This window comes from Agriterribacter humi (assembly GCF_009192765.1).
Taxonomy (GTDB): Bacteria; Bacteroidota; Bacteroidia; order Chitinophagales; family Chitinophagaceae; genus Agriterribacter; species Agriterribacter humi.
The window spans coordinates 519,045-562,955 of sequence record NZ_VOHQ01000003.1 but is presented as its reverse complement, the minus strand read 5'-3'; the positions used below and the strand labels follow the sequence as shown (position 1 = coordinate 562,955).

Annotated in this window: 35 protein-coding genes (1 of these 35 cut by a window edge); 19 read left to right on the top strand and 16 right to left on the bottom strand. The window is 41.2% G+C overall.

Annotated features, from left to right (window positions below; translation table 11 throughout):
- The first annotated feature begins 167 nt into the window (after positions 1–167).
- Together FRX45_RS08645 and FRX45_RS08640 are read left to right on the top strand one after the other, a co-directional pair.
- Positions 168–1,496, top strand: coding sequence for a GntP family permease (locus FRX45_RS08645; protein ID WP_152267999.1), 1,329 nt, complete (start codon positions 168–170; stop codon positions 1,494–1,496).
- A 324-nt stretch (positions 1,497–1,820) separates the two neighbouring features.
- Complete coding sequence (locus tag FRX45_RS08640; protein WP_152267998.1) at positions 1,821–2,993, top strand: THUMP domain-containing class I SAM-dependent RNA methyltransferase; 1,173 nt, start codon at positions 1,821–1,823, stop codon at positions 2,991–2,993.
- Positions 2,994–2,995: 2 nt separating this feature from the next.
- Here the strand turns inward: FRX45_RS08640 and FRX45_RS08635 are convergent, their stop codons facing one another.
- Entirely contained in the window at positions 2,996–3,739 is a 744-nt protein-coding gene (locus FRX45_RS08635; RefSeq protein ID WP_152267997.1) for a LytR/AlgR family response regulator transcription factor, read from the bottom strand.
- A gap of 417 nt (positions 3,740–4,156) precedes the next feature.
- Here FRX45_RS08635 and FRX45_RS08630 point away from each other — a divergent pair, with 417 nt between their 5' ends.
- Complete coding sequence (locus FRX45_RS08630; RefSeq protein ID WP_152267996.1) at positions 4,157–4,807, top strand: porin family protein; 651 nt, start codon at positions 4,157–4,159, stop codon at positions 4,805–4,807.
- A 99-nt stretch (positions 4,808–4,906) separates the two neighbouring features.
- On the opposite strand, the gene FRX45_RS08625 is transcribed toward FRX45_RS08630, so the two are convergent.
- Entirely contained in the window at positions 4,907–6,931 is a 2,025-nt protein-coding gene (locus FRX45_RS08625) for a 7TM diverse intracellular signaling domain-containing protein (RefSeq protein WP_152267995.1), read from the bottom strand.
- Positions 6,932–7,605: 674 nt separating this feature from the next.
- Between FRX45_RS08625 and FRX45_RS08620 the strand changes: the two genes are divergently transcribed.
- The 5 genes from FRX45_RS08620 to FRX45_RS08600 all read left to right on the top strand — a co-directional run bounded on the left by FRX45_RS08620 (position 7,606) and on the right by FRX45_RS08600 (position 13,763).
- Positions 7,606–9,270: a serine hydrolase gene (locus tag FRX45_RS08620; RefSeq protein ID WP_152267994.1), complete on the top strand. Its 1,665-nt coding sequence runs from the start codon at positions 7,606–7,608 to the stop codon at positions 9,268–9,270.
- A gap of 63 nt (positions 9,271–9,333) precedes the next feature.
- Complete coding sequence (locus FRX45_RS08615) at positions 9,334–9,780, top strand: hypothetical protein (protein ID WP_152267993.1); 447 nt, start codon at positions 9,334–9,336, stop codon at positions 9,778–9,780.
- Between the two features lie 38 nt (positions 9,781–9,818).
- Positions 9,819–10,289: a hypothetical protein gene (locus tag FRX45_RS08610; protein WP_152267992.1), complete on the top strand. Its 471-nt coding sequence runs from the start codon at positions 9,819–9,821 to the stop codon at positions 10,287–10,289.
- A gap of 62 nt (positions 10,290–10,351) precedes the next feature.
- Positions 10,352–10,606 carry a hypothetical protein gene (locus FRX45_RS08605; RefSeq protein WP_152267991.1) on the top strand — a complete coding sequence of 85 codons (255 nt, stop codon included), beginning with the start codon at positions 10,352–10,354 and terminating at the stop codon, positions 10,604–10,606.
- 544 nt (positions 10,607–11,150) lie between these two features.
- Positions 11,151–13,763, top strand: a complete 2,613-nt coding sequence (locus FRX45_RS08600; RefSeq protein WP_152267990.1) for a family 20 glycosylhydrolase — start codon at positions 11,151–11,153, stop codon at positions 13,761–13,763.
- Between the two features lie 33 nt (positions 13,764–13,796).
- Here the strand turns inward: FRX45_RS08600 and FRX45_RS08595 are convergent, their stop codons facing one another.
- Positions 13,797–14,552: a DUF5995 family protein gene (locus FRX45_RS08595; RefSeq protein WP_152267989.1), complete on the bottom strand. Its 756-nt coding sequence runs from the start codon at positions 14,550–14,552 to the stop codon at positions 13,797–13,799.
- 82 nt (positions 14,553–14,634) lie between these two features.
- Complete coding sequence (locus tag FRX45_RS08590) at positions 14,635–16,200, bottom strand: serine hydrolase domain-containing protein (RefSeq protein ID WP_152267988.1); 1,566 nt, start codon at positions 16,198–16,200, stop codon at positions 14,635–14,637.
- 333 nt (positions 16,201–16,533) lie between these two features.
- On the opposite strand from FRX45_RS08590, the gene FRX45_RS08585 reads away from it, so the two are divergent.
- From FRX45_RS08585 to FRX45_RS08575, 3 genes are all read left to right on the top strand, one after another.
- Positions 16,534–17,001 (top strand): low molecular weight protein-tyrosine-phosphatase, encoded by a 468-nt coding sequence (locus FRX45_RS08585; protein ID WP_152267987.1) that lies wholly within the window; start codon positions 16,534–16,536, stop codon positions 16,999–17,001.
- A 24-nt stretch (positions 17,002–17,025) separates the two neighbouring features.
- A complete protein-coding gene (gene hisS, locus FRX45_RS08580) occupies positions 17,026–18,393 on the top strand; it encodes a histidine--tRNA ligase (protein ID WP_152267986.1) in 1,368 nt (455 codons plus the stop codon).
- Between the two features lie 296 nt (positions 18,394–18,689).
- Entirely contained in the window at positions 18,690–19,100 is a 411-nt protein-coding gene (locus FRX45_RS08575) for a hypothetical protein (protein WP_152267985.1), read from the top strand.
- 126 nt (positions 19,101–19,226) lie between these two features.
- On the opposite strand, the gene FRX45_RS08570 is transcribed toward FRX45_RS08575, so the two are convergent.
- Together FRX45_RS08570 and FRX45_RS08565 are read right to left on the bottom strand one after the other, a co-directional pair.
- Complete coding sequence (locus FRX45_RS08570; RefSeq protein WP_152267984.1) at positions 19,227–19,697, bottom strand: redoxin domain-containing protein; 471 nt, start codon at positions 19,695–19,697, stop codon at positions 19,227–19,229.
- Between the two features lie 518 nt (positions 19,698–20,215).
- Complete coding sequence (locus FRX45_RS08565; protein WP_193311631.1) at positions 20,216–22,393, bottom strand: carbohydrate binding family 9 domain-containing protein; 2,178 nt, start codon at positions 22,391–22,393, stop codon at positions 20,216–20,218.
- A gap of 213 nt (positions 22,394–22,606) precedes the next feature.
- Between FRX45_RS08565 and FRX45_RS08560 the strand changes: the two genes are divergently transcribed.
- Complete coding sequence (locus tag FRX45_RS08560; RefSeq protein WP_152267982.1) at positions 22,607–23,563, top strand: WD40/YVTN/BNR-like repeat-containing protein; 957 nt, start codon at positions 22,607–22,609, stop codon at positions 23,561–23,563.
- Positions 23,564–23,576: 13 nt separating this feature from the next.
- Here FRX45_RS08560 and FRX45_RS08555 read toward each other — a convergent pair whose 3' ends face one another.
- From FRX45_RS08555 to FRX45_RS08545, 3 genes are all read right to left on the bottom strand, one after another.
- Entirely contained in the window at positions 23,577–25,127 is a 1,551-nt protein-coding gene (locus FRX45_RS08555; protein ID WP_152267981.1) for an Rne/Rng family ribonuclease, read from the bottom strand.
- A 310-nt stretch (positions 25,128–25,437) separates the two neighbouring features.
- Positions 25,438–26,289, bottom strand: coding sequence for a tetratricopeptide repeat protein (locus FRX45_RS08550; protein ID WP_152267980.1), 852 nt, complete (start codon positions 26,287–26,289; stop codon positions 25,438–25,440).
- Positions 26,290–26,312: 23 nt separating this feature from the next.
- Positions 26,313–26,711 (bottom strand): HU family DNA-binding protein, encoded by a 399-nt coding sequence (locus tag FRX45_RS08545; RefSeq protein ID WP_262884201.1) that lies wholly within the window; start codon positions 26,709–26,711, stop codon positions 26,313–26,315.
- Between the two features lie 165 nt (positions 26,712–26,876).
- Between FRX45_RS08545 and mutY the strand changes: the two genes are divergently transcribed.
- The 4 genes from mutY (at position 26,877) to gldD (ending at position 30,533) form a co-directional block, all read left to right on the top strand.
- Positions 26,877–27,950, top strand: a complete 1,074-nt coding sequence (gene mutY / locus FRX45_RS08540; RefSeq protein WP_152267978.1) for an A/G-specific adenine glycosylase — start codon at positions 26,877–26,879, stop codon at positions 27,948–27,950.
- A gap of 38 nt (positions 27,951–27,988) precedes the next feature.
- Positions 27,989–28,423, top strand: a complete 435-nt coding sequence (locus FRX45_RS08535; protein WP_152267977.1) for a single-stranded DNA-binding protein — start codon at positions 27,989–27,991, stop codon at positions 28,421–28,423.
- A 100-nt stretch (positions 28,424–28,523) separates the two neighbouring features.
- The gene (gene gldE / locus FRX45_RS08530) at positions 28,524–29,864 is read left to right on the top strand and encodes a gliding motility-associated protein GldE (protein WP_152267976.1); all 1,341 of its coding nucleotides are present in this window, start codon (positions 28,524–28,526) and stop codon (positions 29,862–29,864) included.
- Positions 29,865–29,888: 24 nt separating this feature from the next.
- Entirely contained in the window at positions 29,889–30,533 is a 645-nt protein-coding gene (gldD, locus tag FRX45_RS08525) for a gliding motility lipoprotein GldD (protein WP_152267975.1), read from the top strand.
- 102 nt (positions 30,534–30,635) lie between these two features.
- On the opposite strand, the gene FRX45_RS08520 is transcribed toward gldD, so the two are convergent.
- The 3 genes from FRX45_RS08520 to FRX45_RS08510 form a co-directional block, all read right to left on the bottom strand.
- Positions 30,636–33,662, bottom strand: a complete 3,027-nt coding sequence (locus tag FRX45_RS08520; protein WP_152267974.1) for an alkaline phosphatase family protein — start codon at positions 33,660–33,662, stop codon at positions 30,636–30,638.
- 171 nt (positions 33,663–33,833) lie between these two features.
- Positions 33,834–34,484 (bottom strand): response regulator transcription factor, encoded by a 651-nt coding sequence (locus tag FRX45_RS08515; protein ID WP_152267973.1) that lies wholly within the window; start codon positions 34,482–34,484, stop codon positions 33,834–33,836.
- Positions 34,485–34,526: 42 nt separating this feature from the next.
- Entirely contained in the window at positions 34,527–35,855 is a 1,329-nt protein-coding gene (locus FRX45_RS08510) for a sensor histidine kinase (protein ID WP_152267972.1), read from the bottom strand.
- 206 nt (positions 35,856–36,061) lie between these two features.
- Between FRX45_RS08510 and FRX45_RS08505 the strand changes: the two genes are divergently transcribed.
- The 3 genes from FRX45_RS08505 to FRX45_RS08495 all read left to right on the top strand — a co-directional run bounded on the left by FRX45_RS08505 (position 36,062) and on the right by FRX45_RS08495 (position 39,445).
- A complete protein-coding gene (locus FRX45_RS08505; RefSeq protein WP_152267971.1) occupies positions 36,062–36,643 on the top strand; it encodes a DUF3109 family protein in 582 nt (193 codons plus the stop codon).
- Positions 36,636–38,018: a LutB/LldF family L-lactate oxidation iron-sulfur protein gene (locus tag FRX45_RS08500; RefSeq protein ID WP_152267970.1), complete on the top strand. Its 1,383-nt coding sequence runs from the start codon at positions 36,636–36,638 to the stop codon at positions 38,016–38,018. Before FRX45_RS08505 ends, FRX45_RS08500 begins: the two co-directional genes overlap by 8 nt.
- 146 nt (positions 38,019–38,164) lie before the next feature.
- Positions 38,165–39,445, top strand: a complete 1,281-nt coding sequence (locus FRX45_RS08495) for a polysaccharide deacetylase family protein (protein WP_152267969.1) — start codon at positions 38,165–38,167, stop codon at positions 39,443–39,445.
- Positions 39,446–39,476: 31 nt separating this feature from the next.
- On the opposite strand, the gene FRX45_RS08490 is transcribed toward FRX45_RS08495, so the two are convergent.
- From FRX45_RS08490 to FRX45_RS08475, 4 genes are all read right to left on the bottom strand, one after another.
- Positions 39,477–39,893, bottom strand: coding sequence for an SRPBCC family protein (locus FRX45_RS08490; protein WP_152267968.1), 417 nt, complete (start codon positions 39,891–39,893; stop codon positions 39,477–39,479).
- A gap of 173 nt (positions 39,894–40,066) precedes the next feature.
- Entirely contained in the window at positions 40,067–41,041 is a 975-nt protein-coding gene (locus FRX45_RS08485; RefSeq protein WP_152267967.1) for a DMT family transporter, read from the bottom strand.
- Positions 41,042–41,159: 118 nt separating this feature from the next.
- Positions 41,160–42,719, bottom strand: a complete 1,560-nt coding sequence (purH, locus tag FRX45_RS08480) for a bifunctional phosphoribosylaminoimidazolecarboxamide formyltransferase/IMP cyclohydrolase (protein ID WP_152267966.1) — start codon at positions 42,717–42,719, stop codon at positions 41,160–41,162.
- Between the two features lie 56 nt (positions 42,720–42,775).
- On the bottom strand, positions 42,776–43,911 hold the 3' portion of the coding sequence (locus FRX45_RS08475; protein ID WP_152267965.1) for a ComEC/Rec2 family competence protein. It continues 958 nt past the right edge of the window; the window shows 1,136 of its 2,094 coding nt (coding positions 959–2,094); its start codon lies beyond the right edge, outside the window — the gene reads right to left on this strand; its stop codon occupies positions 42,776–42,778.

Here is a 43,911-nt window from a genome sequence, read left to right as displayed (position 1 = left end):
CTGTCCGGTAAAAAAAGTACCTTTACTCATCGGCTGTTTTTTTGTGTGGTAACTTAAAAATACCGAAAAAGGAGGCTACTCGCCTCCTTTTAATTTATCAATCAAGTATTTTTACCGGACACTAATGGTAGTAAATTGATGATTCAAAATTCATTCATATATATAGCATGTCTGCAAGTTTTATACAGGTAATATTTTTTTTGCTGGCGGGCATCGCCTTAATCATCCTGCTAACGGCAAGGCTTAAGGTACATGCCTTTTTTGCTTTATCCATCGCCTGCTTTGTGGTTGGCATGGGCGTTCAGTTACCTGTAGAAGGCATTATTACATCCATGAAAGAAGGATTCGGTCATATTATGAAATCACTTGGTTTTATAATAGTGCTTGGAACCACATTGGGTGTATTGCTGGAACATACTGGCAGCACCCGCGTAATGGCGGAATTCATACTCAAAAAAACAGGCGAGCGGCATGCGCCCCTGGCCATGAACATAACAGGATTTGTTGTGGGACTGCCAATTTTTTGTGATTCGGGATATATTGTATTGAGCGGGTTAAATCAAACCCTGGCAAGGCGCACAAAAATAGCGGTACCCGTTATGGCTACTTCACTTGCAGCCGGGTTGTATGCAGTACATTGCCTTATTCCTCCCCATCCCGGCGCGGCTGCGGCTGCCGGTATTATTGGTGTTGATTTTGGCAAACTCATCCTGGCAGGTATAGCGGTTGCCATTCCGGCAAGTGCAGTGGGTTACTGGTGGGCCCGGTATGCAGGAAAAAAGATTTCCCCACTCCATGTTGCACAGGAAAAAGGTGATGACACACATAAAAAACTACCTTCGACCCTGCAGTCTTTTCTGCCTGTAATCGTTCCGATCGTTTTAATTGCGTTAGGTTCATTTGGTACGGTTGAAGCCAATGACAGCCGGATATGGCAAATTTTTAAAATCGCCGGCGACCCGGTGATCGCTTTATTTGCGGGTGTTTTGCTGGCGCTAACTGCTATCCGCTCATGGAAGAAGAATGCCATAAGCAAATTATTGCAGGAAGGGGTGGAAAAAGCTGGTGGCATCCTGGTGATCATTGGCGCCGGCGGTGCTTTTGGCGCTGTGCTCGCCGCCACCAAAATTGGCGACCATCTCGGCGACAGTTTACCGCTTGCCAGCATGGGCATTTTTTTTCCGTTTTTGCTCACCGCCCTGCTTAAAACCGCACAGGGTTCATCTACTGTGGCTATTATTACGGCAGCATCCATTATACAGCCATTGATGCCCGCACTGGGATTACATACGCCAGCCGGGCATCTGCTTTGCGTGCTGGCAATGGGCGCCGGCTCTATGATGATCTCCCATGCCAATGACGCTTATTTTTGGGTGATCAGCAAATTTTCCGGGCTGGAAATGAAAACCATGCTGAAAGTATATTCGCTGGCTACTTTGTTTATGGGACTAACGGCCTTGGCTACCGTATATATTTTGTCGCTGATAATGCTGTAAAGCTATGTGTAGTTATTTGTGAAACGTACGACAGTACATTTGTAAGACCGGAAGATCGGAAGATCGTAAGATTCTAAGGAATACCCGTATTAAGGATTTGCTTCTTATCAATTTACAATCTTGCTATTTTACAATCTTACTATTTTACAATCTTGCTATTTTACAATCTTACTATTTTACAATGAATGCATTCACTACAAAGCATTAAGCTGTATGAAGCGTCCTCGCTTCATACCTAATTACTATCGCCTCCGGCGATTACGTTTATGTTAACCCGAACTTAATTTCTGCTGTTTTTCAAAAGCCTTTTACCTTTACCTCCACATGAATGTATTCACTACAAAAGCAGCTATTACCATAACCTGTCACAAACGTATCACCCCTTATCTTGAACAGGAGGTAAAGGAATTGGGATTTACTATTGAAGACCGTTTTATAACGGGGATACGTGTTTCAGGCACAGTGAATGATTGTATAAAACTGAATCTCAACCTGCGTTGCGCCAGCCAGGTATTGTACAGTTTAAAGCAATTTGAAGCCCCTGATGCGGATGCTATTTACAATAATCTTGTTCATTATCCGTGGGAAAATATTTTACCCGAGGGTGTCCATTTTTCCGTTACCAGCAATGTAAGCAATGAAACCATCAATAATAATTTGTTCGCTAACCTGCGTGTAAAAGATGCTATAGTTGACCGCCTGCGCGAAAAAACAGGTAAGCGCCCATCCTCCGGATCCGAACTTACAGGCGCCGTTTTTAACCTGTTCTGGAAAAACGATCAGGCAGAAATTTTTATTGATACTTCCGGCAATTCGCTGGCGCGGCATGGCTACCGTAAAATACCCGGACTGGCTCCCATGCTGGAGGCATTGGCATCGGCTACTATTTACGCTACACGCTGGGACAGGGTTTCACCGTTTGTAAACCCCATGTGCGGGTCGGGAACACTGGCTATTGAAGCTGCGCTGATTGCCACCAACAGGCGGCCGGGTTTGTTCAGAACAAACTATGCCTTCATGCACCTCCGGGGATATGACGATGCCGTTTACCTTAAAGAAGATGCTTTATTAGAAGATCAGATCATTGATGTTCCGGGACTTCGCATTATTGCTACAGACTATAATGAACGGGCTATTGAAAATGCAAAGAAAAATGCTATCGCGGCTGGTGTTGCCAAAATGATTGAGTTTAATGTATGTGATTTCGCCGATACTGAAGTGCCGCAAAATGCACCGGGCGTTATGCTCGTAAATCCCGAATATGGAGAACGGCTGGGACAAGTGCAGGAACTGGAAGCAACTTATAAACGCATCGGCGATTTTATGAAACAGCGCTGCCGGGGCTATTATGGCTATGTATTTACAGGTAATCTGGAACTGGCTAAAAAAACCGGGTTAAAAGCAAGCCGCCGCATAGAATTTTATACAAGCACTATTGATTGCCGGTTACTCGAATATGAATTATATGCCGGGAGCAGAAAGGAGAAGGAAGCATAACGCTATTTCAGCCCCAACCTCTCCTTCAGGCTATCTTTCTTCGACTTAGAAACAGGAAATTGTTCGCCTGTTTGTAGTTTAACATAGCCACCATCGGTACGAACAAAATGAGTAATAAATCCAAGATTAACCACTGTTGAATGATGTATCCGCTGAAACAGATCAGCCGGTAATAATTCTTCAATATCCCCCAGGGTTTTCGACACCAAAATGTATTTCCTGTTATCAATAAAAACTTTGGTATAAGCCCCCTCTGCCTGGCAATAAATAATGTGTCCCACCTCCACAAATTCATATCCGTCTCTATAAGGCAGCGCTATTTTTTGTTGTGCGGATGGTATCTTAATATTCCGGAGCAGGTTCTCAATATGAATATTTTCCGGTTGTTGCAATTTCTGTTCGACTTTTTTAACAGCCGCTTTCAGATCATTGGCGTCTATCGGTTTTAACAGGTAATCAACAGCGCTTATGCGGAACGCTTTGGCAGCGAACTCATCATGTGCGGTTGTAAAGATGATGGAGAAATTCACATCGCCAAGCACCTCCAGCATTTCAAAACCATTCATCCAGGGCATTTCCACATCAAGGAAAACGAGCTCAGGATGATTTTTCTTTATGGACATGATACCCTCCTTTGCCGAATAACAGGTATCAATAACTTCTACAGAAGGGCAACTTTTTTGCAGGTCATTCAACAATGATTTTACACAATGCTGTTCATCATCCAGAATAATGGCTTTAATCATTTTAATACTCGTTGAAAAAGGAATCCATGTAATGTGCTATACGGGGTTCCATGGATCCCATTTTGTTTATAAATGTAAAACAGTTTTCAGAATCTTAGCATATGGTATGGCAGATGATCAGAATGACTTAATAACTATCCGAAACGGGTTAACGGTTTTTGATATTATGCCAAAGATATTGCCGCCGTTCACATTGGTTAGTATTACAATTAAACTGTCAAATCAAAACAAACAAACGTTAAGTAACCATTGCCACTATCATCATCACGAAATAATTTAGCTAAAATATCAGGGAAGGAAGGTAACACCAGAACTATCCAAAGCATATGAAGAGTGAATCCCATAACCTCTTTAAAAAATGGGACGCCTTTGCCGAAAAGCGATAGGAGTAGGCATTTAAACGTAAAACTTTAATGTATGAGAAATTTATCAGTATTTTTTATAGCAGTTTATTGTACTTCGTCGGTAACAGCTTTTTGCCAGAAAACCAGCTTTGGGATCACCGGCGGTGTATCGCTGGCTAATATGCGCCTCAAAGCAGAAAGTATTTCTGTATCCGGCGACAGTAAGACTGGCTTTACCGCCGGTGTATTTACCGATGTGGCCCTGGCAGAAAATTTCAGTTTTCAGCCGGCTTTGAATTATGTGCAAAAAGGATCAAAAAACGAAATAAATGATATGAGTTATGAAAGCAAACTCACCCTTAATTATATTGAGCTTCCACTTAATCTTCTTTATAAACCGGAAATGCAAAAGCTAAGGTTCTTTGTAGGGGCTGGGCCATCCATTGCATATGCACTGTCTGGTAAAGAAAAGGAAAAGGATAATGGTGTTAACACCGCCTATAGTTATAAATTTGGCAATAACCCCGATGAGCATGACCTGAAAGCGCTGGATTTTGGTGTTAACTTTCTTACGGGTATTGAAACTCCGGGTGGGTTCCTGGTAGCCCTTAATTATAACCTGGGTTTATCCAACCTGGCACCGGGAAGTTCTTCTGATGATGGTACGATCAAAAGCAATTACTTTGGTTTTAAAGTCGGCTACAAGTTGAAAGGGAAAAAATAGTTATTAGTTACATTCTCTGTTTGAGTTTCGATCCGGCATTGAATACTTGTTCGTAGCCGGAGAGGCAATGGAACCATTGATCTTAAAAAGAAAGACTGGTCAGGACTCTTCCGCCAGTGTAATGACGACAGTTGTACCTTTAGCCATCCCTTTTTCATCCATTTTGTCAATGATTTCCAGTTTGGCTTTCCGTTGCCTCAATAGATTATCCAGTTCTAAGCGGGACTGGGTAAGGTTTACTCCTTTTGACTGATGAGTCGGGCCACTTACGGATTTATTTTGCTGTGACGCCACTCTGCCAATACCATTATCCTCTATCATAATCTTGACCGTTCCATTTTTCTTTATCAACTTCAGTTGCACAGTACCGCCTTTCTCCGTGGGTACAATGCCATGCCAGATAGCATTTTCAATAAAGGGCTGAATGATCAGCGCAGGAACATCAATTGATTTCAGGTCAACATTGTCATCAATAACCACTGTATATGAGAGCTTTTCGCCAAACCGCATTCCTTCCAATTGGAGATAGAGTTTGCAGGTTTCAATTTCGTCATGTAATGAGATTTCCCTTTTAGCTGCATTATTGAATAAAGTGCGGATAAGCTTTGAGAAGGTAGTGAGATAAACAACCGATTTCTCATTTTCATTTTCCTGGATCAAAGCTTTGATTGAGTTAAGGCAATTGAAAATAAAATGAGGATTCATTTGTGCACGAAGCGCCTTTGCCTCAAATTCCAATAGCTTTTTATGATAATTGATCTTTAGTTTTTCCGTTTGAGATTTTAGAACCTGAGATTGCATATACTTTAATTGTTTAAAGGATTTTGTCAATTTATCATTACTTCTCGTTAACTGGGCCGTGCGTTCCTCCACTTTTTTTTCAAGTAAAACATTTTGATCTACAATCAATTTACGATTTTCCTCTAATGATACGAGAGCTTCCAACTGTGCTTTTTCTTTTTCTTTTTTATAATCGCTTATTCTGTTAGCCAATGCAAGCGACAGCAACATTGTTTCTACTGTAGACCCGACTAGTAATGCATTTGCAGTAAAATTGTTATACGGCAATATATTATATTCCTTAAGAACAAAAATGATTATGCATATCAGTAGCGATGTCCACGCGACAAGATAATACATAGCAGGCTTATAGCCTTTTTTGTAAACGATTAGTCCTGCGACGAAAAGAGTAATAGACATTATAAATGATACCCACTCTGTTAAAATAAATCCGATAAACGTCTTTTGAAATGTAATGAAGATTATTGTAATAAAATAACATCCAATAATCCCATAAAAAACAGGTCGCAAAAAGCGGGCAAATTGAGAAATGCGTAGAAATGATGCAGTGAATAGGATCGCAAAAATACCCGAGAAACATGCGGCAAGATTTACAAAATCATTTAGAGCCGGAGCAGTATTCCATAGAAATTCGAATGCTAAACCTTTTAGATACATGTTTGTCAATGTCATAAAAGCAACATACAATATGTAAAAAAGGTAAGATTTGTCTCTTATAGTAAGATAAATAAAAAAATTATACAGAATCATAATAACCATACAGCCAATGTAGGCACCTTCCATAATTGAGTTTACATGTTCCTTCTCAATCCAGGTACTTACTGTGTATATCATTAGCGGAAATCCAGCACCGCTACTCATTTTTAATCGCAGGTAATAACTTTGAACACTATCTTTGGGAACATCTAATAAAAAAGCAGTTTTATTTGAGGAAAAATCTCTTTGATGAAAAGGTAGCTGAAGCGATAAAGTTTTATGTGATGCCTCGTTATTTTTTATAGAATAAAGATCCGCTCTTTCTGCATGATAAAAAAAGACTACGAATTTTTGGTTTGTAGGGCTGTGTATGTTAAAACGGCACCACAGAGGAAAAATATGGGGTCCGGGCTTAAGGTATTTTTGTGTACCCGGAATAAATTTATTTCGATATGCTTCCGATGAAACTTCATTAAAAGTAAGTACGCCAGATGTATCCGTCAAAAGGAGAATTTGCTCACCGATATTCACAATTTCTTTATCCCGGGTAATAGAAATGACTGGTTGCGCATAACAAAGATTTTTTTGTAGAAATAAAGACGATAAAAGGAACAGACAACGTAACATGGAGTTACTGTATTAATAATTCCTAAAAAACCGCTTAAGCACTATCGTGACGTTAGATTCAACTATTAACCTACCTTAACTTTGGTGATAGTCCTTTTAAATCTCTTGGTAAGAAAAGGGAAATGCAATAGTTGGTCCCTTGTCGAATTTTTCTGGAAAGTTTTAGTGAACCCCATCCCCGTTATAACAGGCAAGTTGTATGCTTCTTTCACCAAACTGAATATTTTATATTTCAGTCGGCCTCTATAATTTTTCCAGGTGCCGATTGAAAATATGCGTCATCCATAGAATATGAAGATATAGGCAGGATTTGCCTCTGGCTTTATATTTAGATATTAAAAATATTAGCAGCAAATTATAAATATGTCCTAATATTTGCCAGTTCGAACCAGCAAGCAAATAATATTTAAATTAATCTTTCATTAGCCAGGCGCATATGCTCGTTCAAAAAACATAGTGTTAACAGTTAGCTCTTAAGGGTTTGCAGATTTATATAATTGATAAACAATCGGATTAAGAAGGATTTTCATTTTCACTATTTCCACTTATCAAGTTAAACAATAAAATTGTTAACTCAAAGCCTTAGTCCGCAAACTTTCTATTGCTAATGGGCATTGGGGAAACTAATTTGTATAAAGACTGAGATTCCACTCCTTTATCAAAATCATTAAGTCATGAAAACTTTTACTTCCGGCTTAATCGCCCGAATTTGGCTGGCACTTATTTTGCCGGTATTAACCGGGTATTCGGCAATAGCCCAGGGTTTTTCTCCCCATGCTAAAGCCCGTCTCCAATTTATTATTGATAGTTTCCAAAACAATCCCGCCAATCCTTATATAGGTGGCCTGTCTGTTGCCATTGATGTGGATGGACTTGCTTCCTGGAATGGAGCTACCGGGTATGCCGCCCGTAATGTAGATGGTCAAAACAACCTTTTAACCGGTGGTACTCCATTTACTACCAATACGCTTTCCAGGATGTACAGCGTAACCAAAATTTTCACTTCGGCACTGGTACTCGAACTGGCAAAAAAAGGAGCATTCAGCCTGGAAGACCCGGTGAGCCGGTTCCTGCCTCTGAACCTCATCAATCCCGAACTGAACGAAAATGTAACCATACGCCAGTTGCTTGCCCACGAAAGCGGCTATTCAAATTATACAGATGAACTTCAGTTGCAGATAGCTGTGGCTTTTCAGCCCACACATGTATGGACTCCTTTTGAAATGCTCAGCTTTGTTCACCAGGTTAATGCACCCGGTACTGAACGCCGCTACTCCAGTACCAACTATATCACCCTCGGGGCTATTATTGAAGCTGCAACGGGAATACCAGTTGAACAGCACTTTCGAAAAAAATTCTTTGGGCCGCTTCATCTGAATTCCATGTTTTTTGGCGAAAGAGAACCTTTGTGGAATGGGGCCATACTGGCTTCTCCTCACGATAACCTCAGCCCGTTCAATCCCATCTTTCAACTAACCGGCCAACCCACTTTTCCGGATGCTTACACCAATGTTTCGGCATTTCCATTTACTGGTATAGTATCCCTTGCTTTTACAGGGGGAGCTATTGTTACCGACGCGAAAGACATGGCCAGATGGGGCAATGCTTTGTTTGGAGCAAGAGCAACGAACTATTCAACCCTTCATACGATGATAAACTCTATTTCACAGGTACCCGATGATGACGGTGATTTTTTGGGTTACGGTATCTTCAGAACTACCAGGATCAGTGCAACGGATATTTTTATAGGTCATGACGGCCGGGCACCCGGCTATCGCTCGGTAATGTTTTACCAACCGGATAAAAAAATGACAATAGCTATCCTCACCAATTACTACGGAGCTAATCTTTATGATGTTGCCAAAGCACTATATGAATCATTGCCTGGATTTACCTGCGGTAATAAGAACAGAAAGGAAGATAAGATAGTAGTTTGTTTTAAAGGTCACGATCTATGTGTAGACCGCAAAGCAGCAGCAGTTCATATTAATAAAGGCGCGTGGCTTGGCGGATGCGAAAAGCCGGCAGTATGCCCGGTATATAAATCAAAAATGGAACCAATGGAAAGGCTATCAGGCAATGCAGGAATAAAAATATTTCCAAATCCTGCATCCAACCGTGCCACGCTATCATTCAGTCCGCCAAAATCAGGTCAGGTTAGCGCTGCGCTGTACGATATTACCGGGAAATATGTTTTATCAATTTTTAAAGGATACGCTGAAAAAAACATATTGCGGCAAGTGGAAATAAGTACTGCAAACCTTTCCGCAGGAACATATATCGTGCGTCTGCAAATGCAGGAAAAGATACAACAGCAAAAGCTTGTGCTGATAAGATAATTTTAAACGCTTATTCCTATTTGTCGGACAATAATGATAATCAATAACTCTTAAAAATTTAAAATGACTAAAAAGTTATTCATTTTCATAACACTTTTCTTCCTGCTGGCTACGGATGTTTCGGGGGTTAACAGAACAGATACTTTGCCTTTAGCAGATTCTTCCGCCGCTGGCCTTATGTATAAAAAGAAAGCAAAGACAGCGTTAGTAACAGGCGTAATTTTAAGCAGTGCCGGTGTAGTAGCGGCGGGTATTGGTATGGGGTTAACATTAGCCGGACTTGGCCATCTATTTGAACCAGGTTACCAGGGTAAAGATTATGGAAGTCTTCCTGCCATATTGGGGTATGGCGGACTGGCTTTGATAGCAGCAAGTGTTCCTTTGTATATTGTTTCGGGGAAGAACAAACGAAAAGCAAAATTGTATTTGAGATATCAAAAGCCGGATTTACCGCATGCGGGTAAAGAAATAAAAGGTCAGATGTCTGCAGGGGTGGTCATTAATTTTTGAAAACTGGCTGATGTGATGTACTCCTTAAAAATTCAGTTATGAAACAACTTCTCATTGTACTATTGCTTGGAGTTTATTCCTTAACCATTTCGGCTCAAACTGATACGATAAGAAATCAAAAACCTCAGTGGGTATGGGTGTATACAACAGGCGGTAAGATGCAAAAGGGGATATTGGCTGGCCGTACCGACAGTGCCCTTTTACTATACCAGGGGAGCAAAAAGGCGTATAAAAAACAGGAAGCGCCTCCACTGGCAGGCATCCATTATAAAAATATAACCATTATTAAAACCAGAAGTAAATTAGGCTTTCTTAAGGGAATGGGGATTGGCGCAGGCATAGGTATTGCCCCGGTCCTCTTTGGAGAGGGTGGTGCATATGTGGCAGTTGTAAGTTTTCCGACGGGATTGATTGCCGGAAGCAGTATTGGCTTTAATGCCAAAAAGAAAAATAAGATCAATGGTGATTTTGCCGCTTTCCGGGGGTTTGCCGATAAATTCATTAAGTAGTTCGGGCTATTCGTTAACTACCGGGTTAGGGCAATTACAAACAGATACGCAAAAACAGCATAATGAAATCAATAGCTTTCCTGATCTTATATTCTGGTTATATACTTTCTGCGTTTGCACAAACTTCAGCATCGGACATTAAGCTTTCAAGTTTGATAAAACTTGACCTCGGGGGGCAAGGAATAGGACTAACTTATGAACCAAGGCTATCCAAGAAAATGACCTCAGAGATAAACGCTGGTGTTGGCGGGGGGTATTACATTGACGGATGGACAGTTGAACTAAATTATTTAAACCCTGCTTTTATTTTTCATTGACTCCGAAATATTTTCATAAAAGGCAGTCAAGGATTGACAAAGGGAAAGAAGCGCGTTTTAATTCGGGGAACTATTTTGGTAGCCCGGAACCCCAGAAAATCAGATTTAATCAGCAATTGCATTTTTTGGCAGACCTCCATTGGGGCATTCAAAGGGCAATAAGCAGGTATTGGACATTAAATTTTCATATCGGGTCAGGTTGTGCGCAGAACATTGATTATAGTGTTGGGACAATTTATCCCGCTATTGATTTAAGTTCTCTTATATTCTTTTAGATTCAAAAAAGTGACAGCTATGCTGGCAGATGTACAAGGTATTATTTTTTTTAATTGCTAATCAGCAGCAGTCCGCGGACAACGTTTTCCTCCTTTCATCGCCTGTAGCGCGGTTTCACAGGGTAAAGCAAGTCTTAATTAAACCGGACTACCTACGCAGGGGGCTTTCATGCGGCCCCATATTGCCCATAAATCGTCTTTTTTCATAGTATAGTTTTGGCTTAAGTATCTCCTTCGCATATATCTTTATCTTCCAATTCATTTGTAGCATGAAATATTTGAAACCGTTTTTTTTACTGCTTACAGCATTTGCCACTTTTATATCCTGCAATCAACAGGAGCCGAAAATACAAACCAATGATATTGCTTCCATTGGCATGAAATGGGAACTGGTGAATAATTTCACCGATTCTGGTTATACCGCAAGGATAAGCCTGGTTAACAAAAAAGAGCAGCAGCTTACCGATAAAAACTGGGCAGTTTTCTTTTCTATTGCTCCCAGTCCCGTACTTCAACCCGACCAGCCCCAACCGGCAAAGCTTGAGCACATCAATGGCGATTGGTATAAATTATCCCCCAATGCTGGTTTTTCACTGGCTGCCGGCGATTCCGTTACTATTGATTATAAAGCAACCGGCGCCGTTATAAAAGAATCGGATGGTCCGCTGGGCATTTATATTGTTTTTTATGATGGAGGTGGTAAAGAAGAACGCATCGCCAAAATAGAGGATTATACCCTTATTCCGTTTACAAGAAAAGAACAATTATTGCGTGGCGCAGCCGACCAGGAAGCGCCGGCATCTGCAGCCAAAACCTACCAGGAGAACGCCGGCTTATCGGTGCTGAAGCCAGATCAGCTTTTGCCTATTATTCCCACCCCTGCACATTTTTCACAAGGCAAAGGCGGTTTTACGCTGGCAGACAAAGCCATTCATTACGCTTCTTCGCTCAAAAACGAAGCCGATATATTATCGGCCCGGCTGAAAGAAATTACCGGTAAGGGTTTTGCCGTGAGTGAAGGATCCGGAGACTATAAAAGCATTTATTTATCGGTTGACCCGTCAGCCGTTAAAGAGAAAAAGCCGGAGGCCTACCGCTTAAGTATAAGCGAAAATGGCATCGTCATTACAGGCGCCGATGCGGCAGGTGTATTTTATGGTGTTCAGAGCTTGCTGGCACTTATACCTTCTGCTGTTTATCTCAATAAAAATGAACAGGCTGCAGTTCCGTTCGTAACCATTGACGATGCTCCGCGATTTGGTTTCCGCAGCGTACACCTTGATGTAAGCCGCAACTTCCAGGAAAAAGAAACCATCTTCAGGGTGCTGGATGTGATGGCGCAATATAAATTGAATCACTTTCTGCTGTATACTTCTGAAGACGAAGGCTGGCGGGTTGAAATTCCCGGCCTGCCTGAATTAACCGAAGTAGGCGCACAACGCTCGCATATAAGCGGCATCAATACCCCGGCACTGCATCCGGCATATGGTTCGGGGCCCTTTGCTTACGACAAAGGTCATTACGGAAGCGGATTTTATACCCGGAAAGATTTCATTGAAATATTGGAGTATGCTAAAAAACGGCATATAAAAGTTATACCCGAACTGAATTTTCCGGGTCATGCCCGTGCTGCCATTAAATCAATGGAAGCCCGCTACCAGCGCCTGATGAAGGAAGGAAAAGAAGCCGAAGCGAACGAATACCGCCTCGTTGATCCGGCGGATAAATCGGTATACCTGTCGGCCCAGATGTATAAGGACAATGTAGTGAATGTAGCCCGTGAATCAACCTATCGTTTTTTTGAAAAGGTGGTAGATGAATTTTCAAAGATGTATGAAGAAGCGGGTTTAAAGATGGATGTATTTCATGCCGGTGGAGACGAAGTGGCCGAAGGCGCATGGACACAGTCGCCTGAAGCATTGGAACTGCTGCGCCAACATCCGGAGATTAAAGATCCCAAAAACCTGCAAACGTATTTCTTTCGTGAACTTTTAAAACGAATGGAGAAAAGAAACTTAGAAGTACATGGCTGGGAAGAAGTTGCCCTGATAAAAGATGCTTTGGGAAAATATGTTCCTAACCCCGAGTTTACAAACAAAAAAGTAGTACCGTATACATGGAACAACCTTTTTGATTATCCCGATCTTGGTTATCAACTGGCCAATGCAGGATATAATGTGGTACTCTGCAATGTATCTAACTTTTATTTTGACCTGGCCTATAACAATGATCCTAAAGAACCCGGCTTATACTGGGCCGGATTTATTGACACTAAAAATGCCTGGGCCTTTGCTCCTTTTAATATGTTCAACACCACCCTCAAAGGTTCCATGGGCAATGAACTGCACTGGGATGCACCTGCTGCTAAATTGCAAAATTTGAAGCCGGAGGCAAGAAAAAATATCATTGGGGTTGAAGCCCAGCTTTGGAGCGAAACAATAAAGGGAAGGGATATGCTGGAATATTACATGCTTCCGAAATTAATAGGCTTTGCAGAAAGCGCATGGTCGCCGGAAAGAAAATGGGAAACGCAGTCAAACCGGGAGCAAAGAATAAAAAGTATGGAAACGGGATGGAATCAATTCGCCAATACCATCGCTCAAAAAGAATTTGCGCGGCTGGCGCATACTAACGGTGGATACGCCTATCGTGTACCCCCTGCCGGAGTGATCATTGAAAACGGGCAGGCGAAAGCCAATGTAGCGTTGCCAGGCGTAAGCATCCATTATACCACCAACGGATCGGAGCCCACCCTGCAATCGGCCGTATATAATGGACCTATCCCGGCAATGGGCACTTTAAAATTTAAAACATTTGATGCATCGGGTAAACCCGGCAGAACGGTTGTGCAGGAAGGGGCACAGGGACAAAAACTGAATTGAATATTAAACATCCGATATATGGCGAGCTGAAAATTATTTTAAAAGGCTGATAATTTTTCGAACATCCCTTTCCTCTGCCCAGTGTACTATTTTAAGCACGAAACCAGCCCAGGTGCCGGGATTAATAATTCCATTGGCAAGAGCAACAACTGTATTATCCAGCCCGGCAATATAATTTTTTTCTGCGGGGCCCTCTGTCAGGGCCATTGCCGCAGCGCTTGCCCAGGCCGTTTGCCTTGCTTTTAGAATACTGAAATTAATCACGGCTTTATGCCGGTTATTGGAAATCCGCATAAGCAATTTCATTGGCCACCATATTTTTTCAAGCCTGATCTGCAGGTTATTTGCAGCGTTTGCAATAATATCATTGATGCGGTCGTAATCTGCCCGCATCTTAAAAATATCCTGCCCCGGAGCTGTTTCGGCGGCTGCAATGCTTAAATCAAGATTAATATGCGTATTGATGCCCAGCACCAGGTGTTGCACTACAGTAAGGTTGTTCTTTTCACAGGCATCAAAAGCTGTTTGCCACGACAAGCTGCATGGGTTTTCATTCCTGTAGCAATGCCAGGCATCAATATATCGCTTCGCAAATATTACGTCCAGCTTTTCCATGCGGGAAGCGTTTTCGAAAATGTTCCCGGATATGCCACTTCGGATCGCGTCCGTCATCTGCCTGTACAGCACAGCAAAATAAGCCTGCCTGCTGCCTTCCTTTTCGCACTGTGCAATAATTTTATCCAGTTCAAGCAAAACACCGTTAATATCGGTAATATTTAACCCAGGCATTATGAAAAAAAGTTGATGGATGAATGCAGTTCTCCGGCTGTTGATTACCTCTAAAGATATTACTTTCAGGATAATATATTTACTACTCTCTCTTCAGCTGCCTTATATCCAACTGCTGTATCAGCGCGGGGTTTTCCGGCGTGAGCGTAAAATAGATTTCAATATCTGCTTTTTCACCCTTCATGATAAAGCTACCGCGCAATTGATTTTCAGGAACCAGTTCAGCAACACGAATGATCTTTCCTGCTTTCTCAAATACATCCCATGCCTGCTTTTTCCGAAAAGGCAATGAATGGTCGGGGAAAAAATTAATAGCAAAAATTTTGCTTTCTTCAGCTCCATTCCAGTCGGGCAGCAATTTCACAAGTTCATCCTTTCGTTGTTGCAGTACAGGCGAAACTGGCACCTGACGGGGGGGAAGTTCAGCGCCGGCAATCAATGTATCCAGCACGGCCCAGTTTACCACGCTCATGCGTGCATAGGTAAGATTGCCATATACAACAATGCCTATGCCATACTCCGGCAGGATCACCCACTGGCTTCCAAATCCCGGCAACCCGCCTGTATGCCCCACAAATGCCCTTCCCTTGCAATCCGTGCTGATACGTAAACCGTAGCCATAGCTGTTTACCATGGCACAGGTTCGTCCATTGGGATAGGTAAACTGATCATCTAAGTTATTAAACCGCCAGGCTTGCTGCATTTCGCGAACTGAACTTCGTTTAACCGGTCCCGTTTCCTTATCGTTCCTGGCCGGCCATGCCGACAACTGGAAAGCCATGTATTTGCTAAAATCTTCTATAGAGGTGATCAAACCGCCCATTGCGCCATACACCCCATCGTGCAGTAATTCCTCTTGCTGCCAGTTGTTGTTCTGCCACCTGTAGCCATACGCCAGCAGGCCGGCAGGCGCTTTTGTATATTCCCATATAGTATGTGTCATACCCAATGGTCTAAGAATGTTTTGGGTAATATATTCCTGGTAAGGCTGCCCCGATACTTTAGCAATGATTTCTCCCAGCATGGCAAAACCCATATTGCTGTACTCATAAGCAACGCCGGGTGCATTAGAAAAGGATATGCCTTTTTTTAGCATCACCATAAACGCTTCGTGCGTAATACCCAACTGCCTGTCGCCCCAGGGATTGTCTTCAGGAAAGCCTGCAGAATGCGTGAGCAAATCCCGGATAGTAATGGATGATGCATCGGTAGTCAACAACTGTATATCATTAAGCACAGGAATATACAGACCTGCAGGATCATCTAATTTGAGTTTACCCTCATCGCGCAGGCGGAGGATGGCCATTGCCGTGAAACTTTTTGACATGGAGGCAATCCGGAACAGCGAAGCTGAACTAACGGGTATTTTCTTAGCCAGATCCGTATAGCCAGCACTACCTGCATACAACAACTGATCATCCACCACAATTCCAAAAGCCATTCCGGGGAATTTCTTTTCCAGTGCATAATCCTTATACATTTTTTCTATAGCCGGAAGCAACGCCTTAATTTTTTCAACTCTTGAAGCATCATTAAAAACCGGAGGCTGATAGGTGGAAGCATTGGAAACCGGGGCTTGCTGTGCTTTTACCAATACGTAAGGAAAAAGCAAAAAAATCAACAGGCATTTTCGTGTCCGTGAGTTCATATACATAAGTTCACTTTCAACTAATATACATGATAAAACCCGGAGGAAAGAACCAAATAACAAATAGCAAGAACCAAACCTGCCTGCGGCAGGCAAGCCTGTCCGCCGTGGTGGATAAATTTCAAATGCCAAATGCGAAGGTAGAATTTCGAAATTCGAAGGAATACAAAGAACCAGAGCTGGCCGTTCAACTATGAAAAGGAAGATATGAAAGAAGGAGTATTCAGCCTGTTATTAGACATACTCCCCTGATAGCTGACCGCTGATACCTCATAGCCGCATAAATTTCAAATCTCAAATCCTAAGGTTTACCTTTGCCACGATTTTTTAACTATGAAGATATTAATGGTATGTCTGGGTAATATTTGCAGGAGCCCGCTGGCAGAAGGTATTATGGAATATAAGATTCAACAGGCGCAATTGGATTGGGAAGTGGACAGCGCCGGCACCAATGGCTATCATGCCGGTGAAGCCCCGCATCGCCTGTCGCAAAAAGTAGCGCTTATGCATGAAATTGATATCAGCCGGCAGCGGGCAAGAAACATTACCGGCAATGATTTTGACGAATTTGATATAATTTATGCCATGGCCGAAGATGTGGTAGATGAAATAAAATGGAGAACAGGAAAAAAATTCAATGCAGCAAAAGTGAAGCTACTGATGAACGAAGTATATCCCGGCAGCAATATGGATGTACCCGATCCATGGTACGGAGCTGAGCCGGGCTATCACAAAGTATTTGACATGATTGACAAAGCATGTGATAAGATCATTGAGCATTATGCTATACCAACAAAATAATTTCATATTCAATACTATATCAGCATGAGCAAACCCTCCATTCCACAGGGCACGAGAGATTTTGGAGCCGATGTTGTACGGAAAAGAAACTATATCATCAATACCATTAAAAACGTATTCGAATTGTATGGTTTTGAGCCCTTAGAAACACCCGCCATGGAAAACCTTGATACGTTAATGGGAAAGTATGGAGAGGAAGGAGATAAACTGATTTTTAAAATTCTGAACAACGGGCTGAACGACCCTAAAAACATGGATAAGGCAAGAAGGGCTTTTGAAAATGTGCTGCAGGGAAAGAATGATAAGAACCTCACAGAACGGGCTTTAAAATATGATCTTACCATTCCTTTTGCCCGTTATGTAGCAATGAATCATGGCCAACTCACGTTTCCGTTTAAACGCTACCAGGTGCAACCGGTATGGCGGGCCGACCGTCCCCAAAAAGGAAGGTACCGTGAATTTTATCAATGCGATGCCGATGTGGTAGGCAGCACTTCTTTATTAAATGAAGTGGAACTCGCAAATATCTATGCCACGGTATTCCAAAAATTAAAAGTTGATGTTGACATTAAGATCAACAGCAGGAAAATATTATCAGCCTTAGCCGAATTATGCGGTGGCACAGACAAATTAACGGATATCACTATTGCCATTGATAAATTAGATAAGATAGGGATTGAAAAAGTGAAGGAAGAATTATTACAAAGGGGGTTGAACGAAATCCAGGTTACCATTATTGGCCAATACCTGGATATTGATGGCGATAACACAGAAAAGATCAATAAAATAAAAGAGCTGCTTGGCAGAACCATTACAGGTGTAAAAGGAATAGAAGAACTTGAGTATATATTACACCACCTGCCACCTGCAAATATTATACAACAGCTCAGTATTGACTTTACATTGGCCCGTGGACTGAACTATTACACAGGGATCATTTTTGAAGTGAAAGCAAAAAATGTTCAAATGGGCAGCATCGGCGGTGGGGGCCGCTATGATGACCTTACCGGTTTATTTGGCGTTCCCAATATTCCGGGCGTGGGTATTTCATTTGGTGTAGACAGAATGTATGACGTATTGGAAGAACTGAAATTATTTCCGCAGGAAGTGCACAGCGGAACACAGGTGCTGTTTTTTAATCTTGGCCAGGCAGAAAGTAAAAAGGCATTTTCATTAATGCAGCAACTGCGGGATAAAGGAATACGCTGCGAATTATACCATGAACAATCGAAATTCGACAAGCAGTTTAAATATGCTGAACGGAAACATATCGCTTATGCTGTAATGATCGGCAGCCGTGAACTGGAAAGCAATACCTGCATTATAAAAAAACTGGGAACCGGCGAACAATCTACTGTAGCATTGTCCGATCTTACCGGCTATTCTTTCTGATAATGCATCTTTGTTATTCATTTTTTTGGGTTAAAAAAATATTTCCTATACTTTTGCTTTATTCTACGCATTGCAAAGTATAACGCCCTTCATTTGATTTAACTTGCTCTTAAGACGCCCGTAACTTTCGATTCATATTTGCCATTGACTTTTGCATTAATACATTGCTGTCCTCACGAGCTTCGCCTGTTACGTACAAATTAGCCTGCTTACGGTTGCTATAGCATAATAATACATGAATGCCATATGATAGCATGATTGCTTCCATACAACGAAGTAAACTAAAACAAATACATATGGAATCGCTTACATTTTTTTCAGTTATCCGCAAGTCTTTATTTGCGATCGCTATTGCAGTAATCACTGTTCCCGCCTCAGCTCATTCACTTTCGAATGTTGACCCGCTCGAAAAATCGGCCGACATTAAATATTTGGGATCCGAAGACCAGGCTTTGGTATTTAACGTAACGTACAACAATGCCAGTGCCTCCAGGTTTTTTGTAACCATTAAGGATGAAAATGGTGTGACTTTTTTCCAGGCTGCATATACAGACAGTAAATTCAATAAGAAATTTATCCTTCCCGGTACGGATGCCAGAAAAGTATTTTTTATCATTAGCGATAAAAAGAACAGGTATACAGAATCCTTTGAGATCAGTACCGAAACACGTGTTGTAGAAGATGTGGTAGTTAAAAGAATAAACTAATGCGTGGTTAAGTTGTTTATCATAAGAATCGGGGCAGGCGATCCCTGCCCCGAAATTCTTTTCAGCGTTTAATTTTCGCTGTAATCAGGTCGTACTATAGTAAAGACGAACACGAAAGCTCATCATTTATCTCAGTTTTCCGAGCGCGTCTTTTAATGCAGCGAAATTGACCTGGGTTCCGGGATTGGTTGTTTCCTCTGCATACACAACCGTACCACTGCCGTCTACTACTGTCACCCCTCTTTTGGCTACTCCTTTCAGGCCAAGCGTAAAATCTTCAAGGTACATATCATAGTCGCGGATCATTTTTTTATTGAAATCAGACAGCAGGTCGAAATTGATATTGTTCTGCGATTTAAATACACCCAAAGTAAAAGGCATATCAACAGATACGCCTGCCACCGTTGCACCTATATTGTTATAATAACTCAGTTCATCGCGGTTGCTGCACATCTGCGCAGTACAAACACCGCTGAAAGCAGCAGGAAAAAAATTGATTACCAATAATTTCCCCGCAAAATCGGTTAAAGACACTTCTTTCCTTTCTGTATTAAATAGTGTAAAAGCCGGGGCTTTGGAGCCAACTGCTAATGCCATAGTATTGTTTTTAGAGTTGCTAAGCTAAGAAAGTTTAGGTACGGATCATATATATTGATGAACATAAGCAGATATACTATTAAACGGGTCAAACTTCCCTGGATTATTTCATTCCCCATGGCAAATCGTTCATATATCAGTCTACCGAACAACCTTTCAAAGCTATAGCGATGTTGAATGCTTTCATCCCGGATAGGTTTTGTAATAATCTTTATTTATCTAAACCATATGAAAACACTGCCCCACCCGTAAAATGACCTTTTTCCCTCTTGGGTTATCATTATTTTAAACAAATATTTGACAAATACGGAATCATAATCCGTATTTGTCAAATAAGCTCTTTATTCTGACTGGAAAGAAATTGTGCTGTGAAACGTGAGAAGTGAGAGCCCACCCGGCTGAATGCCATTCGGACGGGGATAAAGGAGAAGAAAAAGTTACTGGTTTCAAGGTAGCTTGTTCTCACTTTTCCCGTTTGACGTTTCAGCCATTGACTTCTCACTATTCACCATTCACCCTTACAAATTCCACCAATAATTAAACTTCAGCACAAAGGCTCTTGTTTTAACTGCAAAGGGGCCCGGATAATAATTATCGGTATACACTAAAAAAAGATCTGAAGCAGGTTTATACCGCCATTGTAGCCTTGCATTGATATTGAGGTTCTTTAACTGTTCATTATACTGTATATACGTTGTAAAAAAAAGGGTATTCGTAAACGTTACATCAATGCGGGGGCCCACCAGTAAAAAATTAATATTGCCCCAGGGCTTTGATAGCAAAAGCCGGTTATAGCTGGCGCTCATGGTGATATTTACAAAAGGCTGAAAACGATAACCCACATCACCGCCTGCAGTTAACAGGTGCCCGTTGGCGTAATAACCACCATACCGCATAGATGCGGTGTAAGTAAACAGGTGCTGCGGCGCCGAAACATAATCAAAGCCAATGGTGTTCCAGTTGTGTTTTGAACCGGCAGTCAGTGAATCTTTGCCAAGGTTGGTTGGGTCGAATGGATTAAGCAGTTGCACATAATCATTTTGGGCAACTATATTTAATGTGCTTTTGGAACGGAAAGTAAAAAGATAAGACAATATATTGGAGTGATCCGTTTGTTTGAATGCGGTATTGAAATAATATATGCTGCTCCATTGCGGACCATGCGTAAGTATATTTCCTCCCCTGGGGAAAAAATAATGGGTGATCAACGGATTGAATTTAATATATCCTTTTCGCGGTACATAACCCGCTTCCGAAGTGTAGTTTTTACCTACCCGCTGAAACTGAGCCGTAATAAGCCATTTGCGGCTGCTATGCTGTATGTTGGCAGCCTGCGTCCAGTCGTCACCGGTAGTTCCCGGCTGAAAAGATTTAAGCACCAGCGCTTTACCCGTCCACTGGTTACCGGAAGAGGCAAGATTGTATTCTATCCCGATATTCCGGTTATACCGCGAGTAAATGTTTTTACTGCTGTCGGCTTCATCGGGATGATAATTCAGGGATGTTTTATCAATATATATAAAGCCGATATTCGACCGCCTGAACACTTTTCGCTGTAAGGATAACACGGCAAAGTTCTGGGCAGGCAAATCCGTTTCTGCCACCTTTGCTGTTTGCATATTCATAATGCCTATACGCCAGTTCTTATCCAGCTTGCCGCTTAGCCTGGCGCCAAAATTAATGGGAACACCCAGTCCTATTCTCCTGGAAAAAAATGGCCGGATATCCGCATAACCAAAATTGGCGAACAGATCGCCATTCTCTAAAAAGAATTGCCGCCGTTCGGGAAAGAACAATTCAAACCGGCTGAGGTTGGTAACCTGCTTATCTACTTCCACCTGCGAAAAATCGGGACGCACCGTAAGATCGAGATTGAGTGAAGGGCCAAGCGATACCTTAATATCTCCTCCAATACCCTGATCAAAAACGGATTTGGTATGATTCGTATAGTTTTTCGCCACACTGCCCAGTACATAAGGTATGATGGATATATTAGAGCGTGGGGCCGGGGGCGCTTCATCCCATATAATGGATCCGGTATAGGCGAGTGATGCCGTAGGGAACTGGCGTGGCACGGGTGTCCAGCTCGACTTTTCGGTAGTCTTCAGATCATTCCGGCTGAAATTGATGCCCCATTGTTTTGCATCTTTTTTATAGCGGATTGTTTTAAAAGGAATAGCCGCTTCAAATATCCATTTGTCAGGATAATTTTTTACGGCAGAAGTCCATTTGTTGTCCCAGTTCAGATCTACTTTTCCGCCTTCATACATGGCGCCATCCCATTGCGCTCCAAAAGCATTGGCGCCAAAAGAAAAGCCGGTTGTCTGGTCTTCAAAAGTATCCATGAACAACAGGAAATTATCATTCTTTAAAAAAGAGAAATCCCTCCGGAGCGATTCAACCATATGGGATCCTTCGCCGTAATTATAGCAAACAGCCAGCAGGTAAAGATTTTCATTATCATACGTCATGCTTACATCGGTGCGAACCAACGCATCGCTTGTATCCATGGGCAAAACCATTCGAAAATCGCCGGCTACTTCGGCATTCAGCCAGCCTGCTTCATCTGCTATACCATCTATATAGATAGGTGCGTTGGTTTTATGGATATGCAGTTGAAAGGCAGCATTCTTCTTTTGAGCGTTGGAATAGGAAAAAGACAATAGAAAAATACAACAGGTAAAAAAACGGTTCAATGGAATTATTTTTTGATCTTGAAGAGGTGGAAAGATAAAGATTTTTTGAATGTTGTATGCGCGATGCTTTACTTATGCCGCAGATTTGCAGATTAAAATCTTTTTACAGCTAAAGCAACACGCTGCTATTTTATTTCTGTACGCATTGCAAACAAAGACTACTCCTTCATCCAATTAATATTTCATGTTATATTCGTTTATATAAGCGACTATATGTTGCGTAAAATATTACCATGTCTTTTATCATTCGGGCTGCTGCTGGCATCCTGCAAAAAGGGAAGCACAGATGATCCATCGAACCAAACCGATTCGCTGGGAGCAGGATGGAGTAAGGTTGATATAGGAAAAGGAAATCAATTTATTGACATTTTTTTCTTCGGGAGCACTGGATTTGGAACAGGTGGGAAAAATATCTTCAGATCTAAAGACGGAGGGGATACCTGGAGTATTGCTTACCAGGTTGAATTAGACATAACAAATACTGCGATGGGGAGTACAGCTAATGTAGTATTTGTATCGGCTGTAGGAGGCAAAATATATTATACCGGCAATGGAGGTGATAGCTTTGACAGCACTATTGTTATGGACACCGGTATTTATGATGCATTTTTTGTAAACGAAAATACTGCTTATGCATTAGGAGACAATGTATGGAAAACAGAAGATGGCGGGGACAGTTGGAATCTTTTATATGCTTTTACCCCTTCGCCCGGTTATTACAAGACCTTATATTTTACAGATGAACTGAATGGATGGATAAGCACGGGTTCCGGCTTATTTAAAACGGTGGACGGAGGGATAACCTGGGAGAAAAATACGTCAGAATTATTTTCGGGAGTTATTGGAGCGATATTCTTCAATGATGCCGATAACGGCTACATATCCAACCGGAATAATATTTTAAAAACGGAAGATGGTGGCGCATCGTGGAAAATAGTTTTTTCCGAGCAAGATCTTTTACTTGATATACATTTTCCCTCAAAGGATACAGGCTATATTAATTTAAGAAAAAGTATTTATAAAACCACTAACGGAGGCTTAAGCTGGCATAGAGAAGTTAAATTGAATGAGCATGACGGAGTCATGGGAACAATAGAGTTGCATTTTACGGATACCGGTCATGGGTGGGCCAGTGGCTCTAAAGGAGCGATCCTTAAATATATTCGATAAAGAGGAGAATATCTTACAACTTTATCTCTTCTTCGTTGCTATCAAAAAAGTGAAACTCGGTGAGGTAGTAATTGTTGTTGGTTATTAATTTGATCTTCTGCTTATATTTCCAGCTCCATTTGCGGCGGATGGAAAAAAGCCAGCCTTTGGTAAGATAAGCGTATACGATGGGATGCACAACAATGGTAAGTCCCGTATGTTTTTGCATAACTAAGTAACTCAGGTTCTTTTCAATCTCATCTTCCAGCACAAGTGTAGATGAAATTTTTCCGGTGCCATTACAGGTAGGACAAACTTCCTGTGTATTGATATTCATCTCCGGCTTCATACGCTGCCGGGTGATCTGCATTAACCCAAATTTTGAAATGGGAAGCACTGCATGTTTTGCCCGGTCGGCACGCATACAATCCTCCATTGCCTCAATAAGTTTTCGCTTATTGTCGGGCAATTTCATATCAATAAAATCCACTACAATTATACCGCCTATGTCACGGAGCCGTAACTGACGTGCAATTTCCGCAGCCGCTTCAAGGTTGGTTTCCAGCGCATTCATTTCCTGGTTATTGCTCACGCTTTTATAGCCACTGTTTACGTCAATTACATGCAGTGCTTCTGTATGCTCAATAATGAGATAGGCGCCGCTGGGCAAGTTTAGCGTTTTGCCAAAGGACGCTTTTACCTGTTTGGTAACGCCATACTGATCAAAAATAGGGGCGCCATTGTGATAGAAAGAAACAATCTCTTTTTTCTCCGGGGCGATTTTTTGAATATAGTTACGTGTATCGTTGTAAATATTCTTATCATTCACCACTATGCGGTTAAAATCTTCATTCAGAAGATCCCTCAGCATACTGGTAGTTTTGGTTTGCTCGCTTAAAATTTTGCAGGGGGCAGTTGCGCCTTTTAGATTATGCTGAAGACTTTTCCAGCTCTCCACCAGCATAATCAGATCTTCGTGGAGCTCTGCCGTGTTTTTTCCCTCTGCTGCGGTTCTTACAATTACTCCAAAATTTTTGGGCTTGATGGACTCCACAATTTTATGGAGCCGCTTTCTTTCTTCTGAGGAATGTATTTTGCGGGAAACGGCAATAATATCATTAAAAGGAGTAACTACCACAAATCGGCCGGGCAGTGAAATTTCGCAACTCAGGCGCGGGCCTTTGGCCGCAATAGGTTCCTTTAGTATTTGAACCAGGATATTAGGCTTTTGACCCAATACCTCATTTATTTTCCCGGTCTTAACAATCTCTGACTCGGTTTGAAACTGTGAAAAATCAAATTCGGCCTGTGGATTTTCATTCATTGCCTGCTGGGTAAACTTGAGCAAAGAACGGGCATAAGGACTAAGGTCTGTATAATGGAGGAAGGCATCTTTTTCAAACCCTACATCTACAAAAGCAGCATTGAGCCCCGGGATAAGTTTTTTTACTTTTCCGAGGTACAAATCTCCGACAGCAAAACTGGCATCCACTTTTTCATGATGCAGTTCAACCAGTTTTTTGTCTTCCAGTAAGGCAATTTCCACGCCTAATGGAGCTGCATTAATAATTAATTCTTTGTTCAAGCAAAAAAGCCTTTTAATCAACCATCAAACAAACAGGAGGAAACCATTGGGAAGGTTGTTTGCATATACAACTTACATTTATACGCAACCGCGGATACAAGCAGCCTTCAGCTTCACATTAAATACATCGTTCAGTGCAGGTTATCCGGCATTGAAATACAGCAGTAGTTATTTGTTCTTTTTCTTATGACGATTCTTTCTCAGGCGCTTTTTACGCTTATGAGTAGCAATTTTATGACGTTTTCTTTTTTTACCACAAGGCATAAACCAAATAGTTTTTGTTAGTTAATTATATTATTAATTCAATCCTTTAATGCTTCAATACTTTAATCCTGTCATCAATTTCTTTAAGTGCCTCAGGGTTTTGTACAAATTTTTTACCTGCTTCGTACCATTGGGCGGCTTTGGCATTTTCACCATGGCGCTCGTAGGCTTCTGCCAGTAAAAAAATGGCTTCTGTATTATCTGGTTCGGTCTGTACTACCAGGTTCAACCTTTCAATAGCCTTATCAAACTGCCCGGTCATTATTCCACCATACCCCAGCATAAACTGAGCATACATATTCGTGGAATCTCTGCGTACCACTTCCAGTAATTTTTGAATACCTTCCATGGGGCTTGAAGCACCGGATGCACCAAAAATATAACTGCTTCCCAATCCAATTTTGCTGGAATCATTATCCGGATTCAACGTCAGCGCCTGTTTAAACAGGTCAGCCGCCTGGTTAGCCATCCATACCTGTAAAGCATGCTGGTCTACACCCTTAAGCTGCTTTAAATACAAATGGGCTGCAAAGGTGAGGCTTTTTTCAGAATTTTCCAATTTGGACTTTTCGCCGAGATAATACAGGAAAGGCTCAAAAACGTGGGCTGAATCTTTCCAAAAACCTGCCAGTTCATCGTATAATTTCATTTTCTGACCGGCCACATCTCCTCTGGTAATGGAGTTTTCTCTTGAAGTAAGCCAGGCCTGTCTTTCCGGCGACAGCCTTCCTTTAGCCGTTTCCAGTATAGAACGCGAATCCAATTGATCGTCTGTATGTTCGGCCTGGGGCTGTTCAGTGGGGGATGTTAGGGCATTGGGTTTTGTGCGTCCAAAAAAATAAAGGCTCAGTAAAAGTATGAGCCCGGTTGCCACAACCATCCATTGTTGCTTTTTCACTCGCTTATAATTTGGACGCAAAGTTAAATGCTATCTTCCGTCCCATCATCAAAATTCTCTTCAACTGGTTTGGCTGATTGCAGTTTCTTTACTTCATGCACAAATTCTTTTGCTGGCTTAAATGCAGGTATATAATGTTCAGGAATATGTACTGCCGTGTTTTTCTTTATATTACGTCCTATTTTGGCGGCTCTTTTTTTAGTAATGAAGCTTCCAAATCCGCGGATATAAATATTTTCTCCCTTAGAAAGATTTTCTTTAACCTCTTTAAACAAAGTTTCCAGTGTAACTAAAACATCTACTTTTGGAATTCCGGTTTTTTCAGAGATATTATTAATGAGATCGGCTTTTCGCATGGTATTGTATTTTATAAGTAAATGAAATTCAATGATAAAATAACATAAATAATGTATTTTCTGCAAGTTATTATTGTAAAAATTTTTTATTCTTTCTCTGAACGGATAAAAAACAGTCGTCCTTCTCCCTGCTATACTTGATTATTACTGAACGTGCAGAATATCAGAAAATTGTATATTATATAAACAAAAAGCCCGGCAGATTGTTGAATAACAGATAATTATCCCCTTATGAGGTCATTTTTCCCTAAAAAATTATTAGCATGGAATAAAAAAAAGAACCGGCGGGCAATGCCATGGAAAGGCGAAAAAGATCCATATAAAATCTGGTTAAGTGAAATTATTCTTCAGCAAACGCGGGTAGAACAGGGGTGGAATTATTACCTGAAATTCATAAACACGTTTCCTGCGGTGCAACAATTGGCCCATGCCCCCGAAACAAAAGTTTTTAAACTATGGGAAGGCCTGGGCTATTATTCCCGCTGCAAAAACCTGATTGCCGCCGCCAAAATCATTGATAAAGCATACAATGGCGAATTTCCGGCTTCGTATGAAAAAATACTCGAGCTGCCGGGGATAGGACCTTATACGGCTGCCGCTATTGCTTCTTTTGCATTCAACCTTCCCTTTGCCGTGGTTGATGGCAATGTGCTCCGGGTTTTGGCCCGTATATCCGGCACAGAGATTCCTGTTGATTCGGCAATGGGGAAGGCAGTGCTAAACAAACTGGCTTTTGAATTACTCGATAAAAAACAACCCGGATTATACAACCAGGCTATAATGGATTTCGGCGCCGTAGTATGTAAGCCCAAAGCACCTGCATGTATACAATGTATAATGCAGAAAGATTGCATGGCTTATGAATTGGGAGTGGTGGAAAAACTACCCGTAAAAGAAAAAAAAATCGTTAAAAAGAACCGGTGGCTGTATTATTTTATTATCACATACAAAGCAAGGGTATACATCCGGAAAAGAACTGCCAAAGACATCTGGCAAAATTTGCATGAGTTTTTACTGGTAGAAAAAAATGGTCCGCTCAACAAAAAAGAGTTGCTGCTGCAAGCTCCCGTAAAACAGTTGTTCTTGCAAAAAGGGACATCGGTTACACAGATTTCGAGGTTGTATACCCATCAGCTTACCCATCAAACACTACACGGACAATTTATTGAAATAAAGGTAGATCACTCACCCGATTTAGGTGTGGATTTTGTGGGAGTACCTTATCGTGAACTTACGCGGTACCCTTTTCCAAAATTTATGATTACTTATTTGCAGGAAAAAAATGTAAATTTAAGTCAGCATTGATGAATGAAGTTCATTTGAATGAATCTAAAACAAGTTTTATGCGAGGAGTAAACAGAGTAATGTTAATTGGCAACCTGGGGAAGGATCCTGACATTCAGTTTTTAGAAGGAAATATTGCAGTAGCAAAATTTCCGCTGGCAACAACAGAAACTTTTAAAGATCGCACCGGAAAACTGATAAGCCAAACAGAATGGCATACCGTGGTGCTTTGGCGCGGACTGGCTGAACTGGCGCAAAAATATCTTCACAAAGGCAGTTTGGTATATATTGAGGGAAGATTACGCACCCGGAGTTGGGAAGATAAGGAAGGCAACCGTAAATTTGCTACGGAAGTGGTAGGTGATAACCTGATTATGCTGGACAAAAGAGTGGATGGCGCCCATGGCGCTAACCATGCCAACGATCATCCGGAGGGATTCAATAGTGATGTACCTCCTATCAGCGACTCTTCTTCCGAAAACATGGCTTTTTAATATTTTACACGAATACTTATTTTTGTACGTTATTTAAACAGGCAGGCCCAGTGACCTGCCTTTATGATTACACCGCTTTACTCACAAAAAAACACTTGACTTGGATTATCCATCGGCATATTACAGTCTGCTTAAACTTGAGCCGGTACTGTTAGCTGTTAACCCGCAAAGTATTACCATTTTAATTATATTACTGCTGTCATTATTAATTGTATCCTTTTTTGTATCCGGGGCAGAAGTAGCTTTATTTTCCCTTACTTACAGGGATATTAATATGCTCAAAACAAAGCAGCACCCCGCTGCCAGAAGAATTATTACTTTACTGGACCAACCCAAAAGACTGCTGGCCACATTACAAATAGCAAATACTTTCGTAAACATAGGCACCATCATCGTATGTAATGTATTGATGGATGAATTGCTGATGCAGCCCAACGCTTTTTTAAATTTCGTTATCAAATTAATTGTCATTGTTTTTTTATTAGTGCTTTTTGCCGAGATCCTGCCCAAGGTATCGGCTACCCAAAACAATATAAGATTTGCTTACAGCGCCTCCCTGCTTATTGAAGTTTTATACAGCTTCTTTAGCAGCATGAGCAGATGGTTTGTGAAATTTACGGATGGCATTGAAAAAAGTTTTGGCGGATTGAAACATCATCATGTTTATAATCCAGAAGATATTGACCAGGCAATAGAAATGAATGCCACAGAAAATACTACAGAAGAAGAAAAAAATATTCTCCGGGGCATAGCGCGGTTTGGCCAGGTTACAGTAAAGCAAATTATGCGTACCCGGCTTGATGTTAGTGCTATTGATTACAATACGGGCTTTCACGAATTAAAAAATAAAATAGAAGAATTGCATTATTCGCGCCTGCCGGTTTATAAAAACAGCCTTGATGATGTGGTAGGCATTATACACAGTAAAGATGTATTGCCTTTTATTAATGAAAAGGATGATTTCGACTGGCGCCAGTTGATCCGCCAGCCTTATTTTGTTCCCGAACAAAACCTGATCAGGGATCTTTTACGTGAGTTGCAAAGAAAAAACACACATTTTGCTGTGGTGGTGGATGAGTTTGGCGGAACGGAAGGCATTGTAACCATGGAAGATATAATGGAAGAAATTATTGGTGATATACGTGATGAATTTGATGATGAGGAAAGCGTGAATAAAAAAATAGACGACCATACCTATATTTTTGAAGGACGGATAATGATAACAGACGCCTGTAAGGCTATGGGCTTAAATGCAGATACTTTTGACCAGGTGAGAGGGGAAAGCGAATCCTTAGCCGGGCTGGTACTGGAATTGGCCGGCGAAATACCGCAGGAAGGACAGGTTATTCCTATCGGCGATTTTGAATTTACGGTTATGGAAATTGAAAAAAACAGGATTAAAAAAGTAAAAGTAACCATCAGGCTATTAACCGCTCAGTAAGATGGCTATCAAAGTAATTGTAAGATGATTAAACAAACAGGCATTCTGCTCTCTTTTTTATTTTCCATACTGCTATTTTCCTGCAACAGCAATTACACCCCACACCCCAAAGGATATTTTGCCATAGACTTTCCGCAGCATCAGTACCAGTTGTTCAACCAGCCGGGCTACCCGTACAGTTTTGAATACCCGGTATACAGTACTGTAACCAAAGACAGTTCTCTTTTTGATGAAAACCCCGACAACCCTTACTGGATCAATATTGATATACCTTCCTTTAATGCCCGGATATACCTGAGCTATAAAACGATCGGGGGAAGGTCCTCATACAGAGTAAAGACGGATCACGGCTATAAGGATTCCTCTTCCTTAAACACCTTTGAAAATCTTCGCGAAGACGCTTATAAAATTACATTCAAGCATACCGTAAAAGCATCTTCCATTGAAGATTCGGCATTTGTAACACCGCATGGTATCGGTGGTGTTTTTTTTAGTGTAGGCGGCAATGCGGCAACCGGCAAGCAGTTCTTTGCAACCGATACCGTTAAACATTTTCTTCGCGGCGCTTTGTATTTTAACGCCACCCCCAATGAAGATTCGTTACACATTGTCTACGATTTTTTACAGCAGGATATGCTGCATATGATCAACACGCTTGAATGGAAATAGGAAACTGTAGATATAAGAATTTCTGATTGTTGATTTCTGATTTTGCGTTCACAGTATATTTTGATAGCTTCTTCTTTGGATACGCTGAACAATTACAGTCCGTCACCTGTTAGGTTTTACTGTTCTTCCTAAAAAGGACATAAGCTCATGGAAATCTGCATTTTCTCCTGAAATCTTTTGCTTTGTCATAATATCGAAATTATTGTTTAAGGCTGAAGCGCGTTGTCTTGCCCTACTTCTGTTGTCCGACAGTGGCGGCAGTGGATCAGGTTCGCTTTTTATTTCCCTGAATTCTGAAGTTATAGCACGCTCTAAACTGTTCGCATATTTAACACGTTGACTGATGTATGGCTTTTTCTTTCCACAAAACCTTGCCAATATGGATTTTAATATGGATGTATGATCAAGTTTTGTTTTCAGTATACCTCCTTTTTTTACATAGGGCGAAACCAGGAAAGTGGGCACACGCAGTCCCATGAACACATCTGTATGACTCGTGCTGTTACTGCTGGGAGACCCGGATTCTCCTATAACCAAAGGATTTCGATATGTTTCAACAACCGGGGGCACTACATGATCAAAAAAACCACCATGCTCATCATAAGTTATCACAAACAAAGTATGATCCCATATATCAGGGTTTGATTTCAGGGCTTCGTATATTCTTTTTACCAAATACTGACCATGCAGCATGTCGGCGGGCGGATGATCATCATTAACCGGGTAATCATGCATGGCAGGATCAATAAAGACAACAGAAGGGAATTCTTTTTTTGTTCCCGCCCTGGTCGAGTTTTTTATATCGCTTTCAAGATTGACGATATCTTTTATTTTTTCATTATTTCCTGCATAACGGGAAAACATCCGAAGCATGGTAACAGATGGCAATGATTCATACACTCTCCAGGAAACTCCCTGCTGGGAAAGAATATCAAAAATATTTTGATCCCTGCATAAAAAAAATGTGCTGTCAACTGCATTGGTCATTCTCGGCTCTCCATTTCTGTCTCTTTGAAGATTCCCTTTCAATGAAAACATCCTGTTCGGCAACGTTGGCCCTGGATGAGAGCAAAAGTAATTATCGCAAATTGTAAATTCGGAAGCAAGGAATTCATACATCGCCAGTTCCTCCCCCGTATAATATCCCAATACATCCTGGGGATCTATCTTTTTCTTTTTTAATGCATCTATTCCATTTTTTTTTATAAAATTGGAAACAAAACCTTTCATTGTTTTATCCGGATCCAGTTGCTCTTCCACATCTTTCAAACCATGACCTACATCGGCATCTAACTTTGTTTTAAGCCCCGCTTCATTGGCTTCAAATCTTGCATTTTTTAAATGCTGAATTGTTTGATCACTATACCCGGTTACCGGAATTTTATATGTATTTAGTAATTGTTCTGTTAACCCGTTAACCTCACTATTAATTGGCAATGGCCCCTTTACACCTGGTAACGAAAGATATCCCGACACGTGATCAAAGGACCTGTTCTCCATCATCAATACCACTATGTGCTTTATATTATCCGGATTTGACAGGTTAGGCGCATTCCATGTTTCGTTTAGTCCCTGGTTATACCTGCTTTCATATTTATCATTGCGTTCAGGCTCAGGCAGTTTATCCGTTATATACTCAAACTCCATTGCTTTATCTGTCTTATTCCATTTAGCCCCGGTAAAAGTGAAAACACCACCCATCATCCTGTCAAAAATATCCTGAATTTTCTCCGTGACCTTTTTGTTGAATTCTTCATCTATTGCTCCTGATATTTTCGACATTAAATAGTAGGTATCATTATACAATGGTATGTGTGGATTCCCTTCGTCTCCCGCCCATTTAGCAGAATGGGGGTCTATCCAGCAATTTGCTTTGATATTTCCATTGTTTACGGATAACGCCATTTCAAATAAAAGATCCGGTATAACAATCTCACCATTATCCCAGTTATCAATGATTACCCGGATAGAATTTTTTAAAGACCCCGTAATTGCTATCTTAGGACATCCTTTTGGAATCATAATTTCCCCGTTGGAAATTTCAGTATACGCGCTTTCAGTTTTTACAGCATACCGCTCTTTAGATTCTCCAAACTCCACCTTAATGAAATCAGTTTGAATATTATTACATTTTGCCTGTATCTTACCGGTAACCAACGGGCCGTTTTCCTCAAGTACCAGTTCCTTTTCATACACTTTATATTCTTTATTTTCCTTTATGGGTTCGTTATCTTCTTTTTCAAATAAATTACTAATAAACATCTCAAAGAACTCTGCGAGCTTTCTTGTTTTTGCCTTAATAGTAAACACATTTGTAAGCAGGCTTCCGTTCCAGTTCGCCCTGATTACTATGTTTTCACAATCTTTACCGAATAAATCATTAAATCTGTCTAACAAAATATCCTGAGGTATTTTAATCGTATCATATACTTGTGCATGCAGGGTTAAACGTCCGCTACTTTTTCCTTCAAACCGGAGTGTCCAGAGCTTTTTCTTACCTGCAGAATCCCTGCTGTATTTTATATCAGGGTGTGTAATCTGAGCTTTTAATGAATTGTTTTTAGGCAATACCTTTACTGTTCCATCGGGGCGAACCAATGAAATCCTGATGTTGGAAGATGCTGATGTGGCAGTAACCCTTAATTCCCCAATCCTGTAAAGATCAAATTTATACTCCCATATTCCGTTTAACGGGCGCTGAACATTTAATAAAGGAGGGGCGCTGATGTTAGAAAGCGTTTCACGTACAGATAGAAAAACCTGCACTTCCCTGGGTAATGTATTGCGGGAACTGTGCAGTGTTTGTGCGCCTATAACCAATTTCCAGGGTTTGATGAATCCCAATAAGTCGCGATAGCGGTCCAGGTCCGACATGCTAACCCGGTTTTTTGTAAAAGGAATACCATCCGGATCAATGAGCGTTATTTGTTCTAAAGATTCTTCACGGGTGATGCCTGTTCCGGGATTCGCAGGGTCTGGTCTTGGGGACAAGGTTGTAACTTTAATGTTTGCGCCAAATGACAAAACGCCTATGCGATTGATGATTACTTCGTATTCCTTTTTACTTAGCCTTTTCCCCGTAACTGTAAATTTCTCGTTTAAAAATACGTGGTTAATTATTCTTGACATATTGCCTCTTTAATTGTTTAGTAAATATTTTTTAAACTTGAAGAGTTGGAAACAGATTTACAAAAGTGAATGCATTACAAAAATCAATATTAAGGCTTACCTGTACAATACCCCATTGGGTGATTTTATGAAAGTGTAAGTTTGAATAACGCAGATGCGTATAATGAGAATTCATAACAGTCCCTGTTGCCGCGCCTTCATAACCACTTCGCTCCGGCTGGCTACATGCAGTTTTTTATAGATGTGCTTTACATGGGTACGCACGGTTTCGTAACTAATAAATGATTTAGTGGCAATGGTTTTATAATCATAACCTTCCACTATCAGTTGCAGCAGTTCTTTTTCCCTTTCGCTAAGCCGGTAATCATTGCTTTGCGGACTTACAAGTATTACATTTTTATTGGAGAAAAAGCTCAGCATTTTTTTAGCGACAGTCGTGTTAAAGGGAGCGCCGCCATTGTATACTTCTTTAATAGCTTCAAGATACCGGTGAGGAGGATCGCTTTTAAGTATATAGCCCGACGCCCCCGCACACAAAGCGAGGAAGATACGTTCGCCGTCATTAAATACAGTTTGAATAAGCACCTTAACTTCAGGGAAACTGTTGCAAATATTTTTGGTTAGTTCAATGCCATTGAGCCCTGGCATTTCAATATCCATCAGCACCACATCCGGTTCACTTCGCCTGATATCCATTTCCCAACGATTGCCATCGGCAGCCCCACCCGTAAATCTGTAACCGGGTGTACCATTCAGAATGGCCTGCATGGCATCTCTTACAAGTTTATTATCCTCAAATATGGCAACGCGAATATCCAGCATATATCAAATATGGCGTTAAAATCAGAAAAATGCAATACCCCATCAGGTGATTTTCATTTGCAGCGACAGCCTGGCGCCTTCATCCTTTTTTGATTCCAAAAAAAGCTTTGCTCCCATTTCATCTGCACGCCTTTGCATATTGTCAAGACCGTTCCCACGTTTAACCGTTAGCGTGTCAAATCCTTTTCCATTATCGCTTACCGAAAATTCCAGTATACCATTCGTTTCTTTGATCACTAATTCCAGCGCTGTTCCATTACTGTATTTTACGGCATTATTAATAGCCTCTTTACAGAACAAATAAATATTTCGTCTTTGCTCTACCGGTAAACTGAGCTCAGCCATTCTTTCGTATACCTCAATTTTTACTTCCATATTCTTCGCCGATGCCATTTGCCGGGCATATTCTTCCAGCTTGTCTGTTAATTTTTGCAGGCTATCCTGCTGAGGATTATTCAGCCAAACAATATCGTAGAGCTTATTTACCATTTGTACAGATGATTGCTCCATTATATCCAACGAATTTTCTATCCCTCTTTTATCATCCAATTTTAGCTGCTCTTTGGTTAGATGACTGTACATGGCTATTCCGCTGAGTGTGGAACCAATATCGTCGTGTAATTCTGCTGATATTTTATTACGGAATTGCTCTACTGCCAATTGTGATTGTATTTTTTCGAGAACAAGTTGCTTTTCCTGCCAATGCCATTTTTGTAACATTGCAACGAGAAGAAAGATCATATCACTCAATATGCCCAAACGGATAAACAATAACGGATAACCGTAAGTAAGCAGATGTTCTGCTCCATAATTTCTCAATATATTCATTAATAGAGTCAGCAGGGTTCCCGTGATATAACAAATTAACCCCCAGACAAGAAGTTTGGAAAAGGGATACTGATGTTTTGAAATATGAAGAATAACCGTAACTGCCGGAAATATTGAAATGAGATTTACAATATAAAAAATAATCTGACGATTAACTTTTAGAGAAGCAAGTACCACAAATATTATAATCAATACCGGAACAGACCACAGTGCAATTCTGAATACCGCTAAGGATTTTTTTTCTGCTGCTATATCTATATAAAAAAATCGCAAGAAAAGCAGGTAAAGAAAATTCATTATAATGATAACAGGTGTGTTGAAATTGTTGTACCAGGATGAGTTCCAAACTTCATCCTCGGGAATATTAAAAAAAGTTGCAGGCGCGTTAATAAAAAAATAGGCTGCTGCTGAGAGCAGGAAAAGACTATAAATGAGCAGGTAATTCCGGCGGGTAATAAAATAGAGGATTAAGAAAAGTATTACCTGAAAGCAAAGTATCCCCTGGAAGAAAAGGTAGAAAAGTTCTATTGTCCTGCTTTGCATTCAAAATGAATTAATGTACTATTCCGGAGCTAAAAATAAATAGCATTTCTCAAAGCGTTTAATATTCCTTAAATTTTAATAGCTTTTACCAGGTTTTACAGGCAGGAACCTTCGTTCTTTCCAGATTCCAATAACAATTTTGCGCCAATCTCATCTGCTCTACTTATCACACCTCCACAATATAGTATCTTTACAAAAAAATATCTGTGATAGAAATTGATAATGTTCTGGTAAGCGATGAGGTGGTAAAAGCGCAATTTGTTTGCGACCTTGTGAAGTGTAAGGGCGGCTGTTGCGAAGATGGGGATGCCGGCGCCCCCTTAACCAATGAAGAAACAGAAATGCTCAATGATGCTTTTGAAACGATGAAACCTTATCTTACTAAAGAAGGATTGGAAGAAATTGAAAAAAGAGGCAGATATTATTACGATAAGGATTTTGGCTGGGTAACCCCCACCGTTAATGGGAAGATTTGCGCTTACGGGCATTACGACAGCAAAGGCATTATTAAATGCGGGATAGAACAGGCTTATTTAGATGGTAAAACACAATGGAAGAAACCCATAAGCTGCCATTTGTACCCGGTTAAAACAAAAAAAACAAGAACTTACGAGCTGGTCAATTATGAGCCCCGGGAAACGCTGTGCAATCCTGCCTGCCAGTTGGGGAAAAAGCTGGAGGTTCCTGTATATGTTTTTCTGAAAGAAGCATTGATAAGAAAATTTGGAGAAGATTTTTACAACGTTCTTGACCAGGCCGCAAAACAATATTACGACGAGCATGACTGAGCAGGCATCTACATTTATCGCCAAAAGCACCATCAAGGCAGCCGATCTTGAGCATCGCCGCACCATCAATCATAATATCGGGAAGTATAATGCTGCAGTACCCGCAGGTAAGCTGCAGTTCTATGACCTGAACTTAGCCAGGGAAAGAGCAAAGAATGTGAAATGGAGAGCCATAGAAACGCTGGATCAGCAATTAGAGGAATTTGAAAGACAGTTTACAGCAAGAGGCGGTAAGGTAATATGGGCGGAAACCGCAGAGCAGGCTTTAAATGAAATATTAATGATCTGTAAAGCAAGAGCCTGTAAAACCATTGTGAAAAGTAAAAGCATGGTGACGGAGGAAATTCACCTGAATGCTTTTTTGCAAAAAAATGGTATAGAAAGCATAGAAACAGACCTGGGTGAGTATATACAACAGTTAGACGGGGAAGCGCCCTATCATATTGTTACTCCCGCTATGCATAAAAGTAAAGAGGATATTGCTAAACTTTTTGCTGAAAAATTAGGAACAGATTCAAAGCTCAACCCGGAACAGTTAACCCTGGTAGCCCGTAATATTTTGCGCGAAAAATATACACAGGCCGAAATAGGCATTACCGGCGCCAATTTTTTAATTGGCGATATTGGCGCTATTGCCATCACAGAAAATGAAGGAAATGCCCGGTTAAGCTGTGCCTGGCCGCCCGTACATATTGCTATTGCGGGCATCGAAAAAATGATTCCTTCCTTTTTGGACCTCGGGCTTTTTTGGCCCCTGCTTTCAACCTTTGGCACTGGTCAGCGCGTTACCGTTTACAATACCATTGTTTCAGGACCAAAGCAGGCCGGGGAAACGGACGGTCCTGAAGAAATGTATGTGATATTATTAGACAACGGACGAACCAACCTGTTGGCCAACGCAAAGACGCGTGAAGCATTATACTGTATTCGCTGTGGCGCCTGCCTCAATGCGTGCCCTGTATATAAAAACATTGGCGGACACAGTTATAACACCACTTACAGTGGTCCTATCGGGAGCATTATTACCCCCCATTTAAAGGGACTTGATGAGTGGAAACATTTAAGCTATGCTTCTTCGCTTTGCGGAAATTGCACGGAAGTGTGCGCTGTAAAAATAAACCTGCATGAACTATTGCTCGAAAACAGGTATGAAGCGGTAGAACAGCACAATACTTCCTTTGCTGAACGGGTGGCATGGAAAGGATGGAAACAGGCCATGCTGCATCGCGAAATGATGAATATGGGAAATGGCAAATTGAAAAGCTGGTTTGTAAATAAAATGTTTAAGGGATGGACAGCCCACAGAAGCGCATTGCATTTTCCGCCAAAAACCTTTAACGAAATGTGGAAAGCGCAGCATGCCGAAAAGAAATAATTCTTCCGGCTTCGCTAAATACTATACAGCATAGAAAAATTACTTAGTGAATTTTTTCGGCTGATACCCCTTACTTGTTTATTTTGTGCAACAAATTTGCCTATGGATAGATGCTTTTGATATATTCCACATATAACAGCCCAAGGTTGCAGTATATTACAGATGTTTTGTTGCATAGCCAGAGCGGTATTGAAGTATCCCTTACAACCAGTCCCGATGAGTTTATACAGTATGGAGGCGCTAAGATCAATTATTCCCAAAGCAGCCTGACTGATGATGAATTGAGGGTAATGCCATCGCCACTGCTATTTGAAAACAATATTGTTCCGCAAAATATACTTTGTAAAGAACAGGGAAATTATAAGGTATTGTTTCCAACTGAAACCGGCGATCTGCACTTTGATATTTTTGCCGCATCGTTTTATTTGCTCAGCAGGTATGAAGAGTACCTGCCTCACCAGCCCGATGAATACGGGCGCTTTGCGCATACGGAAAGCATAGCATACAAAGAGGGCTTTTTGCAACAACCCATAATCAATTACTGGCTCTTTGATTTTCAAAAAATATTGCAGGCAAAGTTTCCTTTCCTTGTTTTTGCCATAAAGAAATTCAGGTTTATCCCTACTTACGATATTGACATCGCTTTTTCCTATTTGCATAAGGGCATTACAAGAAATGCAGGCGGATTGGTACGCTCCCTGCTAAAAGGAGAGCTGGCAGCCATAAAAGACCGTATGGATGTGCTGACAAAGAAAAAGGAAGATCCCTTTGATGTATATGAATGGCTCTATGCTTTACATTTAAAATTCAGCCTGCAACCTTATTATTTTTTTCTTGTGGCGGGGGCAGCCGGCGAATATGATAAGAATGTTGATCCGCATCATGCAGAAATGCAGGAACTGATCAGGTATCACGCCATTGGATACAATGTGGGCGTACACCCTTCATGGCAAAGCGGTGACGATATTGCATTACTGGATGAAGAAATAAATACGCTTGAAGATATCATTAATCGTAAAGTAGTACACAGCCGTCAGCATTATATCCGCTTTACGCTTCCCGGTACATACAGGCAACTGATTGCCCACGGTATTTTAAATGAATTTTCGATGGGCTATGGAACAATCAATGGTTTTCGCGCTTCCATAGCTTCGCCTTTTTACTGGTATGATCTTTCCGCAGAAACAAAAACACCCTTGCTGGTATATCCTTTCTGTTTTATGGATGCCAATGCATTTTATGAACAAAAGCTCACGCCTTCACAAGCCTTTACTGAAATACAGTACTATCATGATGTAATAAAAAAAATTGATGGTACCATGATCAGCATCTGGCATAATAATTTTTTTGGCAATGATCCCCTGTTTAAGGGCTGGAAGGAAGTATACGAGGTGTTTTTGGATGAAGTGGTGTATTGGGATCTGTAGTGTCAGTAGTAAGTGGTGAGGAGTGAGTCAACTACCCTTCAGCTTCTGCCAGTTGTTTTACATTTTTCATGGCCTGCGAAAGTTGCGTGGTAGCGCTCCGCCCAAGGAACTTCCACCACATCCAGCTTAAGGGACCTTCCACCCATATTTCATGCGTAAAAGTGGTCTTCATATTGTGATAGCCCAGGAAGCGGTGAATATGTATTTGAGCCAAAGGAAGTTTAGTGGTAACCGTATAAGAAAAATTCGGATCACAGGAGGTAACTGTGAATTCCGCTTTGGGTCCTTTTTCAGGAATAAATACACCGTGTACGTTTTTTTGAAAATTGCCTTTAAGTAAGGCCCCGCGTAGCATCACATCCCATTGTTTCCAGTTTTTTACATCCGTCCATATTTTCCAGATTCTTTCGGGGCTTGCGGTTGTTAACATGGTATGAGTGATGTGCATATATGGGATTTTAAAACTGGATGACAAGGTATCCTTATTACAAGGAATAAAAATGAACAAATTATACAGAGCAGGTTTAACCAACTGTATTTTATTGATTATCAGCTTATAGCCGCTATATTAAGTTTATGTTACGTGAATGAAAGCCATTAATCATATTGCGCTGTATTCAGCTATTCACGTTCCATCCTTGCCTTTCTTTTAAATCCTGTATTTACAAGATAAATTCCAAGTATGGTTACCAGCGTTCCGGCAGCAATGATTATGGTTAGCTTTTCATTGTTCAACAGTGCGCCAACAATTACAGCCACAATGGGATTGATATACGCATATACTGATACCTGCTGTGCGGGCAATCTTTTTAGCGCATAAATAAAAGCGGAATAGGTAATGATGCTGCCCACAAATACCAGGTACAAAATAGAATACCAAACTTCTGCGCCGGTATCCGTTATTGCTGTATACTGCCCGCTGAAATAAGCCGCCAGCAGAAGCACAATGCCTCCAAGAAACATTTGCCAGCCCAGGCTGAAATAAGGGTTAACATGTTTGGCATTTTTTACAGTAAATATGGTACCGAAAGCCCAGGTAACAGAGGCTATAAGATTTAAAACGATGCCCACGGAAAAAGATGAATTAAAGAGATCCTCCAGATAATCAGAAAAAATAATGAGTATACCGCTAATACCAAGCAGTAAGCCGATGATCGTCATGGTATTGAGCTTCGTTTCTTTAAATACAAATGTGCTCAGGATAGCAATCCATAAAGGAGATGCCGCACCTATTACCGCGCCCAGCCCGCTGGGGATATACTTCATTGACCAGGTGCTGAAGCCATTATTGATTACGATCATCAGCAGGCTCATCCATCCAAACTGTATGAACTGATCGCGGGTGGGCAGCTTAAATCCTTTTATAAAAAAATAACCCAGAAAAAAGGAACCTGCAAGGAACTGGCGCAGTCCGGAAAGCTGCAGGGCAGGCATATGCTGCACTCCCTTTTTAGAAGCCAGCCATGTGGTACCCCAGAAAAAGCAAACCACTATTACCGCCAGGATCGCTTTGGTTCTGTCGCTTTGATTGCGGAGGTAAACGGGTTCTATGATGGATTTAGCCCTGCCATAAATATCGTAGATATAATTTTTCATAACAGGTGCTGCAGGTAAGCCATGCAGATAGTGCCATATTGTTTTTTAACTGTGAAACCTAAATGACAAGTCAATCGTTGTTGTTCCACCTTATATTACAGACACTACAAAGCTGCTGTTAATGCCTGAAATGTCTTAAACCGGTAATAACCATCGCCAGGTTATGCTGTACGCAATATTCAATGGAATCCTTATCCCGTATAGAACCGCCGGGTTGTATAAAAGCAACGATGCCAGCTTCATGACCCAGCTTTACACAATCGTTAAAAGGGAAAAAAGCATCCGAAGCCAGTACAGCGCCATTCAAATCGAATTTGAACTGGCCTGCTTTTTCCACAGCCTGGCGCAGGGCGTCTATGCGGCTGGTTTGTCCGCATCCTTTGCCCAGCAACTGCTTATGCTTCACCAGTGCAATGGCATTCGACTTTAAATGCTTGCAAACAATATTGGCAAAGCCCAGGTCTGCTCTCTCGTCAGCAGTTGTTTCCCTTCCCCCCGTTTCTTTCCATTCGGAGTAATTGCCCTTATCATTTTCCTGCAACAGCACGCCATTCAGTATTGTTTTAGACTGGTGTGTGGCAGCAGGCTTTTGTTTCAGCGTAAGTAATATCCGGTTCTTTTTACTTTGTAAAGCACTAAGCGCGTCAGCATAATACCCATCGGCAATCAGTACTTCAAAAAATATTTCACTGATGGCTTCCGCAGTGGCCTTATCTACCCTGCCATTGCATACCAGCACGCCGCCAAATGCGCTCTCCGGATCACCCGCCAATGCCGCGTCCCAGGCCTCCTTAATGGTTGCGCGGGAAGCTATTCCACAAACATTGGTATGCTTAATAATAGCAAAAACAGCTTCGCCCCCTGTTTCATTAAAAGAAGGAAACTCACTGATCAGTTGAACGGCAGCGTCTACATCTACTAAATTATTATAGGAAAGTTCTTTGCCATGCAGCTTATCAAAAACATGATTAAGGTCGCCGTAAAAAATGCCCTGCTGGTGGGGGTTTTCACCATAGCGCAATACCTGCTGTTGCCCCGAATGATTAAGCGGTAATGCAGTAGAGGGATTGAAATAATTGCTGATGGCAATATCGTAATGCATTACAATTTCAAAAGCTTTTGCGGCATATGCCCGGCGCTGTTCGAAGTTAGTTTCCCCATTCTGCGTGGAGAGCAGGTTTACCAATGCCGCATAATCATCTTTAGCCGCTACAACCAGCACGTCTTTGCAGTTTTTTGCCGCGGCACGGATCATAGAAGGTCCGCCAATATCAATCTTTTCAGTGATCATTTTTTCCGCTTCTTCCGCAGTTCCTGTAAAGGACGATGATTTAGCCTGCGCCAGTGTTTCTTCAAAAGGATACAGATCAACGATCACCAGGTCTATTTCGGGAATTTTATATTCCTTCATTTCTGCCATATCCTGCGGCACATCGCGGCGACCTAAAATTCCTCCAAAGACAGCCGGATGCAGGGTTTTTACCCTGCCTCCCAATATGGAAGGATAGGTAGTAAGACTTTCCACCGGTACACAGGGAATGCCAATATCTTCAATAAATTTTTGAGTACCTCCCGTAGAGTATATCGTAATACCAAGGCGCTGAAGTTCTTTTACAACGGGTTCAAGTCCGTCTTTATAAAAAACGGAAATTAGTGCGGAGCTGATCTTTTTCTGCATAGTATATATTGCTGTACACCCTGCGGCAATAATAGCTACTCCTCAGGGAGTTGAAGTTATAAATCAAGTATAAAAGCGCCATCTTCCTGTACCGAATGGCGGCGCAAATGTAAACTATCGCAGTCATTTTTCCATTGACGGGTTTTCCACGCCGGGGCGGAAGCGTCAAAAACGTATTGCCGGCAGCGAAACACCTGCTGCAGACGGCTAATGCGCACATTTACATTTTTAGAGAGAATAATGATATCCACATCTATCGGCTGAGCAACACGTGGTAAGACGGTAATGGTATCCAGCAAAAGAATACGCTTGTTATTAAAATAGAAGAAAGGTGAAACCGTTTTCATGTTTTTAAGACTATCTGCCGCCTGCATTCTGAATAAAAGCCGGGAAGGATTAAGATGAAAATCATGCAGAAAAGGATCGGTTGTCAAAGCCTCATCTCCGGCAAAGTAGTAATTTCTTCCACTTATAAAATCAACAGCGCTATGGCGGGGTATATTGTATACAATAAGTTTATGTTGCTTTTGCTTATCCCTAAAATCAAGCATGCGGCAAAAGGCAAAGGCCAGCAACGCCATTACCGCATATGGCAACATTTGTTTTTTTACCTTCATCAACCATGTAGCAACAGCAATAATAAAAACGTATAACAAAACTGCCTGAAGAATGGAGATGAAAATATTATTGCTAACGGCAAAAGGAATACCATCTACAAAAGTTATAAAATTGTTCATCATCCGCAACACAACAGAGAGTATTTTACCTGTAAACACGGCAACAACTGGAAACAGGGAGAGCAGGCAAAGCAATATCTCACCATATAGTATAAAACCGGAAAGCGGAACAATTACCAGGTTACTGAGCAGGAAGAGATTGGGCACCTGGTGAAAATGATAAATGCTTAAAGGCGTGGTAAGAACCTGTGCAGCAAGTGTAACGGCAACAAGCTTCCACATATAATTGGCAAAAGCATATTTAAAATAGAACCTACTGGTGATGGGGCGCAGAAAGATAACGATACTTAATACCGCGGCATAAGACAACTGGAAGCCCACATCCCAAAGAAAAAAGGGGTTCCAGCACAAAAGAAAAAAGGCCGATGCGCTTAAGGTGTGGTATACCGATATTTTCCTGCGCATACTTTCGCCCACTACGATAAAAGAAAACATAACAGCGCTTCTTAAGATAG

Coding starts and splice junctions, on each gene's coding strand:
- FRX45_RS08645 (WP_152267999.1), top strand. CDS start 168: ATGTCTGCAAGTTTTATACAGGTAATATTTTTTTTGCTGGCGGGCATC.
- FRX45_RS08640 (WP_152267998.1), top strand. CDS start 1,821: ATGAATGTATTCACTACAAAAGCAGCTATTACCATAACCTGTCACAAA.
- FRX45_RS08635 (WP_152267997.1), bottom strand. CDS start 3,739: ATGATTAAAGCCATTATTCTGGATGATGAACAGCATTGTGTAAAATCA.
- FRX45_RS08630 (WP_152267996.1), top strand. CDS start 4,157: ATGAGAAATTTATCAGTATTTTTTATAGCAGTTTATTGTACTTCGTCG.
- FRX45_RS08625 (WP_152267995.1), bottom strand. CDS start 6,931: ATGTTACGTTGTCTGTTCCTTTTATCGTCTTTATTTCTACAAAAAAAT.
- FRX45_RS08620 (WP_152267994.1), top strand. CDS start 7,606: ATGAAAACTTTTACTTCCGGCTTAATCGCCCGAATTTGGCTGGCACTT.
- FRX45_RS08615 (WP_152267993.1), top strand. CDS start 9,334: ATGACTAAAAAGTTATTCATTTTCATAACACTTTTCTTCCTGCTGGCT.
- FRX45_RS08610 (WP_152267992.1), top strand. CDS start 9,819: ATGAAACAACTTCTCATTGTACTATTGCTTGGAGTTTATTCCTTAACC.
- FRX45_RS08605 (WP_152267991.1), top strand. CDS start 10,352: ATGAAATCAATAGCTTTCCTGATCTTATATTCTGGTTATATACTTTCT.
- FRX45_RS08600 (WP_152267990.1), top strand. CDS start 11,151: ATGAAATATTTGAAACCGTTTTTTTTACTGCTTACAGCATTTGCCACT.
- FRX45_RS08595 (WP_152267989.1), bottom strand. CDS start 14,552: ATGCCTGGGTTAAATATTACCGATATTAACGGTGTTTTGCTTGAACTG.
- FRX45_RS08590 (WP_152267988.1), bottom strand. CDS start 16,200: ATGAACTCACGGACACGAAAATGCCTGTTGATTTTTTTGCTTTTTCCT.
- FRX45_RS08585 (WP_152267987.1), top strand. CDS start 16,534: ATGAAGATATTAATGGTATGTCTGGGTAATATTTGCAGGAGCCCGCTG.
- hisS (WP_152267986.1), top strand. CDS start 17,026: ATGAGCAAACCCTCCATTCCACAGGGCACGAGAGATTTTGGAGCCGAT.
- FRX45_RS08575 (WP_152267985.1), top strand. CDS start 18,690: ATGGAATCGCTTACATTTTTTTCAGTTATCCGCAAGTCTTTATTTGCG.
- FRX45_RS08570 (WP_152267984.1), bottom strand. CDS start 19,697: ATGGCATTAGCAGTTGGCTCCAAAGCCCCGGCTTTTACACTATTTAAT.
- FRX45_RS08560 (WP_152267982.1), top strand. CDS start 22,607: ATGTTGCGTAAAATATTACCATGTCTTTTATCATTCGGGCTGCTGCTG.
- mutY (WP_152267978.1), top strand. CDS start 26,877: ATGAGGTCATTTTTCCCTAAAAAATTATTAGCATGGAATAAAAAAAAG.
- FRX45_RS08535 (WP_152267977.1), top strand. CDS start 27,989: ATGCGAGGAGTAAACAGAGTAATGTTAATTGGCAACCTGGGGAAGGAT.
- gldD (WP_152267975.1), top strand. CDS start 29,889: ATGATTAAACAAACAGGCATTCTGCTCTCTTTTTTATTTTCCATACTG.
- FRX45_RS08520 (WP_152267974.1), bottom strand. CDS start 33,662: ATGTCAAGAATAATTAACCACGTATTTTTAAACGAGAAATTTACAGTT.
- FRX45_RS08515 (WP_152267973.1), bottom strand. CDS start 34,484: ATGCTGGATATTCGCGTTGCCATATTTGAGGATAATAAACTTGTAAGA.
- FRX45_RS08510 (WP_152267972.1), bottom strand. CDS start 35,855: ATGCAAAGCAGGACAATAGAACTTTTCTACCTTTTCTTCCAGGGGATA.
- FRX45_RS08500 (WP_152267970.1), top strand. CDS start 36,636: ATGACTGAGCAGGCATCTACATTTATCGCCAAAAGCACCATCAAGGCA.
- FRX45_RS08490 (WP_152267968.1), bottom strand. CDS start 39,893: ATGCACATCACTCATACCATGTTAACAACCGCAAGCCCCGAAAGAATC.
- FRX45_RS08485 (WP_152267967.1), bottom strand. CDS start 41,041: ATGAAAAATTATATCTACGATATTTATGGCAGGGCTAAATCCATCATA.
- purH (WP_152267966.1), bottom strand. CDS start 42,719: ATGCAGAAAAAGATCAGCTCCGCACTAATTTCCGTTTTTTATAAAGAC.